This window comes from Sphingopyxis sp. HIX (assembly GCF_001468285.1).
Taxonomy (GTDB): Bacteria; Pseudomonadota; Alphaproteobacteria; order Sphingomonadales; family Sphingomonadaceae; genus Sphingopyxis.
The window spans coordinates 55,265-111,507 of the sequence record NZ_LNSB01000003.1 but is presented as its reverse complement, the minus strand read 5'-3'; the positions used below and the strand labels follow the sequence as shown (position 1 = coordinate 111,507).

General features: G+C 66.3%; 53 protein-coding genes (2 of these 53 running past the window's edge). 37 read left to right on the top strand and 16 right to left on the bottom strand.

The features are described 5' to 3' along the window. The 11 genes from ATE62_RS02770 to ATE62_RS02720 form a co-directional block, all read left to right on the top strand. Positions 1 to 568 carry the final stretch of an acyl-CoA carboxylase subunit beta gene (locus tag ATE62_RS02770; RefSeq protein WP_058807628.1) on the top strand. 965 nt of this gene lie to the left of the window's left edge, so 568 of the gene's 1,533 nt are visible here — the last part of the coding sequence; its start codon lies off the left edge, out of view; it ends in the stop codon at positions 566 to 568. Between the two features lie 30 nt (positions 569 to 598). Beyond that, positions 599 to 859, top strand: a complete 261-nt coding sequence (locus tag ATE62_RS02765) for a hypothetical protein (protein ID WP_058818417.1) — start codon at positions 599 to 601, stop codon at positions 857 to 859. Beyond that, complete coding sequence (gene mce, locus ATE62_RS02760; protein ID WP_058807626.1) at positions 856 to 1,296, top strand: methylmalonyl-CoA epimerase; 441 nt, start codon at positions 856 to 858, stop codon at positions 1,294 to 1,296. The genes ATE62_RS02765 and mce overlap by 4 nt, the downstream gene beginning before the upstream one ends. Continuing rightward, positions 1,296 to 1,910, top strand: a complete 615-nt coding sequence (locus ATE62_RS02755; RefSeq protein ID WP_058807625.1) for a glutathione S-transferase family protein — start codon at positions 1,296 to 1,298, stop codon at positions 1,908 to 1,910. The genes mce and ATE62_RS02755 overlap by 1 nt, the downstream gene beginning before the upstream one ends. A gap of 11 nt (positions 1,911 to 1,921) precedes the next feature. Further along, on the top strand, positions 1,922 to 4,069 hold the full coding sequence (scpA, locus tag ATE62_RS02750; RefSeq protein ID WP_058807624.1) for a methylmalonyl-CoA mutase: 2,148 nt from the start codon (positions 1,922 to 1,924) through the stop codon (positions 4,067 to 4,069). Positions 4,070 to 4,182: 113 nt separating this feature from the next. Continuing rightward, positions 4,183 to 4,686 (top strand): hypothetical protein, encoded by a 504-nt coding sequence (locus ATE62_RS02745; protein WP_156420496.1) that lies wholly within the window; start codon positions 4,183 to 4,185, stop codon positions 4,684 to 4,686. 85 nt (positions 4,687 to 4,771) lie between these two features. Beyond that, positions 4,772 to 5,776, top strand: coding sequence for a biotin synthase BioB (gene bioB / locus ATE62_RS02740; RefSeq protein WP_058807622.1), 1,005 nt, complete (start codon positions 4,772 to 4,774; stop codon positions 5,774 to 5,776). Beyond that, a complete protein-coding gene (locus ATE62_RS02735; protein WP_058807621.1) occupies positions 5,776 to 6,018 on the top strand; it encodes a hypothetical protein in 243 nt (80 codons plus the stop codon). Before bioB ends, ATE62_RS02735 begins: the two co-directional genes overlap by 1 nt. Beyond that, positions 6,015 to 6,407: a lysozyme inhibitor LprI family protein gene (locus ATE62_RS02730; protein WP_058807620.1), complete on the top strand. Its 393-nt coding sequence runs from the start codon at positions 6,015 to 6,017 to the stop codon at positions 6,405 to 6,407. The genes ATE62_RS02735 and ATE62_RS02730 overlap by 4 nt, the downstream gene beginning before the upstream one ends. Beyond that, on the top strand, positions 6,407 to 8,413 hold the full coding sequence (locus tag ATE62_RS02725) for an acetyl-CoA carboxylase biotin carboxylase subunit (protein ID WP_058807619.1): 2,007 nt from the start codon (positions 6,407 to 6,409) through the stop codon (positions 8,411 to 8,413). Before ATE62_RS02730 ends, ATE62_RS02725 begins: the two co-directional genes overlap by 1 nt. Positions 8,414 to 8,520: 107 nt before the next feature. After that, positions 8,521 to 8,892, top strand: coding sequence for a tRNA-binding protein (locus ATE62_RS02720; RefSeq protein ID WP_058807618.1), 372 nt, complete (start codon positions 8,521 to 8,523; stop codon positions 8,890 to 8,892). Here ATE62_RS02720 and ATE62_RS02715 read toward each other — a convergent pair. Continuing rightward, positions 8,889 to 10,262, bottom strand: a complete 1,374-nt coding sequence (locus ATE62_RS02715; RefSeq protein WP_058807617.1) for a peptide MFS transporter — start codon at positions 10,260 to 10,262, stop codon at positions 8,889 to 8,891. The two genes, ATE62_RS02720 and ATE62_RS02715, sit on opposite strands and share 4 nt — an antisense overlap. A 117-nt stretch (positions 10,263 to 10,379) precedes the next feature. On the opposite strand from ATE62_RS02715, the gene ATE62_RS02710 reads away from it, so the two are divergent. Further along, entirely contained in the window at positions 10,380 to 10,787 is a 408-nt protein-coding gene (locus ATE62_RS02710; RefSeq protein WP_058807616.1) for an MAPEG family protein, read from the top strand. A gap of 213 nt (positions 10,788 to 11,000) precedes the next feature. Here ATE62_RS02710 and ATE62_RS02705 read toward each other — a convergent pair whose 3' ends face one another. Next, a complete protein-coding gene (locus ATE62_RS02705) occupies positions 11,001 to 11,768 on the bottom strand; it encodes a cyclase family protein (RefSeq protein WP_058807615.1) in 768 nt (255 codons plus the stop codon). Positions 11,769 to 11,872: 104 nt separating this feature from the next. Between ATE62_RS02705 and ATE62_RS02700 the strand changes: the two genes are divergently transcribed. Continuing rightward, positions 11,873 to 13,510: an MFS transporter gene (locus tag ATE62_RS02700; protein WP_058807614.1), complete on the top strand. Its 1,638-nt coding sequence runs from the start codon at positions 11,873 to 11,875 to the stop codon at positions 13,508 to 13,510. Positions 13,511 to 13,553: 43 nt separating this feature from the next. Beyond that, positions 13,554 to 14,600: an alanine racemase gene (alr, locus tag ATE62_RS02695; protein ID WP_058807613.1), complete on the top strand. Its 1,047-nt coding sequence runs from the start codon at positions 13,554 to 13,556 to the stop codon at positions 14,598 to 14,600. Positions 14,601 to 14,763: 163 nt separating this feature from the next. Here alr and ATE62_RS02690 read toward each other — a convergent pair whose 3' ends face one another. Next, positions 14,764 to 17,922, bottom strand: a complete 3,159-nt coding sequence (locus tag ATE62_RS02690) for a TonB-dependent receptor domain-containing protein (RefSeq protein ID WP_058807612.1) — start codon at positions 17,920 to 17,922, stop codon at positions 14,764 to 14,766. 543 nt (positions 17,923 to 18,465) lie between these two features. On the opposite strand from ATE62_RS02690, the gene phaR reads away from it, so the two are divergent. From phaR to ATE62_RS02670, 4 genes are all read left to right on the top strand, one after another. Further along, entirely contained in the window at positions 18,466 to 19,005 is a 540-nt protein-coding gene (gene phaR / locus ATE62_RS02685; RefSeq protein WP_058807611.1) for a polyhydroxyalkanoate synthesis repressor PhaR, read from the top strand. A gap of 43 nt (positions 19,006 to 19,048) precedes the next feature. Continuing rightward, on the top strand, positions 19,049 to 20,575 hold the full coding sequence (proS, locus tag ATE62_RS02680) for a proline--tRNA ligase (RefSeq protein WP_197411641.1): 1,527 nt from the start codon (positions 19,049 to 19,051) through the stop codon (positions 20,573 to 20,575). Positions 20,576 to 20,736: 161 nt separating this feature from the next. Continuing rightward, the gene (locus ATE62_RS02675; protein ID WP_231736046.1) at positions 20,737 to 21,471 is read left to right on the top strand and encodes a hypothetical protein; all 735 of its coding nucleotides are present in this window, start codon (positions 20,737 to 20,739) and stop codon (positions 21,469 to 21,471) included. Positions 21,472 to 21,520: 49 nt separating this feature from the next. Continuing rightward, positions 21,521 to 23,824, top strand: coding sequence for a ribonuclease R family protein (locus ATE62_RS02670; protein ID WP_058807610.1), 2,304 nt, complete (start codon positions 21,521 to 21,523; stop codon positions 23,822 to 23,824). Positions 23,825 to 23,869: 45 nt separating this feature from the next. Here the strand turns inward: ATE62_RS02670 and ATE62_RS02665 are convergent, their stop codons facing one another. Both ATE62_RS02665 and ATE62_RS02660 read right to left on the bottom strand, forming a co-directional pair. Beyond that, positions 23,870 to 24,223, bottom strand: a complete 354-nt coding sequence (locus tag ATE62_RS02665) for a hypothetical protein (RefSeq protein WP_058807609.1) — start codon at positions 24,221 to 24,223, stop codon at positions 23,870 to 23,872. 229 nt (positions 24,224 to 24,452) lie between these two features. Next, positions 24,453 to 25,235, bottom strand: coding sequence for a helix-turn-helix domain-containing protein (locus ATE62_RS02660; protein ID WP_058807608.1), 783 nt, complete (start codon positions 25,233 to 25,235; stop codon positions 24,453 to 24,455). A gap of 119 nt (positions 25,236 to 25,354) precedes the next feature. On the opposite strand from ATE62_RS02660, the gene ATE62_RS02655 reads away from it, so the two are divergent. Then, positions 25,355 to 25,747: a hypothetical protein gene (locus ATE62_RS02655; protein ID WP_058807607.1), complete on the top strand. Its 393-nt coding sequence runs from the start codon at positions 25,355 to 25,357 to the stop codon at positions 25,745 to 25,747. A 1-nt stretch (position 25,748) separates the two neighbouring features. On the opposite strand, the gene ATE62_RS02650 is transcribed toward ATE62_RS02655, so the two are convergent. Then, positions 25,749 to 26,204 carry a universal stress protein gene (locus tag ATE62_RS02650; protein ID WP_058807606.1) on the bottom strand — a complete coding sequence of 152 codons (456 nt, stop codon included), beginning with the start codon at positions 26,202 to 26,204 and terminating at the stop codon, positions 25,749 to 25,751. Positions 26,205 to 26,363: 159 nt separating this feature from the next. On the opposite strand from ATE62_RS02650, the gene ATE62_RS02645 reads away from it, so the two are divergent. From ATE62_RS02645 to ATE62_RS02615, 7 genes are all read left to right on the top strand, one after another. Next, positions 26,364 to 27,680: a pyruvate dehydrogenase complex dihydrolipoamide acetyltransferase gene (locus ATE62_RS02645; RefSeq protein ID WP_058807605.1), complete on the top strand. Its 1,317-nt coding sequence runs from the start codon at positions 26,364 to 26,366 to the stop codon at positions 27,678 to 27,680. 1 nt (position 27,681) lies between these two features. Further along, complete coding sequence (gene lpdA / locus ATE62_RS02640) at positions 27,682 to 29,079, top strand: dihydrolipoyl dehydrogenase (RefSeq protein WP_058807604.1); 1,398 nt, start codon at positions 27,682 to 27,684, stop codon at positions 29,077 to 29,079. A 125-nt stretch (positions 29,080 to 29,204) separates the two neighbouring features. After that, entirely contained in the window at positions 29,205 to 29,834 is a 630-nt protein-coding gene (locus ATE62_RS02635; protein ID WP_058807603.1) for a phosphatase PAP2 family protein, read from the top strand. 56 nt (positions 29,835 to 29,890) lie between these two features. After that, positions 29,891 to 30,271 carry a hypothetical protein gene (locus tag ATE62_RS02630; protein ID WP_058807602.1) on the top strand — a complete coding sequence of 127 codons (381 nt, stop codon included), beginning with the start codon at positions 29,891 to 29,893 and terminating at the stop codon, positions 30,269 to 30,271. Between the two features lie 38 nt (positions 30,272 to 30,309). Beyond that, positions 30,310 to 31,224, top strand: a complete 915-nt coding sequence (locus tag ATE62_RS02625; RefSeq protein WP_058807601.1) for an aminotransferase class IV — start codon at positions 30,310 to 30,312, stop codon at positions 31,222 to 31,224. A gap of 3 nt (positions 31,225 to 31,227) precedes the next feature. Then, positions 31,228 to 31,965 carry a hypothetical protein gene (locus tag ATE62_RS02620; RefSeq protein ID WP_058807600.1) on the top strand — a complete coding sequence of 246 codons (738 nt, stop codon included), beginning with the start codon at positions 31,228 to 31,230 and terminating at the stop codon, positions 31,963 to 31,965. Between the two features lie 54 nt (positions 31,966 to 32,019). After that, entirely contained in the window at positions 32,020 to 33,342 is a 1,323-nt protein-coding gene (locus tag ATE62_RS02615; RefSeq protein WP_058807599.1) for a Xaa-Pro dipeptidase, read from the top strand. 37 nt (positions 33,343 to 33,379) lie between these two features. Here ATE62_RS02615 and ATE62_RS02610 read toward each other — a convergent pair whose 3' ends face one another. Genes ATE62_RS02610 through ATE62_RS02600 form a run of 3 tightly spaced genes read right to left on the bottom strand, consistent with a single transcriptional unit; the run spans position 33,380 to position 36,151 of the window. Continuing rightward, entirely contained in the window at positions 33,380 to 34,159 is a 780-nt protein-coding gene (locus tag ATE62_RS02610; protein WP_058807598.1) for a tyrosine-protein phosphatase, read from the bottom strand. 2 nt (positions 34,160 to 34,161) lie between these two features. Further along, entirely contained in the window at positions 34,162 to 34,965 is an 804-nt protein-coding gene (locus tag ATE62_RS02605; protein WP_058807597.1) for a crotonase/enoyl-CoA hydratase family protein, read from the bottom strand. A gap of 55 nt (positions 34,966 to 35,020) precedes the next feature. Beyond that, positions 35,021 to 36,151: a CaiB/BaiF CoA transferase family protein gene (locus tag ATE62_RS02600; RefSeq protein ID WP_058807596.1), complete on the bottom strand. Its 1,131-nt coding sequence runs from the start codon at positions 36,149 to 36,151 to the stop codon at positions 35,021 to 35,023. 228 nt (positions 36,152 to 36,379) lie between these two features. On the opposite strand from ATE62_RS02600, the gene ATE62_RS02595 reads away from it, so the two are divergent. Continuing rightward, a complete protein-coding gene (locus ATE62_RS02595; protein ID WP_058807595.1) occupies positions 36,380 to 37,750 on the top strand; it encodes an alkaline phosphatase PhoX in 1,371 nt (456 codons plus the stop codon). Between the two features lie 126 nt (positions 37,751 to 37,876). Here ATE62_RS02595 and ATE62_RS02590 read toward each other — a convergent pair whose 3' ends face one another. The 5 genes from ATE62_RS02590 to ATE62_RS02570 form a co-directional block, all read right to left on the bottom strand. Further along, positions 37,877 to 39,127, bottom strand: a complete 1,251-nt coding sequence (locus ATE62_RS02590; RefSeq protein ID WP_058807594.1) for an acetyl-CoA C-acetyltransferase — start codon at positions 39,125 to 39,127, stop codon at positions 37,877 to 37,879. A gap of 34 nt (positions 39,128 to 39,161) precedes the next feature. Continuing rightward, positions 39,162 to 39,944: an SDR family NAD(P)-dependent oxidoreductase gene (locus ATE62_RS02585; RefSeq protein WP_058807593.1), complete on the bottom strand. Its 783-nt coding sequence runs from the start codon at positions 39,942 to 39,944 to the stop codon at positions 39,162 to 39,164. Positions 39,945 to 39,956: 12 nt separating this feature from the next. Beyond that, positions 39,957 to 41,162 carry an acyl-CoA dehydrogenase family protein gene (locus ATE62_RS02580; RefSeq protein WP_058807592.1) on the bottom strand — a complete coding sequence of 402 codons (1,206 nt, stop codon included), beginning with the start codon at positions 41,160 to 41,162 and terminating at the stop codon, positions 39,957 to 39,959. Next, entirely contained in the window at positions 41,159 to 42,253 is a 1,095-nt protein-coding gene (locus ATE62_RS02575; RefSeq protein ID WP_058807591.1) for an acyl-CoA dehydrogenase family protein, read from the bottom strand. Before ATE62_RS02575 ends, ATE62_RS02580 begins: the two co-directional genes overlap by 4 nt. Positions 42,254 to 42,337: 84 nt before the next feature. Beyond that, on the bottom strand, positions 42,338 to 43,138 hold the full coding sequence (locus tag ATE62_RS02570; RefSeq protein WP_058807590.1) for an enoyl-CoA hydratase/isomerase family protein: 801 nt from the start codon (positions 43,136 to 43,138) through the stop codon (positions 42,338 to 42,340). 91 nt (positions 43,139 to 43,229) lie between these two features. Between ATE62_RS02570 and ATE62_RS02565 the strand changes: the two genes are divergently transcribed. Together ATE62_RS02565 and ATE62_RS02560 are read left to right on the top strand one after the other, a co-directional pair. Further along, positions 43,230 to 44,321, top strand: a complete 1,092-nt coding sequence (locus tag ATE62_RS02565) for an acyl-CoA dehydrogenase family protein (protein ID WP_058807589.1) — start codon at positions 43,230 to 43,232, stop codon at positions 44,319 to 44,321. 1 nt (position 44,322) lies between these two features. Beyond that, a complete protein-coding gene (locus ATE62_RS02560) occupies positions 44,323 to 45,546 on the top strand; it encodes an acyl-CoA dehydrogenase family protein (RefSeq protein WP_058807588.1) in 1,224 nt (407 codons plus the stop codon). Positions 45,547 to 45,682: 136 nt separating this feature from the next. Here the strand turns inward: ATE62_RS02560 and ATE62_RS02555 are convergent, their stop codons facing one another. After that, positions 45,683 to 47,170, bottom strand: a complete 1,488-nt coding sequence (locus tag ATE62_RS02555) for a class I adenylate-forming enzyme family protein (protein WP_058810386.1) — start codon at positions 47,168 to 47,170, stop codon at positions 45,683 to 45,685. A 74-nt stretch (positions 47,171 to 47,244) separates the two neighbouring features. Here ATE62_RS02555 and ATE62_RS02550 point away from each other — a divergent pair, with 74 nt between their 5' ends. From ATE62_RS02550 to ATE62_RS02540, 3 genes are all read left to right on the top strand, one after another. Then, positions 47,245 to 48,531, top strand: a complete 1,287-nt coding sequence (locus ATE62_RS02550) for an FAS1-like dehydratase domain-containing protein (RefSeq protein WP_058810387.1) — start codon at positions 47,245 to 47,247, stop codon at positions 48,529 to 48,531. Between the two features lie 167 nt (positions 48,532 to 48,698). After that, a complete protein-coding gene (locus ATE62_RS02545) occupies positions 48,699 to 49,490 on the top strand; it encodes an enoyl-CoA hydratase-related protein (RefSeq protein ID WP_058810389.1) in 792 nt (263 codons plus the stop codon). A gap of 4 nt (positions 49,491 to 49,494) precedes the next feature. Continuing rightward, positions 49,495 to 50,292 carry an enoyl-CoA hydratase/isomerase family protein gene (locus ATE62_RS02540; protein ID WP_058810391.1) on the top strand — a complete coding sequence of 266 codons (798 nt, stop codon included), beginning with the start codon at positions 49,495 to 49,497 and terminating at the stop codon, positions 50,290 to 50,292. 1 nt (position 50,293) lies between these two features. Here ATE62_RS02540 and ATE62_RS02535 read toward each other — a convergent pair whose 3' ends face one another. Continuing rightward, on the bottom strand, positions 50,294 to 51,082 hold the full coding sequence (locus ATE62_RS02535; protein ID WP_058810392.1) for an acyl-CoA thioesterase domain-containing protein: 789 nt from the start codon (positions 51,080 to 51,082) through the stop codon (positions 50,294 to 50,296). A 96-nt stretch (positions 51,083 to 51,178) separates the two neighbouring features. Between ATE62_RS02535 and ATE62_RS02530 the strand changes: the two genes are divergently transcribed. The 5 genes in view from ATE62_RS02530 to ATE62_RS02510 are tightly spaced (at most 5 nt apart) and all read left to right on the top strand, a layout consistent with a single transcriptional unit that may run on beyond the window. Then, positions 51,179 to 52,390: an acyl-CoA dehydrogenase family protein gene (locus tag ATE62_RS02530; protein ID WP_058810394.1), complete on the top strand. Its 1,212-nt coding sequence runs from the start codon at positions 51,179 to 51,181 to the stop codon at positions 52,388 to 52,390. Position 52,391: 1 nt separating this feature from the next. Further along, positions 52,392 to 53,375 carry an acyl-CoA dehydrogenase family protein gene (locus ATE62_RS02525; RefSeq protein ID WP_058810396.1) on the top strand — a complete coding sequence of 328 codons (984 nt, stop codon included), beginning with the start codon at positions 52,392 to 52,394 and terminating at the stop codon, positions 53,373 to 53,375. Between the two features lie 3 nt (positions 53,376 to 53,378). Continuing rightward, entirely contained in the window at positions 53,379 to 54,749 is a 1,371-nt protein-coding gene (locus ATE62_RS02520; RefSeq protein ID WP_058810397.1) for a wax ester/triacylglycerol synthase domain-containing protein, read from the top strand. Next, positions 54,746 to 55,804, top strand: coding sequence for a DUF7065 domain-containing protein (locus ATE62_RS02515; RefSeq protein ID WP_058810399.1), 1,059 nt, complete (start codon positions 54,746 to 54,748; stop codon positions 55,802 to 55,804). The genes ATE62_RS02520 and ATE62_RS02515 overlap by 4 nt, the downstream gene beginning before the upstream one ends. Positions 55,805 to 55,809: 5 nt before the next feature. Continuing rightward, positions 55,810 to 56,243, top strand: partial view of an NAD(P)H-dependent flavin oxidoreductase gene (locus ATE62_RS02510; RefSeq protein WP_058810402.1) — the start only. Its footprint extends 496 nt past the window's final position; 434 of the gene's 930 nt are visible here — the first part of the coding sequence; it begins with the start codon at positions 55,810 to 55,812; its stop codon lies beyond the right edge, outside the window.

Below are 56,243 nucleotides of genomic sequence, written 5' to 3'. Positions count from 1 at the left end.
CGCGAACCAGCCGCTGGTGCTCGCGGGGGTGCTCGACATCAATTCGTCGAAGAAGGCCGCGCGTTTCGTGCGCTTCTGCGATGCGTTCGAAATCCCGATCGTCACCTTCGTCGACGTCCCCGGCTTCCTGCCCGGCACCGCGCAGGAATATAACGGCATCATCAAGCATGGCGCGAAACTGCTCTTCGCTTATGCCGAGGCGACGGTGCCCAAGATCACGGTGATCACGCGCAAGGCCTATGGCGGCGCCTATGACGTGATGGCGTCGAAGCATCTGCGCGGCGATCTGAACTATGCCTGGCCGACCGCCGAGATCGCGGTGATGGGTGCGAAGGGCGCGGTCGAGATCATCTTCCGCAAGGACATCGGCGATCCCGAAAAGATCGCCGAGCGCACCAAGGAATATGAGGACCGCTTCGCCAATCCGTTCGTGGCGGCGTCGCGCGGCTACATCGATGAGGTGATCTACCCGCACTCGACCCGCAAGCGGATCGCGGTGGGCTTGCGGAAGCTGCGGAACAAGAGCCTGGAGAACCCCTGGAAGAAGCACGATAATATTCCGTTGTGAGTGAGGGTTCGGGCTGCTGAGGCGAAGGCGATGGAATTTCTCTGGGCCGCGATTTCTATGTGCTGGACGCTCGGCGCCTGGGTCGTCGCGCGCAGCGCGTGGATGATGGCGCGCCATTGGGGGCAGGCGGGGGTGATCGATCGCGGCATGGGCCGCGGGCTGACGCGCGAGGCCAATCCGGTGGGTTTCGCGTTCGCGGTGCACGGTACGCAGTTCGTTGCGGTGCTGGCGCTGGTTTTTGTCGCGATCGGGATCGCGATCACCTTTGGATGGATATCGAGGGCCTTATGAAACTGGGACGTTTGAACCACATCGGCGTCGCGACGCCGTCGATCGCCGACAGCATCGTCTTCTACCGCGACGTGATGGGCGCGACGAAGATCCACGACCCCTTCGACCTGCCCGAGCAGGGCGTCAAAGTGTGCTTCGTCGATACGCCCGGCGCCGACGGCGCGCTGAACGGCACACAGATCGAGCTGATCGAGCCACTGCCGGGCAATGAATCGATCGCGGGTTTCCTGCAGAAGAACCCCGCAGGAGGCCAGCATCACATGTGCTACGAAGTGCCCGACATCCACGCCGCCAAGGCGGAGTTCGAAGCGCTGGGCAAGCGCGTGCTCGGCGAGCCTCGCATCGGGGCGCATGGGACGTTGATCTTCTTCCTGCACCCCAAGGATATGGGCGGGGTGCTGACCGAGATCATGGAGACGCCGAAGGGCGATCATTGATGATCTTCTACGACAGCCCCAATCCCGCGCCCAATCCGCGCCGCGTCCGCATCTTCGCGGCGGAGAAGGGCATCGACCTGCCGAGCGAGACGATCTCGATCGTCGCTGGCGAGCATAAGGCGCCCGCCTTTCTCGCGATCAATCCGCGCGGCCAGACGCCGGCGCTGAAGCTCGACGACGGATCGGTGCTGACCGAGAGCGTCGCGATCTGCCGCTATCTCGAGGCGCTGCATCCGGATGCGCCGCTGTTCGGGATGACCCCGGCCGAGATCGGCGCGATCGAAATGTGGATTCGCCGCATCGAACTGGTGCTGATGGAGCCGATCGGCAAGGTGTGGGTGCACACCCATCCCTTTACCGCGCGCCTGCCGATCCAGCGCTTTCCCGATTATGGCGAGACCAATCGCCCGCGCGCGCTCGACGCCTTTGCAATGTGCGATGCCGCGCTCGGCCAGTCGCCCTGGCTTGCGGGCGAGGCGTATAGCATGGCCGATATCCTGCTTCTCACCACTGTCGATTTTGCCGCCTTCATCGGCATCCCGCTCCCCGAAGACCTAATCCATCTGCGCGCCTGGCACGACCGCATGTCGGCCCGGCCCAGCGCGCAGGCCTGAAAGCAAAGACCATGACCGACAAACCCACCCTCGACCAATGGGCGACCGCCGCCGACAAGGAAGTGAAGGGCAAAGACCTCACCTGGGCGACGCCCGAGGGGATCGACGTCAAGCCGCTCTATACGGCCGACGACGTGCGCGAGGACCCCGGCCTGCCCGGCTTTGCGCCCTTCACGCGCGGGGTGCGGGCGTCGATGTATGCGGGGCGGCCGTGGACGATCCGGCAATATGCGGGTTTCTCGACCGCCGAGGAATCGAACGCCTTCTATCGCCGCAACCTTGCCGCGGGGCAGAAGGGGCTGTCGGTCGCTTTCGACCTCGCGACGCACCGCGGCTATGATAGCGACCATGTGCGCGTCGTCGGCGACGTCGGCAAGGCGGGGGTCGCGATCGACAGCGTCGAGGATATGAAGATATTGTTCGACGGCATCCCGCTCGACCAGATGTCGGTCAGCATGACGATGAACGGTGCGGTGATCCCCATCCTCGCCTTTTTCATCGTCGCGGGCGAGGAGCAGGGGGTCGAGCGCAAATTGCTCGACGGGACCATCCAGAACGACATCCTGAAGGAGTTCATGGTCCGCAACACCTATATCTACCCGCCCGAGCCGAGCATGCGGATCATCTCGGACATCTTCGGCTACACCAGCCGCGAGATGCCCAAGTTCAACAGCATCTCGATCTCCGGCTATCATATGCAGGAAGCCGGCGCGACGCAGGTGCAGGAGCTGGCCTTCACGATCGCCGATGGCGCCGAATATGTGCGCTACGGCGTCGCCAGCGGGCTCGACATCGACAAGTTCGCGGGGCGCCTGAGCTTCTTCTTCGCGATCGGCATGAACTTCTTCATGGAGATCGCCAAGCTGCGCGCCGCGCGCGTCCTGTGGCACCGCGTGATGACCAATCTCGGCGCGAAGGACGAGCGGTCGAAGATGCTGCGCACCCACTGCCAGACGTCGGGTGTCTCGCTCACCGAGCAGGACCCGTACAACAACGTCATGCGCACGACGATCGAGGCAATGGCGGCGATGCTCGGCGGCACGCAGAGCCTCCACACCAACGCGCTCGACGAGGCGATCGCGCTGCCGACCGATTTCTCGGCGCGCATCGCGCGCAACACCCAGATCGTCATCCAGGAAGAAACCGGGATGACCAAGGTCGTCGACCCGCTCGGCGGCTCATACTATGTCGAGGCGCTGACGCAGGAACTGGTCGACAAGGCGTGGGAGATCATCGCCCGCGTTGAGAAGGAAGGCGGCATGGCGAAGGCCGTCGCCGCCGGCTGGCCCAAGGCGATGATCGAAACCGCCGCCGCCGCGCGGCAGGCACGCGTCGACCGCGGCGACGATGTGATCGTCGGTGTGAACAAATATCGCCTCGCCAACGAGGATTTGCTCGAAACGCTCGAGGTCGATAACACGAAGGTCCGAGAGGCGCAGATCGCGCGGATCAACAAGACCAAGGCGGGCCGCGACGAGGCCGCGTGCCAGGCGGCGCTGAAGGCGCTGCGTGATGCCGCGGCGGGCGAACAGTCGATCGAGAACAACCTCCTCGCCCATGCGGTGGAAGCGGCACGTGCGCGCGCGACGCTCGGCGAAATCTCGTCGGCGATGGAGGAAAGCTTCGACCGCTATGGCACCCAGCCGACCCCGGTGAAGGGCGTCTATGCCGCGCCCTATGAGGGCGATGCACGCTGGCAGCAGGTGCTCGACGGCGTCGCGGCGGTCGAGCGCCGCATGGGGCGCAAGCCGAAATTGCTCGTCGCCAAGATGGGGCAGGACGGCCATGATCGCGGCGCGAACGTCATCGCCTCGGCCTTCGGCGACATGGGCTTCGACGTCGTGTCGGGCCCGCTGTTCCAGACCCCCGAGGAGACGGTGGTGCTCGCGCTCGAAGCGCAAGTCGACGTCGTCGGCGCGTCGAGCCTGGCGGCGGGGCACAAGACGCTGATTCCCGAGCTGATCGGCAAGCTCAAGGAAGCGGGCCGCACCGACATCAAGGTCATCGCCGGCGGCGTCATCCCGCCGCAGGATTACGACTATCTGCGCGACGCCGGGGTGCAGGGCATCTATGGCCCCGGCTCCAATGTCGTCGAGTGCGCGGCCGATGTGCTGCGCCTGCTCGGCCACAATATGCCGCCGCTGGAGGATGCCGCGTGAGCCCCGCGATCAACGGCGTTGCGGGCGGGGCGATTCCGCCGCAAGATATGACCCTCGGCGCGATGCCGGCGCGCCACCTGGTTTCCGGCAGACGGTGATGGAGGAGGCTTGATATGAAAAGGCAATTTCTCGTCGCAATGGCCGTGGCAGCCGTGCCGCTCGCGGCCGCCGGCCCCGCGAATGCGGCGCTCGATCAGCCGGGCGGGCTGGGCGTGACCGGCCTCGAAGCGGCGGTCGCCGAATTCGACGACCTGTGCCTGTCGATTTTCCCGAACCCCAAGCGCTTCGACTATAATGTGTCGAAAAGCAGCTTCGGTTATGAAAAGGCCGACGACGATCGCTGGCGCTCGGCGCGCACCGTCATCACCCGCACCGACCCCGGCCAGTGCGATTTCGACGCCGCGCTGAGCGCGGAAGAAAGCGGCCGCGAGACCGTCGCCGACGCCGTCGAAAAGGGGCTGCGCAAGGAATTGGGCCTGCGCCCCGTGCGCGTCGTCTATGAAGGCGGCATGCGCTGGGAATGGTCGATGGACGGCAAGAAGCACAGCGTCTCCTATTATTTCGGGCCGACCGTTCCGGCCCGCCAACTCGCGCTGACCTATCGCGTCGGCGCCTGACGAAAGAAAAACCGCCGGACGAAGGCGCCGCTTCGGCGGCCCTTCTGTCGGCACGCCTGTCTCTCCCTCCGCTGAAAGAATATCGATGACCCGTACCGACTGGACCCGCGAGGAAATCGCCGAGCTGTTCGACCTGCCGTTCGACGAGCTGATGTGGGAGGCACAGGGCGTCCATCGCCGCCATCATGCCCGCGGCGAGGTGCAGCTGTGCACGCTGCTCAGCATCAAGACCGGCGGCTGCGTCGAGGATTGCGGCTATTGCTCGCAGTCGAAGCACGCCGACAGCGGATTGAAGGCCACCAAGCTGATGGACGTGCGCGCGGTGTTGCAGGCGGCGGCGCAGGCGAAGGATGCGGGATCGCAGCGTTTCTGCATGGGCGCCGCGTGGCGCAATCCGAAGGACCGCGACATGCCCGCGATCGTCGAGATGATCGAGGGCGTGCGCCAGATGGGCATGGAAACCTGCATGACGCTCGGCATGCTGAGCAAGGACCAGGCGCAGACGCTCGCGGTCGCGGGGCTCGACTATTACAACCATAATATCGATACGAGCCCCGAGAATTACGAGAATATCATCTCCACGCGGACCTTCCAGGACCGGCTCGATACGCTCGAGGAAGTGCGCAGCGCCGGCATCAACGTCTGTTCGGGCGGCATCGTCGGCATGGGCGAGACGCGCGCCGACCGCGTCGGTTTCATCCATGCGCTCGCGACCTTGCCGCGCCATCCCGAAAGCGTGCCGGTCAACGCGCTGGTGCCGGTGAAGGGCACGGTGCTCGGCGACATGCTCGCCGACACGCCGCTGGCGCAGATCGACGAGATCGAGTTCGTCCGCACCGTCGCGGTCGCGCGCATCGCCATGCCGCTATCGATGGTCCGCCTGTCGGCGGGGCGCGAGAGCATGTCGGAGGCGACGCAGGCCCTCTGCTTCATGGCGGGCGCGAACAGCATCTTCACCGGCGACAAATTGCTCACCACGGGCAACCGCGGCGACAGCGCCGACGCGGCGCTGTTCGCGAAGCTGGGCATCGTGCCGATGGTGAGCGAGGAGCCGATGCGCCAGGATATGCTGACGGAAGCGGCGGAATAGTGGCCCGCAAGCCGCTCCTTGCCCTGTTGACGTCGCTGCTGCTGCTGCCCGCGTCCTGCGCGTGCGGCTATTCGGCGAACCGGATGCAGGGGGTGCGGCTGGGCACCGAGGCCGGCGGAAGCTCGCCCTTGTGGATCGAGAACCTGCTGTGGCTGGGCGCGCTGACGCTGATCATCCTGTGGGCGCGGCAGATCGCCAAAATCTATCGCGCCGAGGCGGGACCGAAGGAGACGGGCGAATGATGCTGATGTCGTTGATGCTGCTGGCCGCCGCGGCGCAGGAGCCCGAGGTCGATTGCGACAACCCGCAGTACCAGGTCGAGATGAACTTCTGCGCCGGCAAGGATTATGACGCCGCCGATGCCGAACTCAACGCGCAATACAAGCTCACCGTCGCGGCGCTTAGGGCGCGCGACAAGGATATCGACCGCAGCTACGACACCCAGCCGACGCATTATGAGACATTGCTCGCGGCGCAGCGCGCGTGGATCACGTTTCGCGACCAGCAGTGCCTCTCCGAAAGCTTCGCCGCGCGCGGCGGGAGCATGGCGCCGATGCTGCACAGCGGCTGCATGGCGCGGCTGGCCAAGGAACGCACCGAACAACTCAAGGCACTTGTCGAGGAATATTGATGTTCAAGAAAATCCTGATCGCCAATCGCGGCGAAATCGCCTGCCGCGTCATCAAGACCGCGCGCCGCATGGGCATCGCCACCGTCGCCGTCTATTCGGACGCCGACGCGCGCGCGCCCTTCGTGCAGATGGCGGACGAGGCGGTGCATATCGGCGCCTCGCCAGCCGCCGAATCCTATCTGATCGCCGACAAGATCATCGCGGCGTGCAAGGCGACGGGCGCCGAGGCGGTGCATCCGGGCTATGGCTTCCTGTCGGAACGCACCAGCTTCGCCGAGGCGCTCGCCAAGGAAAATATCGCCTTCATCGGCCCGCCGGTGGGCGCGATCGCGGCGATGGGCGACAAGATCGAGTCGAAGAAGCTCGCGATGGAGGCGGGCGTCAACGTCGTCCCCGGCTTCGTCGGCGAGATCGACGACACCGAGCATGCGGTGCGCATTTCGGACGAGATCGGCTATCCGGTGATGATGAAGGCCTCGGCCGGCGGCGGCGGCAAGGGCATGCGGCTGGCCTATAGCGAGCAGGACGTCCGCGAAGGCTTCGAGAGCGTCAAGCGCGAGGGGCTCAACAGCTTCGGCGACGACCGCGTGTTCATCGAAAAGTTCATCCTCAATCCGCGCCATATCGAGATCCAGATCCTCGGCGACCAGCACGGCAATATCCTCTACCTCAACGAGCGCGAGTGCAGCATCCAGCGCCGCCACCAGAAGGTGGTCGAGGAAGCGCCGTCGCCCTTCGTCACGCCCAAGATGCGCAAGGCGATGGGCGAGCAGTGCGTCGCGCTGGCGAAGGCGGTCGGCTATTACAGCGCGGGGACGGTCGAGCTGATCGTGTCGGGCGCCGACCCGACGGGCGAGAGCTTCTACTTCCTCGAAATGAACACGCGGCTCCAGGTCGAGCATCCGGTGACCGAGGCGATCACCGGCATCGACTTGGTCGAGCAGATGATCCGCGTCGCTTACTGCGAAAAGCTCGAGCTCAAACAGGAAGACGTCAAGCTGGACGGCTGGGCGATCGAGAACCGCGTCTATGCCGAGGATCCCTATCGCGGTTTCCTGCCCTCGACCGGGCGGCTGGTGCGCTATCGCACCCCGGTGCCGGCGTGGGAGGGCGACGAGCGCGGCGACGGTGGCGTGCGCGTCGATGCCGGGGTCGAGGAAGGCGGCGAAGTGTCGATCTTCTACGACCCGATGATCGCCAAGCTGATCACCTGGGGCGCGACGCGCGACGAGGCGGCCGACCTGCAGGTCGCGGCGCTCGACCGCTTCGAGCTCGAGGGGCTCGGCCACAATATCGACTTCCTGTCGGCAATCATGCAGCACCCGCGCTTCCGCTCGGGCGAGCTCACCACCGGCTTCATCGCCGAGGAATATCCCGAGGGCTTCCACGGCGCCGAGACCGACGCCGACGTGATGCGCGCGCTCGCGGCGATCGCGGGCTTCATGGCCTCGGCCGAGGCCGACCGCGCACGGCGCACCGACGGCCAGCTCGGCGACCGGCTCGACCCGCCCGCCAAATGGCAGGTGACGATCGACGGCACGCCGCACAAGGTCAAGGTCGGCGGCAAGCACATCAAGGTCGAGGGCGACAAGGTCGACATCGCGCTCGAATATACGCCGGGCGACCGGCTGGTCGTGGCCGAGATCGACGACAGCGAGCTGGCGGTGAAGGTCGCGAAAACGCGCACCGGCTGGAAGATGACGACGCGCGGGCGCATCCACGACGTGCGCGTGCTGCCCTGGCACGTCGCGCCGCTGGCGTCGCACATGATCGAGAAGGTGCCGCCCGACCTGTCGAAATTCCTCATCTGCCCGATGCCGGGGCTGCTCGTCGCGCTGCACGTCGGCGAGGGCGACAAGGTCGAGGCCGGCCAGCCGCTCGCGACGGTCGAGGCGATGAAGATGGAGAATATCCTTCGCGCCGAGAAGACGGGCGTGGTGAAGACCGTCAACGCGGCGCAGGGCGACAGCCTGGCGGTCGATGCGGTGATTTTGGAGATGGAGTAATCCGCACCCGTTCGTGCTGAGCTTGTCGAAGCACCGTCCTTCCTTCTACGGCAGTCGAAGAGAAGAACGGCCCTTCGACAGGCTCAGGGCGAACGGAGTGTGTTGGAATGCACGTCAATCACGACACCGGCGCGGGCGCGGCACCCGAAATCGCCTTCGACGATTTCCTGAAGGTCGACATCCGCATCGGCACGATCGTCGAGGCCGAACCCTTCCCCGAAGCGCGCAAGCCGGCCTTCAAGCTCCGGATCGACTTCGGCCCCGCGATCGGGGTGAAGAAGAGCAGCGCGCAGATCGTCGACCGCTACGCGATCGAGGATCTGCCGGGGCGCCAGATCGCCGCGGTGGTGAACTTCCCGCCGCGCCAGATCGGCAAGTTCATGTCCGAGGTGCTGACCCTGGGCTTCGCCGACGAGGCGGGCGCGGTGATCCTCTTCGCGCCCGACCATGCGGTGCCCAATGGGTCGCGCTTGTTCTAGGCGGCCGCGACCAGCCGCTTGCCCAGCAGCAGCTTGAACAGGACGAAGGCGATCAGCCCGACGACGGCGGTCGCGACGTGGAAGAGCCAGAAGCTGGTCGTCGGCATCGACGAATACCAGCCGCCGACCTCACCGACGATCTTGTTCGCGCCGAAGAAGGCGAGATAATAGATGCCGACCACCGTCGCGTTGAGCGCGCGCGGCGCGACCTTGGTGAACAGCGCTAGGCTGACCGGCAGGATGTGCGCAAAGCCGATGCTGTTGAATAGGTGGAACATCAGCGGCCAGAACAGCCCGATCTTGCCGTCGCCCTGCGTTGCCGCGGCCATGACGAGGCAGAGGCCGCCGGCGATGGTGAAGAAGCTGCCGATGATCATCTTGCCGAGCTCATCGGGCTCCTTGAAGCGCTTGCCGTACCAGACATAGAAGGCCGCGACCGCGACGAGCATGCCGAAACTCGCCGCGGCGTCGATCGTGATCATATAGCTGGTCGGCAGGGTCGTGCCGAAGAAGGTCAGCTGGAAATGCTGATCGGCCCAGACCAGATAGGCGTTGAAGATCTCCTGGTTGGTGAGCAGCGCGACCGCGAGCACGGGGACGAGGATGAGCAAGGCGACGATGCGCGTCCAGTCGTCGCGCGTCAGCGGCTCCTTGGGCGCCGCGGCCTTTTCGGCGCGCTCCGCGCGACTTTCGGCGGGCAGCCAGGGCTTGGCATAGAGGTAGAGGATCAGCCCCGCGACCATCACCACGCCCGCGGTGCCGAAGCCCCAGTGCCAGCCGACCTTCTCGCCCAGCGTTCCCGAAATCAGCGGCGCGACGATCACGCTGACGTTGATCGCGATGTAGAAGATCTGGAACGCCATCGCGCGGCGCAGGTCGTTGGGGCCGTAAAGCTCGCCGACCTGGCTCGCGATATTGCCCTTGAACAGCCCGACCCCGACGATCAGCGCGAGCAGTGCGAAGAGGAAGGCGCCCTCGAACGCCATCAGGAAATGCCCGACCGCCATGAAGATGCCGCCGAGGATCAGGGTCGTGCGCCGCCCGAGCCAGCGGTCGGCGATCAAGCCGCCGGCGATCGGGGTGAGGTAGACGAGCGAGGTATAGTCGCCGAAAATCTTCGACGCGAGCGGCTGGCCGTCGATCCCGCCATACCAGTCGCGCAGCGCCGCGAGCCCGACCACCCCCGCGGCATTTTCGGGCAGCAGCAGATATTTGACCATGTAGAGCACGAGCAGCGTCTGCATCGAATAATAGGAAAAGCGCTCGCATCCCTCGACGAAGGCGAGATAGCCGAGCCCCTTGGGATGCCCCAGAAAGGCGCGGTCGTTGCGCTCGGCTTCGAAATCGGGCGTCGCTTCGGCGATGGTCATTCGATGTCGCTCCCCGGACATTTTCTTTTACCGCGACGATAATCGCCCGGGTGCAACTTGCCAGTGGCAATCGACGAACGACGGGTTAGGCTGCGCGGAGATTGGGGGAGCAAGGATATGACTTTACCGGTTACCGCGTTTGTCGGCGCCGTCTGTGCGCTGCTGTTGCTGTTCACCGCGATGCTGACGGTGCGTCAACGCCTGCGGTTGAGCGCCGCCTTCGGCGATCATGGCGATGCCAAGCTGATCGCCGCGAGCCGCAGCCACGGGAACCTCGCCGAACATGCGCCGATCGTCGTGATCCTGCTCGGCCTGCTCGAAAGCGCGCGTGCGAACCATATGGCGCTGATGGCGCTCGGCGCGCTGTTCCTGATCGGCCGCATCGCGCATATCGCGGGGCTGCACGCCCCGGTCGAACCGGGCAAACCGCCGGTGACGCGCCAGATCGGCGTCGCGGCGACATGGATCACCTTGCTGGCGCTGGCGGGGTGGACGCTGTGGATGCTGGCGACGGTGAATTTGTAGCGGCGCGGCGCGGTAGGAGCGGACCTTTCTAATCCTCCCTGCGGCGAAGCCGTGGGGAGGGGGACCACCCGCAGGGTGGTGGAGGGGCCGAGGCCTCAAGCTTTGGTCTAAGGCCGTCACCCCTCCACCATGCTTCGCATGATCCCCCTCCCCATCGCTTCGCGACAGGGAGGATTAGGATGTCCCCTTCCGCCCGATACCCGCCGCTCGCCTTCAATCCTCCACCAAAGCCACCGCCCGGATCCACCCCGCGCTCGCGCGTTCGATCTTCACCGGGAAGCAGCTCAGCGTCCATCCCGTCGGGGGTAGCGCTTCCAGATTGGTCAGCTTTTCGATCTGGTAATAGGGCCGGATGCGCCCCGCCTTATGGCCTTCCCAGATGATCTTCGGGTCGCGCGTCTCGGCCCAGCGCTTCGCGGTGTGGCTGAACGGCGCGTCCCAGCTCCACGCGTCGGTGCCGACGACCTGCACGCCGCGCTCGGTCAGGTAGAGCGTCGCTTCCTCGCCCATGCCGCAGCCCTGGTCGGTGAAATTGTCGGTGCCATAGAGTGCGCCCGACTGGACGAGCACGATGTCATAGGGCTGCAATTCATGCCCGATCCGCGCGAGTTCGGCTTCGACCTCCGCGGCGCTCACGACATGCCCCGCGGGCCGATCCGAGAAATCGAGCTTCACCCCCGGCCGGAAGAAGAGGTCGAGCGGCGCCTCGTCGATGCTCGGCGCGGCGGTCGCGCCGCTATCGGTGGTCGAATGGAAATGCCAGGGCGCGTCCATATGCGTGCCGTTGTGCGTGCTCAATGTCAGGCTCTCGACCGCCCAGCCTTCGCCGTCGGGCAGGTCGTCCTGCGTGAGGCCGGGAAAGAACATCGCGATCTGCTGCCACGTATTTTCGTGGGTCATGTAGGTGATCTGCGGGCGCATCACCGGCGGGTCGGAGACGACGTCGTTGGTGATCGGGATCGAGAGGTCGATGAACTGCATGGACCCCAGTCTGCCACCGGAATGGCGCTACGCCAAGAAGGCTTGCGCGGCGATATGCGGCGGCTAGAGATGCTCAAAAGCCCGAATGGGGCAGGGGAGAGTTTATGACCGATAAAGCCGCGGCCGCCGACCATGGCGCCGCCTATCAGCCGACCGCGAAGGACATTCGTATGGTCATCGCCGCCTCGTCGGCGGGGACGATCTTCGAATGGTATGATTTCTTCATCTACGGCACGCTCGCGGCGATCATCGGCAAGGCCTTTTTCCCCAGCGACAATGCGACGCTCGAAATCCTGCTCGTCTGGGCAGGATTTGCCGTCGGCTTCGGTTTCCGCCCGCTCGGCGCGGTGCTCTTCGGTTTCCTCGGCGACCGGCTGGGACGCAAATATACTTTCCTAGTCACCGTGACCTTGATGGGGATCGCGACCGCCGGAGTGGGCATGATCCCCTCGGCGGCGACGATCGGCATCGTCGCGCCGATCATCGTGATCCTGCTCCGCGTGCTCCAAGGGCTCGCGCTCGGGGGCGAATATGGCGGCGCCGCGGTCTATGTCGCCGAACATTCGCCCCCCGAAAAGCGCGGTTTCTATACCAGCTTCATCCAGGCGAGCGTCGTCGGCGGTTTCGTGCTCAGCCTCATCGTCGTGCTCGGCTGCAAGGCGCTGATGTCCGACGCGGTATGGGAAAGCTGGGGCTGGCGCGTGCCCTTCCTCCTCTCGCTGATCCTGCTCGCCATTTCGCTGTGGATGCGCCTCAAGCTCTCCGAAAGCCCGGTGTTCCAGGCGATGAAGGCCGAGGGCGAGCTCGCCAAGAATCCGCTCAAGGAAAGCTTCACCTATCCCGGCAATCCGAAGCGCATCTTCGTTGCGCTCTTCGGAATCGCCGCGGGCCTCACCGTGATCTGGTACACCGCGATGTTCTCGGGCCTGTCCTTCCTCAAAGGCCCGATGAAGGTCGAGGATACCGCCGCCGAGATCATCGTCGGCTTCTCGGCCGCGCTCGGCATGGGCTTTTTCCTGTGGGCCGGACATATCTCCGACAAGATCGGGCGCAAGAAGCCGATCGTCTGGGGCTATGCCGTAACCTTGGTGCTGCTCTTCCCGCTCTTCTGGCTGATGGGGAGTGTCGGCAACCCCGCGCTCACCGCGGCGGCCGAAAAGGCGCCGGTCGTCGTCACGGGCTCGCAGTGCGACTATGATCCCTTCGCGCAGGTGCAGGAAACCGCGTGCGGCAAGACGCTCGGCGAGCTTACCAAGCTCGGTGTGCCCTACAGCATCGTCGGCAGCGGCAGCGGCTTCGACAGCGTCAAGGTGACGATCGGCGGGCGCGAGGTCGCGGGCGAGGATCCCGCGGTGCTCAAACCGGCGCTCGAGGCGATGGGCTATGATTTCGAAAAGCAGATCCCGGGTCCGCTCGGCATCGCGGTGATCGTCGCCGCGCTGCTCGGTTTGAGCGCGCTGTCGGGCTTCACCTACGGTCCTGTCGCGGCGCTGCTCTCTGAGATGTTCCCCCCGCACGTGCGCTATTCGTCGCTGTCGATCCCCTATCACCTCGGCACCGGCTATTTCGGCGGCTTCCTGCCGCTGATCGCGAGCTTCATCATCGCCAAGACCGGCGATGCCTATGCCGGTCTCTGGTACACCTGGGTGGTGGTGCTCGTCGCCTTCCTCGTTAGTGCCTTCATGCTCAAGGATCCGGTGCCGGGGCAGTGGAAGAAGGACGCCGCGGCGCCGTCGGCCTGAGCGCCCCATTGGCGCTACCGTTTTTCGCGGCTAGGGGCGGGGGATGATCGACATCGCCGCTCCGCTCCGCCTCCGCCTCGACAGCCGGGCGCTCGTCGCCAACTGGCGCTGGCTCGCGAAGGCGAGCAGCGGTGCGGCGACCGGCGCGGCGCTCAAGGCCGACGGTTACAGCCTCGGCGCGCGCGCGGTGATGCGGCATCTGGCGGGAGCGGGCTGCCGCGACTTCTTCGTCGCGACCTGGGCCGAGGCCGCGGCGCTGATGCCGCTCCCCGCCGGCGTGTCGCTGTCGGTGCTCCACGGCGTCGGCGCCAGCGACATGGTCGCGGCGCGCATGCTGCCCGCGCGGCCGGTGCTCAACAGCATCGAACAGGCCGCGCGCTGGCGCGAAGCCGGGGAAGGGCGGCCGTGCGACGTGATGGTCGACACCGGCATGAACCGGCTGGGGCTGACCGTCGCGGAGGCGCTGGGCGGCGCGCTCGACGGGCTCGCGATCGAGACCCTGCTCAGCCATCTCGCCTCCGCGGACGAGGACAGTCCGCAAAATGCGCAGCAGCTGGCGGCTTTCCGGGCGCTGCGCGGAGCGATTCCGGCGCGGCGCTTCAGCCTCGCCAACAGCGCGGGCATCTGCCTCGGTGCCGACTATGCCTTCGACCTCACGCGCCCCGGGCTCGCGCTTTATGGCGGCGTGCCGCGCGGCGAGGCGGCGGGACAACTGCGCCAGGTCGTCTTCCCCGAAGCGCGCGTGCTGCAGGTCCGCACGGTCGAGGCGGGCGATAGCGTCGGTTATGGCGCGACATGGACGGCGCAGGACCGCTCATGGATCGCGGTTGCCAATATCGGCTATGCCGACGGTTACCTCCGTTGCCAGTCGGGCGGGGTCGGTTTCGCGAGCTGGCGGGGGCGTCACCTGCCCGTCGCCGGGCGCGTTTCGATGGACCTGACTGCCTTCGACGCGGGCGACCTTGCGATAGGCGAAGGCGACTGGCTGACGCTCGGCTACGACCTGCCCGAGGTCGCGGCGCGCTCGGGCCTGTCGCAATATGAACTGCTCACCGGCCTGGGCGCACGCTTCGAGCGCGTCTGGGACTGACGGGCAGCTGCTTTACGGGCGAAACAAGACGTCGCCCCCGCCTTTGCGGGGGCGACGGTTAAGGAACGTCTGCTCACCACCCCAAAACCGTCCAGTTCCTCCAAAGAAAAAGGCCGCCTTCCCAAGGGAAGGCGGCCCGTTTCCGTGGCCCATGCCGACTGGCTTACCAGTTGGCGCGGATGCCGGCGTAGAAGTAACGACCGAAGGTGTCGTACGGATCGCCCGCCGCGGTGCCGAGCAGGCCGAACGGCGGCTGCTTGTCGAACGCGTTGTCGATGCCGACGTAGAAGTTGAACTTCTTGTCGACTTCGACGTTGGCGCGGAAGCCGTGGTAGAAGGCATCCGGGTAGTAGACGCGCGGGTTGGCGTCCGCGTTCTGGGGGGGCAAGCGCACGACCGTGCCCGGGGTGCAGGTGCCGCCGCCAGGGTTGTTGCCGCTTGCGGGGCACGCGCCGAGGTAGCTGTTCTGCGTTTCGTAGGCCGCGATCGTCTGCTTGCCGATGTAACGCACGTTCCAGCTGATATCGAACGCACCGAAGTCGTAGTTGATGCTCGCATTGGCCGACCAGCGCGGGTCGCCAAGCTCGCTCATCTGACGGTTCGGAATCGTCGGGGCCAGCGGGTTGGTGTAGTTGTCGAGGCGCAGCAGGTGCGTCGCGATGGCGCGGAAGTTGACGCGATGACCATTGTCGAACGTCCGGCGATACTGGACGTCGACGTCGATGCCCTCGGTCTTCTGCGCCGCGAAGTTCACGCCGCCGACCTGTGCCGCACCCTTGATGGTATCACCGAAGGGCTGGAACAGACCGGTCACCGGGTCGCGCGGGAACAGACCCGTGGGATCGTCGGGGGTCACCGAGCAGAAGGGGTTCGACGCAAAGGGCGACGCATCGTCGAAGCAAAGCGACAGCATGTTCGCGAGCGTCGGCGCCGCGATCAGGCTTTCGACCTTGATGTTGTAATAGTCGACGGTGAAGTTGAAGCCCGGCAGGAAGCTCGGTTCGAAAACCGCGCCCAGCGTGAGGCTCTTGCCCTTTTCGACTTGCAGCGCCGAGTTGCCGCCCGATGCGAAGGTCGTCGACGAGGTGCGCGCAAGGCAGTTGACCCAGGGGTCGCCGAGCTCGCGCTGGGCTGCCGGAACGCTCGAGCCGACGCAGGCATCGACCATCGCCTGGTTGAACACCGTCGGAACGCCGGCCGCGGCGCAGTTCGCGGCGCGGTTCGGGTTGCCGGTGATGTTCACGCTGTCGCAGGGATCGCCGACCTGGGCGAAGTTCTGCGAGAAGGGCGAGAACAGGTCGCTCTGGGTCGGCGCACGCACCGAGCGCGCATAGGCGGCGCGGAAGCGGACGTCGGGGATCGGCGCATAGAGGGCCTGGAAGTTATAGGCCCAGACGGTGCCGGCCGACGTGTTGTAGTCGGAGACACGCGCCGCCGCACCCAGCGTCAGTTCCTCGGCGAAGGGCATGTTGGCGAGCAGCGGGATGCTGATTTCGCCGAAGGCTTCCTTCACGTTGAGCTTCGGCGGCGCGAAGGTCGCGATGGCGTTCAGGAAGGTCGCGCCCGACTGGGTCAGGTCGTCGAAATCGCTGTACGCCTTTTCTTCGCGATATTCGGCACCGAGAGCGAAGCCGATCGGACCGCCGGGCAGTTCGAACAGCTGCGACAGGTCACCCGAAACGCTCGCCAGCGCGACGAACTGCTCGGCCCGTTCCTCGCGGGTCGCCGTCCGGTTGACGAAATCGAGCGCAGCCTGGGTGGGCGCGCCGACGCCGAAGACGTTGATCGGAACGCAATCCGGACGGTCGTTGGTCGTGATCGCATCGGCGTTGACGCGGCAGACGATCTGGCCGGCGCCATTGCGCACGGCGTCGATCGCCAGGTTGAAGCCGTCGAAGTCGTTGCCGTCCTGCGTGTAGAGCAGCAGGTTGTTCAGCGACTTCATCTTGGTTTCGAGACGGCCGTAGTTGAACGACAGTTCGTAATTCCAGTCGTCGTTGAACGTACCCTCGACACCACCGACGATGCGATAGGTCTCGCGCTTGTGGAGCTCGCCACGGCCACCGAAGTCGGTGTTGAAGCGCGACAGCGCGAAGGTGCCGGTTGCGGGGTTGGCGCAAAGGCCGAAGCCCTGAAGCGTCTGGAGCGCCTGGGTCGTCAGGAACGGGTTGTTACAGCGCATCGCCGGGCCGCCGAACTGGACGTTCGGACCGCCGCTGAAGAAGGACGGCTGACCTTCCTGGACCGCATCGACGCGCACATATTTGGCTTCGACGAACGGGCGGAAAGCGTCGCTGATGTCATAGTGCGACAGCAGGTTCACGGCGTAGCGCTTCAGGCCGGCCGCAAGCTGGCCGGTGTTGCGCAGCGTCGAGCCCTGGCCGCCCTGGATATTGGCCGAACCACCGGCTTCGAAGTTGCCGGCCGGAACGTCGACGAACAGGTCGCCGTTGGGACCGAAGCGCAGATACTGGCCGACGCCGACGCGGCCGATGGTGCCGCCGTCCGAGATCGAGCCGTTCTTCACGCCGCAGACGAACTGGGTGTCGGGAATGCCGTCGCTCGCGCTCGGGCCGGTTTCGCCGCCGGCTGCGCCCTGCGGGTCGACCGTCTGGAACTGACAGCGGCCCGAATAGGCGCCGGTCAGCTTGTCGCGGTCGCTGAAGTACAGCGGGTTGGCTTCGGCATATTCGCCCGAGATCGCGATGTTGCCGCGGCCGTCGGCGAAATTCTTGCCCCAGGTGCCGCTGATGAACATGTTGCCGCGATCGCCGCGCGACGAAACGCCGCCCTGCGCGCGCAGGTTGATGCCGTCGAAGTTGCGCTTGGTGATGAAGTTCACGACGCCGGCGACGGCGTCCGAGCCGTAGATCGCCGAGTTGCCGCCCGTGACGATGTCGACGCGCTCGAGCAGGTCGACCGGGATGGTGTTGACGTCGACCAGATAGTCGCCCGGCAGCGCGGTGATGTGGCGCTTGCCGTTGACCAGCACCAGCGTGCGGGCGATGCCCAGGCCGCGAAGGTCGAGGATGTTGAGGCCGGCGGTGCCGATGAAGCGGGTCGAGTTGCCCTGGCTGAAGGTCGAGCGCAGCGACGGCAGGTCGTTGAGCGCGTCGCCCAGCGAGACGTCGCCGGTGTCGGTCAGCTCGCCGACGTCGACCGAAGTCAGCGGAACCGACGATTCGAGCGTCGGGCGCGCGATGCGCGAGCCGGTGACGACGATGGCACGATCGGTATTCTCGTCCGAATCGCAGACGCCGTTTTCATTGGCGTCGACGCAATCCGCGGCGTCCTGTGCAAGAACAGGCTGGCTTACGGACATAGCTACTGCAAAGGCAGCAGCACCCATAAGCAGGTGCGACTTATTCATGTGGTAACTCCCCGGTTGTCCGTTCAAAAATAGAGATGAACGGATTGCGCCCTAAAAAGACCGAAAACGAAAGTGGCACAAGCCCCCTGTGGCAATTTTCTGACGGCTTCGCGCCATCGGCATGACATTGTGTCATTTTCGCAACAGTTCCTGGGCGGGCGTCGGAATAGCGCAAAATAACAAGGTTGTTGGCAGGCGAAACGAAGGCTGCTCAGGATGGCGAATGGGGCCGCAATTATGTCAAGGAGGCCGTTTCAGGTGAAACTAAATTACGTCGCTCGACTTGTCGCACCGCGATCCCGGCGCACGGAACTTCGCTTGGCGGCGCTTTCCGCATCGCCAAACAATCGCTTCCACCTTGGCAGCGTCGGCGAATCGTCGTCAGGCCCGCCTTCATGTTGCGACGCATCATAGATTGATGCTATTGCCGCTTTTCAACGTTCAAGCCCGGCGCGGCGGGGTCGCCTTTGTCACGGGTCAGGGAGCAGCAGCATCATGGCGAAGTCCAAGGCGCCGGCCGACGGCGACACGGTTACGATCAAGAAATATGCGAACCGGCGCCTCTACGATACCGAGCGCAGCTGCTACATCACGCTCGAGGATCTGGGCACGATGGTCCGCGACGGTCGCGACTTCCGCGTCGTCGACGCCAAGAGCGGCGAGGACATCACGCATAATGTGCTCACGCAGATCATCATGGACGAGGAGACGCGCGGCGAAACGCTGCTGCCGGTCAATTTCCTGCGCCAGCTGATCGGCATGTACGGCGACAAGATGCAGTCGATGGTGCCGCAATATCTCGAAGCCTCGATGGCGACCTTCCGCAAGAACCAGCAAGACGTGCGCGCCGCGCTCGAGGGCGCGCTCGGCTCGAACCCGCTCGCCGAACTGACGCGCCGCAATCTCGAGATGTTCCAGCAGGCGACGAGCGCCTTCATCCCAGGCGGCGGGAATGCCAAGGCCAAGGATGCCGAGATCGCCGCGCTCAAGGCCGAAATCGCCGACCTCAAGGCCGAGCTCGCCAAAAAGAAATGATCCGGGGCCGCTCTCCCGCCCCCCAGTTTAGAAATCAGGACAGATGATCAAGCATGCGCTCAGCGTAACCCGTCAGGCCGACTTCGCGGCCTGGTATCAGGACGTCATTGCCGAGGCCGACCTCGCCGAGGAATCGGGCGTGCGCGGCTGCATGGTGATCAAGCCGTGGGGCTACGGCATCTGGGAACGCATCCAGAAGGTCATGGACGCCGCGATCAAGGATGCGGGCGTGCAGAACGCCTATTTCCCGCTCTTCATCCCCTTGAGCTTCTTCGAGAAGGAAGCCGATCATGTCGACGGCTTCGCCAAGGAAATGGCGGTGGTCACGCATCACCGGCTGATCCAGGACGGCAAGGGCAAGCTCATCCCCGACCCCGAGGCGAAGCTCGAGGAGCCGCTGATCGTCCGCCCGACCTCGGAGACGGTGATCGGCAGCGCGATGAGCCGCTGGGTGCAGAGCTGGCGCGACCTGCCGCTCAAGGTCAACCAATGGGCCAATGTCGTGCGCTGGGAAATGCGCACGCGCATGTTCCTGCGCACCAGCGAATTCCTGTGGCAGGAAGGCCATACCGCGCACGCCGACAAGGACGACGCGATGGCGGAGACGCTGCGCGCGCTCGAAATGTACCGCGCCTTTGCCGAAGATGTGCTCGCGATGCCCGTCGTCGCGGGCGAGAAGCCCGAGAATGAGCGTTTCCCCGGTGCGGTCGCGACCTATTCGATCGAGGCGATGATGCAGGACGGCAAGGCGCTGCAGGCGGGCACCTCGCATTATCTCGGTACCGGCTTCGCCGAGGCGGCGAATATCCGCTATCAGGACAGGGACGGCGGTCACAGCCTCTGCCACACGACGAGCTGGGGCACCTCGACGCGGATGATCGGCGGCGTGATCATGACGCACGGCGACGACGATGGCCTGCGCTGCCCGCCGCGCATCGCGCCGCACCAGATCGTCATCGTGCCGATGCTGCGCGACAACGAAGAAGATGCCACGATCCTCGACTATTGCCGCGACCTCGAAACGCAGCTGAAGGCGCTCGACGCCTTCCGCGAACCCGTGCGCGTGCTGCTCGACACCAGCGGTGCGAAGGCGCAGACCAAGCGCTGGGGCTGGGTCAAGAAGGGTGCGCCGGTGATCGTCGAGGTCGGCCCGCGCGACGTCGCGGGCGGCAATGTCGCGGTGATCCGCCGCGACCGGCTGTATCAGGAGAGCGGCAAGCTCGACACGGCGTTCGTCGCCAAGGGCGATTTCGTCGCGAGCGCGGTGGCGATGATCGAGGAGATACAGGCGAACCTCTATGCCGAGGCCAAGGCGCGGCTCGATTCGAACATCGCCCGCGATGTCACGGATCTGAAAGCGCATTTTGCCGGTGACGACAAGTTCGCGGGCTGGGCCGAGGTGCAATGGTCGCGCCCGAGCGGCGCCGCGCTCGACAAGATCGTCGAGCAATTGAAGGCGCTCAAGCTGACGATGCGCAACACCCCGCTCGACGCCGCTCCCGCCAACGGCACGTGCCTCTTCACCGGCGAACCCGCGGTCGAACGCGTGCTCGTCGGACGCACCTATTGAGGCACCGCACATAGCGTGGTTAGCCGCGCTTAAACCCCGAATGTCGTTCTTTGCGAACGGCTTTTCCGCTATACCGCGCGCTCAGGGACTCGCTCGACAGAAGTTCCGCGCACTGCGTAGCGGTGGGGTCGTGCGCCGCGCGCGCTGACAGGGGAAAGATCATGATGCGACGGACGATCGCGGCCTTGGCGGCCGCCTCGATGATCGGGGCCGGTATGGCGCCGGCCTATGCCAAGACACCGGGCAGCCTCTCCGACCTCGTCGGCGCGCGCGCGCCCGGCGCCGAGAGCGAGATGCAGGACCGCGGTTACAAGATGGAGACCTTCAAGAATGGTGGCCAATATTGGTGGAACGGCGACAGCGACACCTGCGTGCGCGTCGTCGTCAGCCAGGGCCGCTACGCCAGCGTCGACAAGGCGGACGCAAGCGACTGCGGCAAGGGCGGCGGCGGCAATGCCGCGGCGGCGGTCGGTGCGGTGGCGGCGATCGGGCTGATCGCGGCGCTCGCCAGCCACAAGAAAAAGCATGGCGACGACCATGGCGGCGCCAACCACGACAGCGAATATTCGCGCGGTTACAACGACGGCCTCTACGGCGGCTCCTACGACCGCAACGACAGTGAAGGCTATCACGACGGCTACATGGCCGGCGAGGCCGAGGCGTCGAACCGCCGCGCCGCCAACCGCCCCTATGCGCGGGGCGGGACCGATGGCGGGCGCGCCGCGTGCGAACGCCGCGCCGACGAATATCAGAACGCACCTTGGGGCAGCAGCGTCGTGGTTAGCCAGCGCGACGGTCGCGGCACCCATGTCTATACCGTTGCGACCGGCAGCTATCGCTCGGTCTGCACCGCCGATGCCTCTGGCCGCGTGATCGACATCCAGCCCTATTATTGATCCGCCAGATGGGGGTGACGCGCCGTGCGTTGCCCCCTATCAGCGGATCATGCCACGAAAAATCCAGGCCGGACTCCCGACACGCGACCAGATCATGCGCTTCATCGCCGACAGCCCGGGCGCGGTCGGCAAGCGCGAGATCGCCAAGCATTTCGGCCTCCACGGCGCCGACAAGGTCGCGCTGAAGGCGCTGCTCAAGGACATGACCGACGAGGGGCTCGTCGACATGGCGCCCGGCCGCGCCTTCCACAAACATGGCGGATTGCCCAAAGTTACCGTGCTGCGTATCGCCGCGATCGAGGGCAGCAACCTCTGGGCGGTGCCCGACCGCTGGGAAGGCGCCGGCCCGCCGCCGCGGCTGCGCGTGATGGAACAGGGCCGAAAAAGCGCGCTCGGCGTCGGCGACCGCATTCTCGCGCGCACCGAGGAACGCGGCAGCGGCCATGTCGCGTTTCCGATGAAAAGGTTGCAGGCGAGCGCCGAACTCATCGTCGGCGTGCTCGTCCACGATGTCGGCCCCGGCGGCAAGGCGATGGTCTGGCTGCGCCCTGCTGACAAGCGCGCGCGCTTCGACTTCGCAGTCGCCGACATGGGCGACGCCGGCATCGGCGACCTCGTCCGCGCCGAACTGACCGGTCGCGGCCCCGCGACCAAGGCCAAGGTGGTCGAGCGCATCGGCGACCCCTTCGCCCCCAAGGCGCTCAGCATGATCGCGATCGCGCGCCACGAAATCCCGCACGTTTTTGGCGCCGAGACGATCGCCGAGGCCGAGCGCGCCGCGAAACTGCCGCTCACCCCCGAGGGGCGCGAGGATCTGCGCGACCTGCCGATCGTCGCGATCGACCCGATCGACGCGCGCGATCATGACGACGCCGTCTGGGCGATCCCCGACGAGGATGCGGGCAACAAGGGCGGCTATAAGGCGATCGTGGCGATCGCCGACGTCAGCTACTATGTCCGCCCCGACGGCGAACTCGACCGCGAGGCGCGGCGGCGCGGCAACAGCGTCTATTTCCCCGATCGCGTCGTACCGATGTTGCCCGAGACTTTGTCGGCGGGCGTCTGTTCGCTGAAAGCCGGCGAGGATCGCGCCGCGATGGCGTGCCATCTCACCGTCGACAAGCAGGGCAAGGTGACGTCGTGGCGTTTCACGCGCGCGCTGGTGCGGCTACGCGCGAACATCGCCTATGAACAGGCGCAGGCGGCCTATGACGCCGATCAAGCGCGCGCCGAGTGGGATGCCGATGTGCTGCCCGCGCTCCAGAATCTCTGGGCGTGCTGGGCGTTGCTCGCCAAGGCGCGCGCCGCGCGCAGCCCGCTCGACCTCGACCTGCCCGAGCGGCAGGTGATCCTCGACGAGCAAGGCGGCATCGCCGAGATCCGCGTGCGCGACCGGCTCGATTCGATGCGGCTGATCGAGGATTATATGATCGCGGCCAATGTCGCGGCGGCGAAGGCGCTCGAGGCGAAGAAATCGCCGGTGATGTACCGCATCCACGAACCGCCGAGCCGCGAGAAGCTCGTCAGCCTCAAGGAATATCTCGAAACCTTCGACCAGAGCTTCGCGCTGGGGCAGGTGATCACCCCGGCGGTGTTCAACCGCCTGATCGACGGTTTTTCGGAAGACGACCGGCTGCCCGAGATCATGCAGGCGATCCTCCGCAGCCAGACGCAAGCCTATTACGGCCCCGCCAATTCGGGGCATTTCGGCCTCGCGCTCGGCTCTTACGCGCATTTCACCTCGCCGATCCGCCGCTACGCCGACCTGATCGTCCACCGCGCTTTGGTCGACAGCTACAAACTGGAAGTCCCCGGCAAGTCCAAGGACCTGCCCGCGCGGACCGGGCTCGGCGAAGCCGACGCCAAAGGGCTGTCGCGCATCGGCGAGGCGATCAGCGCGCTCGAACGCCGCGCGATGGAGGCCGAGCGCGAGACGATCGACCGCTATGTCGCGGCCTATCTCGCGAACAAGGCGGGCGAGATCGTCGCGGCGCGGATCACCGGGGTGCAGCCCTTCGGCTTTTTCGCGACGGTCGACGGGCTCGGCGGCGACGGGCTGGTGCCGGTGTCGAGCCTCGGCAGCGAACGTTTCTTCTACGACGAGGCGGCGCGCACGCTCGACAGCGAGCATGGCCGGGTGAGCTACACCGTCGGCCAGCGGCTCGACCTCCGGCTAATGGAGGCGAACCCGGTGAGCGGCGCGCTGCGCTTCGAGCTGCCCGACGCGCCCGAGCGCGGCTTCCGCGACCGCCCGGTGCGGCGCGACGGGACGCGCAAGGACAAGGCCGGCAAACATATGGTCGGCAAGCGCGGCCGGCCCGCGAATATCAAGCACAAGGGGCGAAAGCGCTAGCGCCCCGTCGGGGCCTTGCGCGCCGCCACGCCTCGATGGCGCCGATCAGGGATTGATCTGGACGAAGTCGACGTCTTCGGCGCCGGTGTACAGCGAACAGGTCCCGCGGCCGACGACATAGACGCTTTTGCCGTTCTGCTGCGCGGTGATGACATTGTTGTAGAGCGCCTGTCCGCTGAGACTGGAGGTGTTGATCGTGAACTGGTGGTTGACGTTGCACGTCGACCAGGGCGAGGCGGGCGCCGAGTTGATCGTGAAAAGGACGATGCCCGTCTGGAATGCGACGACGTCCTTGATCGTGTTCAGCCCCGAATAGGTCGGCGCGGCGAAGGCCGTCGAAGGCATGGCGAGCAGGGAAAGGAACATGATCGGAAATTTGACGAGTCTCATCGCTTTCATGAAAAATCTCCTTGTCTCTGCAAAAAAATCCCGGGCAATATTCCTTCGATCCGGGAATCCGTCCCGGAATTCTTGACATGCATAGTTTGGACAGCGACGGCTTGAGTTGATTCTCTAATATTTCGAAACTTCACCAAATATTCTCTATCGTCAATAGGGTGGTTATTGGTCGACCACTATTTGGCGGAATCTTTAAATCATTCTTTTACCATCGGCCTTTTTTCGCCGGTCACTTCGCCGCCAGCCGCGCGAGCAGCGCCGCGCTCTCGGCATCCGCCGGAAAAAACGCCTCGATCGCCAGCTCCGACAGCGTGATGTCCACGGGCGTCCCGAAGATCGTCACCGTCGACACGAAGCTGATCCGCCCCGCGATCGTATCGAGCAGCAGCGGCACCGCGATGCTGCTCACCGCGCCATGACCGATATCGTTCGCCGGCCCCGGATAACCCGCGATCTCCTCGCGCAGCGCCATCAGCCCCGCGTCGGCGCTGGCCTCGATCTGCAGGTCGAGCCGGTGCAGGATATGGGCACGCCACATCGCATAATTGACGATCTGCGGGGCCAGCCCGTCGGGATGCAGCGCGAGGCGCAGGACATTGACCGGCGGCGCGAGCAATTCGGGCGACACCTGTTCGACCAGGATCGCGATCGCGTCATTCGCCGCGATCATGTTCCAGTGCCGGTCGACCGCTAGCGCGGGATAGGGCTCGTGCCCCTTCAGCACATGTTCGACGATCGTCTTCATCCCCGCCATCTCGGCACTGTCGAGCGGACGCTCCTGGTAATTGGGCGCGTAACCCGCGGCGAGCAGCAGCGCGTTGCGCGCGCGGTGCGGCACCTCGAGGCAGTCGGCGATCCGCTGCAGCATCGCCGCGCTGGGTTTCGAGCGGCCGGTTTCGATGAAGCTCAGGTGCCGCGTCGAAATCTCGATGTCGAGCGCGAGGTCCATCTGGCTCATCCGCCGGCGCGTGCGCCATTCGCGGAGCTGCTCGCCCAAGGGTGCTACCTGCATTGCAATTCTCCTTCGCCCCGGGAGCTATACCTCGGCCTTCGATATTTCCATTACCTCTCGCGTAATCGACCCGCGTCGATTCGCGGCATATCTGGACCGGGTTCGAAAGGAGAACCCACATGTCGATCCGCAATCTCAAGACCGTCCTCGTCCTCGATGCCATCACCTGCGCCGGCGTTTTCGCCGTCGGCCTGCTCGCCGCCGCCCCCGTCGGCGAACTGCTCGGACTTCCCGCTAATATCGTCGCGATCGGCGGCTGGATCTGCCTTGCCGCGGCGCTGCTGATGGTGATCGCCGCCCGGCAGGCGGTTCCTAGCCCCGCGCTGGTCAAGCTGATCGCGATCGGCAACCTCGGCTGGGTCGCCGCCAGCCTCGGCGTCGTCGGGACTTTCTCGGGCGCGATGACCGGCCTCGGTCTCGCGGTCGTGATCGCGCAGGCGGTGGGCGTCTTCGCCTTCGCAGTGCTGGAATGGAAAGCTGCGGGCGCGGGCGCCCGTACCGTGCTCGTCTGATCTAACTCAGCGCATCGAGCCGGGCGATATCGATCCCGCCCGGCACCAGCATCACCGGACAGGGGAGCGTGCCCGCATCCTGTCCGGTGAAATGCGCGACCAGCGGCCCCGGCGCGCCGCTCGCCGCCGTCGCCAGTACCAGCGCGGCGATTTCCTCATTCTCGGCGATCACCTGGCACACGACCTCGGCGGGCTTGCCCGACTTGACCAGGATTTGCGGCGTCACGTTGCATTCCTGCGCGATCGTATCGGCCGCCGCGGCAACCAGTTCCTCGGCATGTTCGCGCGCCTCGGCCTCGATCGTCGCCTGCACGCCCCCGAACGCCACGAAATCCTGCGGCGGAATGATCGCCAGCACCGCGACCCCGCCGCCGGTGCGCGCCGCGCGCCGCGCCGCGAAGCGCAGCGCCAGGCTCGCTTCCGGGCTGTCGTCGATCACGACCAGATAAGTACGCATGCCCCGACCCCGCTATGCTTTTTGCGAGGAGAGAGTGCGTCACATTCGTATGAAACGCAAGTTTGCCCCGATGGACGTTGACGAACGATGGTCTTATGACGAGGGGGTAATCCGTAGCGGCAGGCCCCGCCTGCAAGACTGACAGGGACAAGTCCAACGATGCCGATCGAACTCAAAATGCCCGCCCTTTCGCCGACGATGGAGGAAGGGACGCTCGCCAAATGGCTGGTCAAGGAGGGCGACACGGTGAAGTCGGGCGACCTGCTCGCCGAGATCGAGACCGACAAGGCGACGATGGAGTTCGAAGCGATCGACGAAGGCGTGATCGCGTCGATCCTCGTTGCCGAGGGCACCGACAATGTGAAGGTCGGCACGGTGATCGCGACGATCGCCGGCGAGGGCGAAGATGCCAGCGCCGCGAAGGCCGCGCCCGCCGCGGCTGCGCCGGCTCCGGCGGTGAAGGAAGATGCCAAGGCAGCGGAACCCGCGCCGGCTCCCGCTCCCGCAGCTGCCCCGGCTCCGGCCCCCGCCGCCGCGCCCGCAGCATCGGGCGAGCGCATCAAGGCCAGCCCGCTCGCCAAGCGTCTCGCCGCCGAGCGCGGCATCGACCTCTCGACGATCAAGGGCAGCGGCCCCGGCGGCCGCATCGTCAAGGACGACCTCGACGGCGCACCGGCCGGTGCGGCGGCACCCGCCGCGGCTGCAACGCCTGCCGCTGCGGCTCCTGCGGCCGCGCCCGCCGCGGCGCCAGCTCCGACGACGGCCGGTCCGATCCCCGATTTCGGCATCCCGCACGAGGACGAGAAGCTCAGCGGCATGCGCAAGACGATCGCGCGCCGTCTCAGCCAGTCGATGCAGGAATCGCCGCATATCTACCTCACCGTCGACATCCGCCTCGACGCGTTGCTCAAACTCCGCGGCGAGCTCAACGCCAGCCTCGAAGGTCGCGGGGTCAAGCTCAGCGTCAACGACATGCTGATCAAGGCGCTCGCGGTCGCGCTCGAACGCGTGCCGTCGTGCAACGTCAGCTTCGGCGGCGATGTGATGCGCTTCTACAAGCGCGCCGACATCTCGGTCGCGGTCAGCATCCCCGGCGGGTTGATCACCCCGATCATCGTCGATGCGGGCGGCAAGTCGATGTCGAAAATCTCGACCGAAATGGCCGAACTCGCGGCAAAGGCCAAGGAAGGCAAGCTCCAGCCCGCTGAATATCAGGGCGGCACCGCCTCGATCTCGAACATGGGCATGATGGGGATCAAGCAGTTCACCGCGGTGATCAACCCGCCGCAGGCGATGATCATGGCGATCGGCGCGGGCGAGAAGCGGCCCTATGTGGTCGACGACGCGCTCGCGATCGCGACCGTCATGTCGGCCACCGGCAGCTTCGACCACCGCGCGATCGACGGCGCCGATGGCGCGCTCTTGATGAAGACCTTCAAGGAGCTTGTCGAAAGCCCGCTGGGACTGGTGGCGTAACATGGCCGACACCAATTACGACCTCATCGTCCTCGGCTCGGGCCCCGGCGGCTATGTCGCGGCGATCCGTGCGGCGCAGCTCGGGCTCAAGACCGCGATCGTCGAGCGCGAGAATCTCGGCGGCATCTGCCTCAACTGGGGCTGCATCCCGACCAAGGCGCTGCTGCGCTCGGCCGAGATCTATCATTATATGCAGCATGCGGGCGATTATGGCCTGATCGCACAGCAGATCGGCGCCGATATCGACGCGGTGGTGAAGCGGTCGCGCGGCGTCGCCAAACAGCTGAGCCAGGGCGTCGCCTTCCTGATGAAGAAGCACAAGATCACCGTCCATATGGGCGAGGGCAAGCTGACCGCGCCGGGCAAGCTGGAAGTGAAGGGCGAGAAGGGCAGCGAGACCCTCACCGCGAAGAACATCATCGTCGCGACCGGCGCGCGCGCGCGCGACCTGCCGTTCGCGCCCGCCGACGGCAAGCGCATCTGGACCTATCGCCACGCGCTCGTGCCGCCCGAAATGCCCAAGAAATTGCTCGTCATCGGATCCGGCGCGATCGGAATCGAATTCGCGAGCTTCTACAAGGATATGGGGTGCGACGTGACCGTGGTCGAGATGCTCGACCGGCTCGTTCCCGTCGAGGATGCCGATGTGTCGGCCTTCCTCGAAAAGCAGCTCAAGAAGCAGGGCATGACGATCCACACCGGCGCCGGGGTCGAGGAACTGAAGGCGACCGCGACCGGCTTATCCGCCAAGATCAAGGGCAAGGACGGCAAGGTCGAAAGCGCCGAGTTCAGCCACGCGATCGTCGCGATCGGCATCGTCCCGAACACCGAGAATATCGGGCTCGAAGCGCTCGGCGTGAAGACCACCAAGGGCCATATCGACACCGACGCGATGTGCCGCACCAATGTCCCGGGCCTTTGGGCGATCGGCGACGTCACCGCGCCGCCGTGGCTCGCGCACAAGGCGATGCACGAATCGGTGATTTCGGTCGAAGCGATCGCGGGCAATCACCCGCACGCGATGGACCCGCGCAACATTCCGGGTTGCACCTATTGCCGCCCGCAGATCGCCAGCGTCGGGCTGACCGAGGCCAAGGCCAAGGAACTCGGCTACGAGGTCAAGGCGGGCACCTTCCCCTTCATCGGCAACGGCAAGGCGATCGCGCTCGGCGAGGCCGAAGGCTTCACCAAGACCGTGTTCGACGCGAAGACCGGCGAGCTGCTCGGCGCGCATATGATCGGCGCCGAGGTCACCGAGCTGATCCAGGGCTATACGATCGGCAAGACCGCCGAGCTGGTCGAGGATGACTTCATCGGCACCGTCTTCCCGCACCCGACGCTGAGCGAGACGATGCACGAGGGCGTGCTCGCGGCGTTCGGACGGCCCTTGCATATCTGACATTCCGATCCTCCCCGTCGCGTAGCGATGGGGAGGGGGACCACCCGCAGGGTGGTGGAGGGGCCCCTCCGTCGGCCCCTGCGGGGCCGCCACCTCCCCATGGCTTCGCCACAGGGAGGATCATTTTGAATTTCGCGAGCCGCCACACCCGCTTCCTCATCGCCGCCGCCGCACTGCTCGTTGCCGTCGTTCTGCTCGGCTTCGCCGTCGTTGCGGGCTGGACGCAGGCGATGGACTTGCGCATCTCGACCGATCTCGTGCTCCAGGTCGGCAAGAGCGACCCGCTGTTCATCGCCTTCATGCAGGGGGTGAGCTGGATCGGCGGCGGCATCGCGCGCTGGGTCATCGTCATCATGCTGGCGGCGCTCGTCTGGCGTTGGTGCGGGCCGCGCTGCGCCGTCGCGCTCGCGGGCGCGTCGCTTCTGTCGAACCTCGCCTCCAGCGTTCTCAAGCTCGGCTTCGGCGTCTCGCGCCCCGACCTCATCCCGCATCTCGATCACCAGACGAGCTTCTCCTACCCCAGCGGCCATGCGACCAGCGCCGCGGTCGTCTACCTCATGCTCGCCTGGCTCGTGCCGCCGCGCTGGCGCCGCGCGGCATGGAGCCTCGCGGGGGTGATGATCGTGCTCAACGGCGTGTCGCGCATGATGCTCGGCGTGCATTGGGCGAGCGACATCATCGGCGGGACGATGCTCGGCGCCGCCTTCGCCTTGCTCGGTGCGGTCTACGCGCGGCGCGACGGGGCGGCGGCATAAGGAAATCCTAACCGGCGGGTGCTAGGGCCTTTTCCGCACAAGGAAGAGGATTTCGCATGCGCGCTTTCATCGGCTGGCTCCTGGCGTTGATTCCCGTCGCCTATATCGGCTTCTTCCTCTGGCATTTCATGGGCGTTGGCGGCGGGTCGATGGAGGGTATCGTCGGCATCGGGCTCGGTCCGACCGTGCTCGGGCTCGCGATCGTCGGGCTGCTCTTCCTCATCGGCCCGCTGGTCAGGATGATCCGCGTCGCATCGGGCAGCAACCGCGTGCCGGGCGCCAATCTCGACATCGGCGACGACCTGCCGACCGAAGGGTTCGACGCCGACGCCGCCTTCGCCAGCTACATGAGCCGCCGCGAAACCCCACCGCCGGCCGGAAGCGACCTCGAGCGCCCGGCGCCGCGCCCCGGCGGTTTCGGGCGCAAGGGCGTCTGACCCCTCGACAGGCCCGCCGCGGCGGCTAGTGTCGCCGCATGGCTCAAGGCACCCACGATTTCGTCCCCGACCCGCGCAACGACGCGATCCTGATCAACGTCAACGGCACGCTCGTGCCGCGCGCCGAGGCGACGGTGTCGGTGTTCGACAGCGGCTTCATGCTCGGCGACGGGGTGTGGGAGGGCATTCGCGTCCACAAGGGCCGCATGGCCTTCCTCGAGCAGCATCTCGACCGCCTCTTCGAGGGCGCGAAGGCGATCGCGATGGATATCGGGATTTCGCGCGAGGCGCTGATCCAGCGGCTCGACGACACCATCGCGGCGAACCGGATGACCGGCTGCCACATCCGCCTGATGGTGACGCGCGGTATCCGCTCGACGCCGTACCAGGACCCGCGCGTCGTGGTCTCGCCCGCGACGATCGTCATCATCGCCGAGCATAAGGACCCGCTGCCCGCGACGGTCGAAAAGGGGCTGACGCTCTTCACCGTCCACGTCCGCCGCGGCGACCCCGCGGTGCAGGACCAGAAACTCAATTCGCACAGCAAATTGAACTGCATCACCGCCTGCATCCAGGCGGCGCAGGCAGGTGCCGACGAAGGGCTGATGCTCGACCCGCACGGCTTCGTCGCCACCTGCAACTCGACGCATTTCTTCATCGTCCGCAAGGGCGAGGTGTGGACGTCGAGCGGCGACTATTGCCTCGGCGGCATCACCCGCGCCAACGTCATCCGCCTCTGCCGCGAGAATGGCATCTCGGTGTTCGAAAAGAATTTCTCGCTCACCGACGTCTATGGCGCCGAGGAGGCATTCGTGACCGGCACTTTCGCGGGCGTCGTTCCCGCGCACACGATCGACGGGCGCAAGCTGACCGAGGGCAGGGGGCCGATGGTCGAGCGGCTGCAGACCCTCTACAAGGCGCTGATCGAGCGCGATATTTCGGGTCAGGCCTGACGCATGCCCGACTGCATCCGCATCGCCATGTGGTCGGGTCCGCGCAACCTGTCGACCGCGATGATGCGCAGCTTCGACGCGCGTGCCGACAGCCACGTCAGCGACGAACCCTTCTACGGCGCCTATCTCAAGGAAACCGGCGATCCGCAGCCGATGATGGATCAGGTGATGGCCTCGATGGACTGCGACTGGTCCGGCGTCGCGCGCGCCATGACCGGCCCCAACCCCGCCGGCACGCCGATCTGGTACCAGAAGCATATGGCGCATCACATGGTCGGGCCGATCGCGCACCACGACCTGCCGGGCCTCCGCCACGCCTTCCTCATCCGCGACCCCGCGCGCGTCGTGGCGAGCTATGCCGCGAAGCGCGTGATGGTGCGCCCCGATCATCTCGGCACCGACAAGCAGGTCGAGTTCTTCGACCGCGAGGCGGACCGGCTCGGCCGTGCGCCGCCGGTGATCGACAGCGCCGACATCCTTCGCGACCCGCCCGCGATGCTGGCGAAGCTGTGCGCCGCGCTCGGCATCGCCTGGGATCCTGCGATGCTGCACTGGGAGGCGGGGCTGCGCGCCACCGACGGCATCTGGGCGTCGCACTGGTACGACGCGGTGATGACCAGCACCGGCTTCGGGGCGCCCGACAAGCCCGTGCCCGACCTCGATGCGCAGGGGCAGGCGGTGGCCGACGCGTGCCGTCCCGATTACGACTATCTGGCGCGGTACAAGATTCCGCTGTCCTAATAAGTCCTGATTTGCCATCCAGTTACCGGGCACCAGCAACAGGGCGGAGAGATCATGCAATCGCGAATGAAGTTCGGCAGTTTTCTGCGGGGAATCGCGCTCGGCTCGGCGGCGCTTCTGGCGACGTCGGTACAGGCACAGGATGGCGGCAACAGCGTCATCACCGCCGCGCGCTACATCGACGTGCTGACCGGCAAGACGGTCGACTATCCCGCGATCTTCGTCGGTCCCGACGGGCGCATCACGAGCATCGCCGACGCACGCACCGTGCGCTGGGGATCGGATGTCAAGCATATCGACCTCGGCGACAAGACCCTGCTGCCGGGCCTCATCGACATGCACGTCCATATCGACGGCCCCGCCGACATCGGCGGCTATAACGGCCTCGAATTCACCGACAGTTTCTGGGGCATGACCGCGGTCAAGAACGCGCGCGATATGCTCGACGCGGGCTTTACGACGATCCGCAACGTCGGCTCGTCCGAACGCAACGACATCGGGCTCAAGCAGGCGATCGACGCGGGTTACGCCGTCGGCCCGCGGATCATCGGTGCGGGTTACGCGCTCGGCGCGACCGGCGGCCACTGCGATTCGACCTTCTTCCCGCCGAGCTTCGAGAAGGAGGACGCCAAGAAGGAGGGCATCGGCGATACCCCCGACGAGCTGCGCTACCAGGTCCGCCGCCAGCGCAAATATGGCGCCGAAGTGATCAAGATCTGCGCGACCGGCGGCGTCTTTTCGCGCAACACCGAACCCGGCCAGCTGCAGGTGCCCGAAAATGAACTGAAGGCGGTCGCCGACGAGGCGCATCAATGGGGGCTGCAGGTCGCGGCGCATGCGCACGGCGCCGAGGGCATTCGGGCCGCGATCGCCGCGGGGATCGACACGATCGAGCATGCGAGCTTGGTCGACGACGAGGGCATCCGCATGGCGGTGGCGCGCAAGCGTCCCGTGTGGTTCTCGATGGATATCTTCAACACCGACTACACCCAGGCCGAGGGCGCGAAGAATGGCGTGCTCGAGGATAACCTCCGCAAGGATCGCGAGATCGCGCAGATCCAGCGCGACAATTTCCGGAAAGCACACAAGGCTGGCGTGCGCATGGTGTTCGGCAGCGACGCCGGCGTGATGCCGCACGCGCTGGTCGGCGGCCAGTTCAAGGTCATGGTCCAGTACGGCATGACCCCGCTCGAGGCCATTCAAGCCGCGACGCGCAACGCGGCGCAGGCGCTGGTGCGCGAAAAGGACGTCGGGGCGATCGCGGTCGGCCGCTACGCCGACATCATCGCGGTGGATGGTGACCCGCTCGCCGATGTACGCCAGCTGGAGAACGTCGACGCCGTGGTCAAGGGAGGGGTGCTGGTGAAGGGCAGCTGAGGAGTCCTCGCCCCCGCGAAGGCGGGGGACAGCCCTTTTACACGACCAGCCGGTCCACCATCGCCTCGTGCATCTCGGGCGTCAGGTTCAGCACCGCTTCGGCATAGGTCGCGACATCGCCATGGTCGCGGCGCACCGTCGCCAGCGCGGCGTCGAGGAAGGCGGGGTTGACCGACATCAGCGCGCGGATCGCATCTTCCTGGATCTCGGCGCCGTAGCGTGCGCGGATGTGCGCCGCGCCCTGCGCGATGCGCTCGTCGATCTTGCCCGCGCTGTTGGTCAGCAGATAGTCCTGCATCAGATCGTCCTCATGGACGCCGAGCAGCCGGTGGACGACCGCCACCGCGAACCCCGTGCGGTCCTTGCCCGCGACGCAGTGGACCAGGCTCGGCGCATCATATTCGGCGAGCGCCGACAGGTAGAGCCGCAGCGTCGCGACCAGCGCGGGGCGGTACGGCATGCCGGCATAGGTATCGATCATCCGCTCGCGCGCCGTCGCGACGTCGATCGCGCCGCCCGCCGCCTGCAGGTGCGGCGCCAGCCCCGCGGTCACCCCGCCTGCGAACAGCACGCGCGCGCTGAAATTATCGCTGCGGCGGCACGGATGCACCTCGCGCTCGTCGTCGCCGCGCAGGTCGATCACCGTCTCGATCCCCAGCCCGTCGACCACCGCCAGATCGTCGTCGCTCGCCTCGACATGATGCGCCGAGCGCCACAGCGTCCCGCTCCGCAGCTTGCCGCCGCCCTCGACGTCATAGCCGCCGTAATCGCGGAAATTGTGGATGCCGGACAGCGGCAGGACGCGCTCGGCGAGCATGATCAGTCTCCTGTGAAAACGGGGGGGCGCTTCTCGACGAAGGCGTTGATCGCCTCGCGGTTGTCGGCGGTTTCGTGGACGATCGCCTGATAGGCGGCGCTCAGCTCGAGGATGTCGCTCATCCGGCTGTGCTGCGCTTCGCGGAGCAGCCGCTTGGTGAGCCTGAGGGCACGCGGCGGATTGCACACGATGCGCTCGGCGATCGCGATGGCGCGGTCCAGCAGTTCCTCGCCGGGCACCACCTCGGTGACCAGCCCATATTCCTTCGCCTGCGCTGCGTCGAAGCGATCGCCGGTCAGGAACAGCTCGGCGGCGCGCGGATAGCCGAGGATCTTCTGCAGCAGCCAGGCTCCGCCGTCGCCGGGAACGATGCCGACCTTGATGAAGCTGCATGCGAATTTGGCGCTCGCGGCCGCGATGCGGATGTCGCAGGTGCAGGCGAGGTCGGCGCCGAGCCCGATGGCATGGCCGTTGACCGCCGCGATCATCGGGACTTCGCAGTCCATTAGCGCGCGGATCACCGCCTGCACGCCGCGGCGGTAATTGGCGCGGGTCGAATCGGGCTGGTCGAGCACCCCGATGCCCTGCCGGTCCTGCATGCCCTTGAGGTTGCCGCCGGCGCTGAACGCCTTGCCGCTGCCGGTCAGGATGATCGCGCTGACGCTGCGGTCGGCCCCCAGGTCGCGCATCGTGTCGATGATGTCGTCGCAATCTTCGTGGGTGCCGATCGCATTCATGCTCTCGGGCTTGATCATCGTCAGGATCGCGATCTTGCCGCGCCGCTCGACGCTCAGAAATTCGCCCATTATTCTCTCCTTATCGGCCGCAGCAGGCTACGCCTCGCGGCCCCTCCTTGCAAGGTCAGCGCACCGCGCCGCCACTACGCAATGCCGCGATCTTGCCCGCGTCGTAGCCGAGCCCCGCGAGAACCGCGTCGCCATCGCTGCCCGGGACGGGCGCCGCGCGCGGGGTGTCGTTGACCGTCGCCGAATAGCGCGGCGCGGGAGCCGGATGCGGCACGCCCGCGACGGTGACGAAGGTCTCGCGCTCGACATTGTGCGGGTGATGCGGCGCTTCGGTCAGCGACAGTACGGGCGCGAAGCAGACGTCGGTCATTTCCATCAATTCGCACCACTCGTCGCGCGTCTTGGTCGCGAACAGCGCGGCGACCTTGACCTTCTTGGCAGGCCAATTCTCCTGGTCGTCCTGCACGTCGAAGGCGGGGTCGGCGTCGAGCCCGGTCTTCGCACGGAGCAGCGCGTAAAATTGCGGCTCGATCGACCCGATCGAGATGAACTTGCCGTCGCTGCAAGTATAGGTGTCGTAATAGGGGGCGCCGCCGTCGAGGCGATTCACGCCCGCTTCGTCCTTGATCATGCCCGCGCCGTGGAACCACCAGCTCATGCCCGCGAGCAAGGCCGACCCGTCGGTCATCGCGCAGTCGATGACCTGGCCTTCGCCGGTCTTCGCCGCGTGGAGCAGCGCGCTCGACATGCCAAACGCCAGCATCATGCCGCCGCCGCCGAAATCGCCGACATAGTTGACCGGCGGCACGGGCTTCTGCCCGGCAAGGCCGATCGTGTGGAGCACGCCCGACAGCGAGATATAATTGATGTCGTGGCCGGCTGCCTGCGCATAGGGACCGAACTGGCCCCAGCCGGTCATGCGACCATAGACGAGTTTCGGATTGTCGCCGAGCAGCACGTCGGGCCCGAGCCCCAGCCGCTCCATCACGCCGGGGCGATAGCCCTCGATGATGCCGTCGGCGCTCTTGCACAGGTCGCGGGCGATCTGCACCGCGTCGGGATTCTTCATGTCGAGCGCGATCGAGGTGCGATTGCGCGACAAGGGATCGCGCGGGTCCATGAAGCCGCCGGGGCGATCGATGCGGATGACCTCGGCGCCATGATCGGCGAGCATCATGCCGCAGAAGGGGCCGGGGCCGATGCCGGCGAATTCGATGATGCGGATACCCTGAAGCGGACCTGCCATGTCTTTTCTCCCAATATGTCCCCTCGGCCATGCCGGTGCGAAAAGGGCAGCGCAAGGGCCAAGGACCCTTAGGATGGAAAGGATTTCTTTGCCGTCCGAATTGTGCCTCCGGACCCGCAAATTTCGCGATACCGAATGTTGCACTAATGTGCCGGCGAACTTCAAATTGTTGTCAAAATGTCAGACTTCCGCAATCTGCCTGTCACGTCATGAGCGTATCGCGCGGCCATGGAACGGGCATCCATCGCTCTCGATCGCCGCGGCTTCGCCAGGGGGCTGATCGCCACCGCATTCGCCGGCCTTGCGCTCCACGGCCGCCATGTCTCCGCCGCGATGCTCGCCGACGCCAACCGCTTCGGTGCGCCTATCCCCGACCCCGCGGGCGTCCTCGATCTGCCGAAGGGCTTTTCGTACAAGATCGTCTCGCAATTCGGCCAGACGATGAGCGACGGGCGGCAGGTACCGAACAGCGCCGACGGCATGGGCTGCACGACCTTGCCCGACGGGCGCCTCTGCCTGATGCGCAACCACGAACTCGGCACCGACGAGCTCGAGCATGGCGCATGCCCGGTCGGGACCAGCGGCGACGCCGCGGCGTTCGACTGCTACCGCGGCGGCAGCGGCGAGGCGCTGCCGGGCGGCGTCTCGACGATCATCCTCGATCCCGTAAGCCTCGACGTCGAGGAGCAATATCTCTCGCTCGTCGGCACCATCTACAATTGCTCGGGCGGCATCACCCCGTGGGGCACCTGGCTGAGCTGCGAAGAGGACGTCTCGCGCGCCGGCGGGAAACACAAGGAAGACCATGGCTGGGTCTTCGAAATCCCCGTCGCACCGGGCGGGTTGGTCAGCGCCGCGCCGATCAAGGCGATGGGCCGCTTCAATCACGAGGCGGCGGTCGTCGATCCCGCGAGCGGCGCGGTCTATATGACCGAGGACCGGCAGGACAGCCTCTTCTACCGCTTCCTGCCCGCGGTGCCGGGCGAGCTCCACAGGGGCGGGCGGCTGCAGGCGCTGGCGCTGGTCGACCCGGCGCTATCGGATACACGCAACTGGACGCGGCCGGTACTGGCGACCGGCGGCTGGCACGATGTCCGCTGGATCGACCTCGACGACGTCGAAAGCCCCAGGGACGATCTGTGCAAACGCGGTGCGCGGGCCGGTGCCACGATCTTCGCGCGCGGCGAGGGCGTGCACAGCGGCGATGGCGAAATCTATTTCACCTGCACCTCGGGCGGTCCGGCGCGCCGCGGGCAGATCATGCGCTATCGCCCGTCGCGCGCCGAAGGCACCGCGGCCGAGGCGGCGCGACCGGGGCAATTGCAATTGTTCGTCGAAACGACCGACCCTCGGCATTTCAGCTTCGGCGACAATCTCAGCGTCGCGCCCAACGGCGACCTGATGGTGTGCGAGGACCGGCGCGGCAGCCGCCCCGACAATTGGCTGCGCGGCGTGACGCCCGAGGGGAAGGTCTATCCCTTCGCGCGGGTGAGCGCGGCGACCAAAGTATCGGGCGTCTGCTTCGCGCCCGATGGCCAGACGCTGTTCCTGAATCTCTACAACCCCGCGCGGACGATCGCGGTGCGCGGGCCGTTCTGAGCCAGTTCCCCTCCCGCTTGCGGGAGGGGCTAGGGGAGGGCATGTCCGACGGGCTAAGCGCCATAAACAGACCTTCCCCGACCCCTCCCGCAAGCGGGAAGGGGGAGGAAAGGCCCGCTCTGATCCTCAGATCCGTTCGATGATGATCGCCGGCGCCATGCCGCCCGCGGCGCACATGGTGACGAGGCCATAGCGCCCGCCCGAGCGTTCGAGTTCGTCGAGCGCGGTGCCGATCAGGATCGAGCCGGTGGCGCCGATCGGGTGGCCGAGCGCCATCGCACCGCCGTTGATGTTCACCTTTTCGCGGTCGAGGTCGAGGTCGCGGATGAACTTTTCGGCGACCACGGCAAAGGCCTCGTTGATTTCCCAGACGTCGATGTCGTCGGTGTTGAGGCCCGCCTTTTCGAGCACCTTCTTCGCTGCGGGCACCGGGGCGTTGAGCATCAGCGTCGGATCATCGCCCTGGTTGGCGTAAGCGACGATGCGCGCGCGCGGCTTCAGCCCATGCTTGTCGGCATAATCCTTCGAGGTCAGCAGCAGCGCGGCAGCGCCGTCGACGACGCCCGACGAGTTGCCGGCGTGGTGGACGCCTTCCCATTCGAGGTCGGGATAGCGGCGCTGGATCTGCTTCTTAAAGGTCACCCCGCCGCCGAGGTCGAAATCGGCGAGCGCGCCGAAGCTCGCCTTCAGCCCGGCCAGCCCCTCGGCGGTGGTTTCGGGACGCGGGAATTCCTCGCGGTCGAGTGCGACGCTGCCGTCCTCGTTATAGACGGGGACCACCGACTTGGCGAAGCGGTTCTCCTTGATCGCGCGGTCGGCGCGCTGCTGGCTGACGAGCGCGAGCGCGTCGACGGCTTCGCGGCTGATGCCTTCCTTCGCGGCGATTGCGTCGCCGCACACGCCTTGGTGCGACTGCGGGTGGATTGCGTCGAGCGCGGCGTTGCCCGAACCCATGCCCAGCGGCTTGAGGCCCGCATTGGCTTCCTCGGCGCCGATCTGCGCGGTGTAGCTCATCATTTCGGTGCCGCCGGCGATGACGCAATCTTCCATACCCGACATCACCGACGCGGCGGCGAAGTTGACGCTGCTGATGCCGCCGCCGCAGAAACGGTCGAGCGTGGTGCCCGAGGCCTTGGTGTCATAGCCCGCAGCGAGCGCGGCCATGCGACCGAGGTCGCCGCCCTGCTTGCCCTTTTGCGTCGAGGTCGACCAGACGATGTCGTCGACGGTCGCGGTGTCGAGATTGTTGCGGTCCTTGATCGCCTTCAGCACCGTCGCGGCGAGATGCTGCGGGTGGAGGTGCGAGAGCGCGCCCTTGCCGGGCTTGCCGATCCCGCGCGGGGTACGGACGGCGTCGATGATATAGGCTTCGGTCATCACAGGTTTCCTTCTTCGAGGGGAGCTTTGGGGACTAGCGCGGGGCCATTCTGATCGCGCCGTCCAACCGGACGGCCTGGCCGTTGAAATAGCTGTTGCGGACCATCTCCATCGCGAGGCTGGCATATTCCTCGGCCTTGCCGAGCCGCTTGGGGAAGGGGACCGACGCGCCGAGGCTGGCGAGCACCGGCTCGGGCAGGTTCGCGACGAGCGGGGTCTTGAATACCCCGGGCATGATCGAATTGACGCGGATGCCGAGGTCCATCAGGTCGCGCGCCATTGGCAGCACCAGCCCGTTCACCCCCGCCTTGGCCGAGCCATAGATGACCTGACCGATCTGCGCGTCCTGTGCCGCGACCGAGGCGGTGAGGATGATCGCGCCGCGCTCGCCGTCCTCGAGTTCGGGCAAGGTCGCCATGCCCTCGGCCGAGATCGAGGCGATGCGGTAGCTCGCGGTCAAAATGCCCGCGACGCCGTAGGCATAATCCTCGGTCGGGGTGCGGCGGAAGCTGCCGCTCGCCTTGTCGAAGGCGAGCGTCTTGCCGCGGCGCGAGGTCATCGCGCAATGGACGCAGACGCGCTCCTGCCCATGCGCGGCGCGCGCCTTGGCATAGCCGTCGAGCACCGACTGCTCGTCGGTGATGTCGACATGGACGAACAACCCGCCGATCGCCGCCGCGACCTCTTCGCCGAGCGCATCGTTGATGTCGAAGATCGCGACCTTTACCCCCGCCGCGGCGAGCGCCTCGGCGGTCGCGCGCCCGAGGCCCGAGGCCCCGCCGGTGACGACGGCTGCGATATCATTGTCGATCTTCATGCGCGCGCCTCCTCAGGCCGGGATCTGGTTGAACGGCACGCCCTTGTCGGGGCGATGGTCCTGCGGCAGGCCGAGGATCTTTTCGGCGATGGTGTTGAGCAAGGTCTCGTCCGAGCCGCCGGCGATGCGGCCGGTGGGGGCGTTGATCCAGCTCGACGTCCAATTTTCCTTTTGCGAGGCATGGTCGTCATAATGGAAGCCGCCCGACCCCTGCAGGTCGATCGCGAGTTCGGAAAGCTTCTGGCGCGAGCGCACCGCGACGAGCTTGTTGAGCGAGCCCTCGGGCCCCGGGACCATGCCCGCCTGCATCATCGCCATCGCGCGCGCGGTGATCGACTGCAGGCCGCTCCGCATCGCATAGTTGCGCGCGATCTGCTGGCGGATGCGCCCGTCCTCGATCGCGGGCTTGCCATTGAGTTCGGTGTCTTTCGCAAGATCGACGAACAGGTCGAGGTGCGGGCCGAACCCTGCGCTGTCAGTCGCGACATAACGTTCGATCATCAGCGTCGCGATCGCGACCGCGAAGCCGCCGCCGACCGGCGACATGCGGTGATCGTCGGTAATCTTCACATCATCGAAAAAGACTTCGTTGACGTGGCTGTCACCGCCGACAAGCTTGATCGGCACCACGGTGACGCCCGGCGCCTTCATATCGACCCAGAAGTAAGTCAGTCCCTTGTGCTTGGGCACATTGGGGTCGGTGCGCACGACGATGACGCCATAGTCGCAATATTGCGCCCAGCTCGTCCAGATCTTCTGCCCGTTGATCTTCCAGCCATTGCCGTCGACTTCGGCCTTTGTGCGCAGGCCTGCGAGGTCCGATCCGCCCGAGGGTTCGGAGAAGAGCTGGCACCAGATTTCCTCGCCCTTCAGCGCCTTGAGCACGCGTTCCTTGACGAACGCTTGGTCGCTGCCGAACTGCATCAGCACCGGGATCGGCATGCCGAGCGAGATGCCGAAATAGAAGCTGGGGAAGCCGTGCTTCATCTCTTCGGTGTCGAAGGTGACCTTTTCGAGATGGCCGAGCCCCTGGCCGCCATATTCGGTCGGCCAGTTGATCCCGGCATAGCCCGCGTCGAACTTGGCGCGCTGATATTGGCGTGCGACCGCCAGATCCTCCTCGACGCTGAGGCCCTTGCGGGCCTCCTTGCCATAGGTCGGGACCATCGATTCCAGCCAGGCCGCGGCCTTGGTCCGATAGGCGTCGAGATCGCTCATGCAGCTTCTCCGGTCAGGCGGTCGACGAGGATGTCTTCCCAGAACAGGAGATTGCCCTGTTCGATGGCGAGGCTGCGCGCGCGGCGGGTGTGGAGGTGGAGCCCCAGCTCCCACGTCACGCCCATGCCGCCGTGGATCTGCACGCAGTCGCGCGAGGCACTGTCATAGGCCTCGGTTGCCGAGATGCGCGCGGCCGCTGCGGCGGTGATGAAATCGGCCTGTCCCTCGCGCGATGCCGCATGGATGCAATTGGCACGCGCGAGTTCGACGAAGCCGTAAAGCTCGGCGATGCGATGCTTGATCGACTGGAAGGCGCCGATCACCTGTCCAAAGGCGCGGCGGGTCACGGCATAGTCGCGCGCGATTTCCATCATCGCCTCGGCGCCGCCCGTCTGTTCGTGCGCGGTGATGACGGCCTGCAGCGCCAGGATATGCAGCGCCGCATCGCGCGCCGCGCCGCCGACGACCAGCGTTTCGACCGGGGTCGCGTCGAACACAAGGTCCGCATAGAGGCGACTGTTGTCGAAGCTGTCGATCGCGTTTCGCGTCACCTTCGACAGGTCGGCGACGACGAGCGCCGGCATACCGGGGCCATTGGCGTAAACGACCGCGACGTCGGCCGCGAGCCCGCCCGCGACGCCGGTCTTGGTGCCGTTCAACTGATGGTCGGTCACCGTCACGCTCGGCAGCACGGGCAGCGCGCTCGATCCCGAGGCGAAGGCGACCGCCCCGATGGTCTCGCCGCTCGCGAGGCCGGGCAGATATTTCGCCTTCTGCTCGTCGCTGCCGTAAAGCTCGATCGCTTTCGCGGCGCCGAAGCTGCCGGTGAGGAAGGGCGCGCCGCTCAGGCTGCGGCCCGCCTGATGCGCGATCAGCCCGAGCTCGACGAGCCCGAGGTCGAGCCCGCCATAGGCTTCGGGAAGGGCGAGGGCGGTCCAGCCCTGTTCCTTCGCGGTGTTCCAGAAACCGTCGTGATATTGGCCGGTGACTTCGAGCAGCGGCAGCAGCTCGTCCTTGTTTACCCGGGCTTCGAGCACGCGCCGCGATTCCGTCGCGATCGCTTGCTGGCCCTCGTCGTACAGAATCGACATGCGCGTTCGAGTCCTCACCCTCTATATGTTGAGACCATCCAACCGGACGTTGACGTAAACGTCAAGCAGTAGTTGACGCTACGGCTATCGCACCGTGAATTTCTTCGCCTTGTCGGCCATCAGCGCGGCGCGGTCGACCTGCGGCACGCCGACCGGATTGCCGATCTGGCAATATTTGAGGCCCTGTTGCAGCGCGACCGAGCGGGGGAGGTCGAGCGATTCCCAGATCGCCTTGACCGATCCCGCGGTCGCCGCCGGCGGCTTGGCCGCGATCGTCGCCGCAAGCTCGGCGGCGCGCGGCCACAGCTCCTCCAGCGTCGTGATCTCGCTGACCAGCCCGATGCGCAGCGCGGTGCCCGCGCCGATCCGCTCGTCATTGCCGAGCAGCACCATGCGCAGCACGTCGTGCAGCGGCATATGATAGGTCATGCCGATCGGCTCGAGTGCGCTCGTCATCCCGTACGTCACATGCGGATCGAAGAAGGTCGCCTCTTCCGAACAGATGATGATGTCGCTCTCGTTGAGCCAGTAGAAGGCGCCGCCCGCTGCCATGCCGTGCACCGCGGCGATCACCGGCTTCCAGCATTTCATCGACTTGGGGCCGAGATAATTGCCCGGATCCTCGCAGTGCCAGATGTTGGCGAGGTCGACGACGGTGCCGCCTTCTTTCTGCGATTCCTTGACGTCGACCCCGGTGCACCAGGCCTTGCCCGGCGCCGCGCGCAACACGCAGCAATGCACGTCGTCGTTGCTGCCGATCCACTTCCACAGATGCTCGAATTCGTCCATCATCCGCTTGGTGAAGCTGTTCATCGCCTCGGGGCGGTTGATCGTGATCGTCGCGACATGATCGGCGACATCGACCAGGATGGTTTCATATTGCATGATGGGTGCTTCCTCTCCGCGCACTTGTCATGGTTGACCTAGTTATACAACTCGCTATGACACAGACCGATATGGAGGGGCAAGGCCTGCGATGAATTTCGACCTTAGCGATGAACAGAAAATGCTCGGCGAGCAAGCCCGCGCGCTGCTTTCGGATCTGTCGTCCTTCGACCGGCTGCGTTCGCTGATCGACTCGGGCGCCGAATGGGACGAGCCGCTATGGCGCGCGCTCGCCGAAATGGGTTTCCTCGGCGCTGCGATCCCCGAAGAGCATGGCGGCCTCGGCCTCGGCGCGCTCGACCTCGGCGTCATCATGGAGGCGCTCGGCGCCGCCAATGCCGCGGTGCCCTTCACGAGTTCGATCATTCTCAGTGCCGAAGCGATCCGGCTCGCGGGCAGCGAGGCGCAGAAGGCGGCGTGGCTCCCGAAGCTCGCGAGCGGCGAGTCGATCGCGACCTTCGCTTATGCCGAGGGGCCGGGCCCGGTGTTCGCAACGGGCGCGACGCTGGCGGGAGGCAAGCTGAGCGGCAGCAAGTCGCCGGTAGCCGATGCCGGCATCGCCGATGTCGCGGTCGTGCTCGTCGCGGGCGGCGGCTTCGCGCTCGTCGAACTCGACCAGCCCGGCGTGACCCGCACCAAGCTTGACAGCTTCGACCAACTCCGCGCCCACTACCGCCTCGACTTCGCCGATGCCGCCGCCGAGGCTATGCCCGGCACCGGCAAGCTCGACCGGCTGATCGATCAAGCCGCGGTGCAGGCCGCGTTCGAGGCTGTCGGTGCCGCCGAAGCCTGCCTCCATATGGCGCGCGACTATGCGATGGAGCGCCAGATGTTCGGGCGTCCGCTCGCGGGCTATCAGGCGATCAAGCACAAGCTCGCCGATGTCGCGGTTGCGACCGAGCTCGCGCGGTCGAACGCTTATTACGGCGGCTGGGCGGCGGAATCGTCGCCCGACGATCTCCCCGCCGCCGCCGCCGCCGCGCGCCTTTCGGGCATCAAATGCCTCGAACTCGCCGCGCGCGAGAACCTCCAGGTCCACGGCGGCATCGGCTACACCTTCGAGGCGAACTGCCATTTCTATTACCGGCGCGAGCGGATGCTCGCCGTGCATCTCGGCAACCGCGGCTTTTGGGCCGACCGCCTGCTGAACGCGCAGCCCGGCAGCCAGGGAAAGGCGGCGTAAGATGGATTTCAACGACAATGCGCAAGAAGCCGCCTTCCGCGCCGAAGCCCGCGCCTGGCTCGCCGCCCACGCCCCCGCGCATGTGCTCAAGCCGGGCGAGAAGATTCCCGACACCGAGGAAGCCGACCGTGGCCGCGCCTGGATGCGCGAGCTTTACGCCGGCGGCTGGTCCGGCCTGACCTTTCCCAAGGCGCTCGGCGGGCGCGGCCTATCGGGACCCGAAGCAGTGATCTTCGCCGAGGAAGAGGGCAAATATCATCTCCCCAAGGGGCCCTTCACCTCGATCGGCACCGGCATGGCGCTGCCCGTCATCGCCAGGCACGGCAGCGACGAACAGAAAGCGCGCTTCATCGAGGCGACGCTGAAGGGCGACATCACCTGGTGCCAGCTCTTCTCCGAACCCTCGGCGGGTTCCGACCTCGCGGCGCTGCGCACCAAGGCGGTGCGCGCGGGCGACGGCTCGGGCGACTGGATCGTCAACGGCCAGAAAGTCTGGTCGAGCTGGGCGCATCTCACCGACTGGGGCATCCTCGTCGTGCGCACCGATCCGAGCGTCCCCAAGCACAAGGGGCTCACCTTCTTCGTCGTCGACATGAAGACCCCGGGGATCGAGACGCGCCCGATCCGCCAGATCTCGGGCGCGAGCGAGTTCAACGAGACCTTCCTCACCGACGTCCGCATCCCCGACGCCAATCGCCTCGGCGCCGAGGGCGAGGGCTGGGCGTGCTGCATGACCGTCCTGATGGGCGAACGGCTCGGCTCGGGCGCGCATCGTAGCGGGGTCGAGCCGCTGATCGACTATGCCGCGTCCACCCCCGACGGCTATGGCGGCACGATGCTCGACGATCGCGCGATCCGCCAGCAGCTCGCCGAGGCGCTGGCCGAGGAACAGGGCGAGCGCTTCTTCCAGGCGCGGCTGCGCACGATGGTGTCGAAGGGCGAGAACCCTGGCGCGCTCGCGGGCATGGTCAAGCTCGCTTATGCCGGCCGCTACCAGAAGACCAACGGCCTCGCGCTCGAACTGCGCGGCCTCGCCGGCATCGCGCCCGAAGTGGGCGATACCGCGACCGGCGACGTCCAGTATGACTATATCTATTCGACCGTGATGCGCATCGCGGGCGGTGCCGACGAGGTGCTGCGCAACCAGATCGCCGAACGCGTGCTCGGCATGCCGGGCGAGGTGCGCATGGACAAGGACGTGCCGTTCGAGACGTTGAAGGGCTGAAACCCCCTCCCCTTTAGGGGAGGGTTGGGGTGGGGCATGTCGAAGTTGCGCGAGGCTGCGGGACCCCACCCACTGCGACTAGGCGGCAAGCCGCCAAGTCTCGTTGCCCTCCCCTAAAGGGTAGGGCCTGGACTGTTTAAGCCGCCCGCCGCGCTTCGGCCGCCTTCGCCAGCGGTTCCGCCAGATCCTTCTTCAAAATCTTCCCGTTCGGATTGAGCGGCATATGGTCGAGCACGACCAGCGTCCGTGGCACCTTGTTGTCGCCCAGATGCGCCTTGCAGAAAGCGATGATGTCGTCCGCGGTCGCCTCGCCGCAGCCCGGGCGCAAGGTAACCGCCGCGGCGATATCCTCGCCAAGCACCTCGTGCGGGACGCCGACCACCGCCGCCTGCTGCACCGCGGGATGCAGATGCAGCACCGTCTCGATCTCGAGCGGGGTGATGTTGTAGCCGCCGCGGATGATCAACTCCTTCGAGCGGCCGGCCATGATCAGGTCGCCGTCCTCGTCGACGAAGCCCAGGTCGCCGGTCTTGGTCCAGCCGCCCTTGAAGCTCGTCGCGGTCGCTTCGGCGTCGTTCCAGTAGCGCCGCGCATGCTTCTGCCAGCCATAGATTTCGCCGACCACGCCGGTCTCGGTCACGACGCGGCCATTCTCGTCGCGCAGTTGCATATGCGCGGGCATCTTGCCGACGCAGCCGGGCTTCAGCACCTGTTCCTGGCTCGACGTGCCGATGCCGACCCCGCCTTCGGACATACCGTAGCTGTTGCGAATGCGGAGGTGCGGCCAGAGGTCCGACGCGCGCTTCACCGAATCGTGCGGCAGCGGCGCGGTGCCCGTCATCAGATATTTGACCCCGTCCATATCGTAGTCGGCGACATCGGGGTGATCGAGCACCAGCCGCAGCATCGAGGGCACGAGGTAGACGAGGTTCGGCCGCTTTTCGCGCGCCAGCTCCAGAAAACCCTTGGGATCGAATTTCTGCTGGGTGATCGCGGTCGCGCCGCCGCGCGCGGGGAGCATCACGATGCCGATATTGCCCCCCGAGCCGGTGAGCGGCAGCGCGTTCAGCGTCGAGCGCGAGCGGTCCATATTATAGCCGGTGACCCCGGTCATCAGATCGGGGTGTGACACCACGACGCCCTTGATCTTGCCCGTCGTGCCCGAGGTGCCGAGGATTTCGGCATCGGCATGGGGGTCGAGCTTCGTCTGGTCGGGCAGCGCGGCGATATCGCGCGGCATCTCGCCGACGTGCCAGCAACCCGCGAGGTCGAGCCCCGCGACCAGTTCGGGCGCGTCGGTGATGCAGAAGCGCGGCTCGCACAGCGCGGCATAATCGGCGACCTCGCGCGGATTGAGCCGCGGGCTGATCGGGCAGGCGATGCCGCCGGCGCGGAAGACCGCGAACACCGCGATCGCCATTTCGACCGCATGCGCATTGCTGATCGGCAGGAACACCCGGTCGCCCGGAACCAGCCCCGCCGCCGCCAGCCCGCCGCCGACCTCGTCGGCCTCGCGATCCCATTCGGCGAAGGTGATCTGCCGCCGGATATCGTCGTGCGCGATGTCGTCGGCCTGATGGCCGGCGCGTATCTTCAAGGCATCGCTGATGCGGCGAACTTCCATTGCGGCTTAATCCCCTTGCGTCACTCTTGGGGATGTATTACCTAGTTATATAACTCGTGACAAGGGAGATTAAGATGGCCGAGGCGAAAACCGACATCAAAGAGAGCGATGAGTGGCAAAAGGCCGTCGCGTACGAGATTACCGACGCGGATATCGAGCGGCAGCGCAAGCTGCTGGGATTCGACCAAGCGGCGAAGACGCGCGAATATATCCAGACCGCGACCGAGGATAATATCCGCAATTTCGCGCACGGCATGGGCGATGACAAGCCGCTCTACACCGACCCCCACTATGCGAAGAAAACGCGCTGGGGCAGCGTGATCGCGCCCGGCATGATGGCGGGCATCATCAACAAGCCGATGAAGGGCGACCCCGTGCCCGACGAGATCAAGGCGCTGAAGAAGTCCCTATTCAAGGGCGTTCACGTCTTCGTGTCGGGGTCGCAATGGGATTTCTACCGCCCGATCTTTCCCGGCGACACGATCTACAGCTTCAACGGCGACGAATCGTGCGAGGTCAAGCAGTCCGAATTCGCCGGCCGCTCGGTCATCGGCGTGCGCCGCGACGTGAAGATGAACCAGCGCGGCGAGGTCGTCGCGGTCTACCGCATCCTGCGCGTGCTTACCGAACGCAAGACCGCGGTGAAGAAGGGCAAATATTCGGCGATCGAACCCGCCAGCTATACCGACGAGGAAATGCAGGCGATCGAGGACATCTACGCCAAGGAGCATGTCCAGGGCGCCGAGAAGCGCTGGTTCGAAAGCGTCGAGAAGGGCGATTCGGTCGGCCTGCAGGCCAAGGGCCCGCTGACCGTCACCGACGTCATCTGCTTCCACGCCGGCGGTTATGGCTTCGTGCCCTATGCGCCGACCGCGAACCGCCTCGCGCACAAGAATCGCCAGCGCATCCCCGCCTTCTATGTGAAGAACGAGCATGGCATCCCCGACGTCGCGCAGCGGCTGCACTGGGATCCGCTGTGGGCGCAGGCGATCGGCAATCCGATGGCCTATGACTATGGCGTCATGCGCGAAAATTACCTGTGGCAATATCTCAGCGACTGGGCGGGCGACGATGCCGTCATCACCCATATCCACGACGAGATCCGCAAGTTCAACTATATGGGCGACGTCCAGCGCGTCACCGGCGAAGTGCTCGCGAAGCGGCAGGAGGGCGGGCAGAGCCTGGTTGACGTCGCGGTGAAATTCACCAACCAGCGCGACGAGGAAACGGTGCGCGCGACCGCGACGATCGCGCTGCCGAGCAAGACGCGGCCGCTGCCGCTCTATCCGGCGGTGCCCGAGGAGCTCGCGGAAAAGGCGGTAGCGATGCTGGCGCGCCACCGCGAACTCGGCGGGGATTGACGATAGAATCCTCCCCGAACTTGTTCGGGGAGGGGGACCATGCGAAGCATGGTGGAGGGGTCGCGACGGCGGCTTTGATACGCCAAGATTGGCGGAGGTGGGCGAGGGCGAACCCCTCCACCGTCCTGCGGACGGTCCCCCTCCCCAAGCAAGCTTGGGGAGGATTAATGAGCGACGAAATCCTGATCGACGACGACGCCGAAGGCGTCCGCACCATCACCCTCAACCGGCCCGACCGGCTCAACGCGCTGACCAGCGCGATCATGGCGCCGCTCGCCGACGCCTGCGCCGACGCCGCGCGCGATGCGTCGGTCGGCTGCGTCGTCGTGACCGGCGCAGGGCGCGGCTTTTGCGCCGGCGGCGACCTCAAGGAAGGCGGCGCCGACAAGGCGGTCGTGCCCGCCAACCCGCAAGTCGGCAGCCGTACCGAACAGGGTCATGTGCGCCTCCGCACCTTCATGGAAACCTCGCGCCTGCTCCACGAAATGCCTAAACCCACGATCGCGATGGTCAACGGCCCCGTCGCCGGCGCGGGCATCGGCATCGCCGGCGCATGCGACCTGCGCTTCGCCGCGAAAAGCGCGAGCTTCCTCACCGCCTTCGACCGCATCGGTGCGGGCGGCGATTTCGGATCGACCTGGTTCTGGACCAAGATCGTCGGCACCGGCGTCGCGCGCGAGCTCTTCCTGCTCGGCGAAAAACTCAGCGCCGAGGAGGCCTTCGCCAAGGGCCTCTACACCCGCCTGTTCGACGATGAGGCCCTGCGCGACGAGACGATGAAAGCCGCGCGTCGTCTCGCCGACGGGCCGCGCATGGGGTATCGCTATATGAAGGCGAACCTCAACAATGCCGAGGATTGGGCCTTCGAGGCCGCGCTCGATGCCGAGGCGCTCAACATGACCCTCTCGACCAGCGCCACCGCGATGATCTGGCGCGAAAAGAAGAAGCAGGAAGAGTAGGGCGGTGGCTGATTTCGAGCACATCCGCATCGACCGCCACGACGGCGGCATCGCCGCGGTCGTCGTCGCGCGCGCCGATATCGGCAATGCCTCTTCGCCCGAGATGCTCGGCGAAATCCGCGACGCCTTTGTTGCGTTGAGTGCGGACCGCGAAGTCCGCGCGATCCTCTTCGCCGCTGAAGGCAAGCATTTCTCGGTCGGCGCCGATTTTGCTTTCCTGCAACGCCTGACCGGCATGTCGGCGAGCGAGATCAAGGACACCGTCTACGCCAATTTCCAAGGCGCGGCGCGCGCCATCTATCGCTGCCCCAAGCCCACGCTCGCGCTGGTGCAGGGCGCGGCGGTGACCGTGGGCTGCGAACTCGCGCTCGCCTGCGACTTCCGCATCGCCGCCGACAGCGCGATGTTCCAGGAAAGTTGGATCAAGCTCGGCATCATGCCCCCGCTCGGCGGCACCTTCCTCTTGCCGCGCATCGTCGGCCTCGGCCGTGCGATGGAGATGTGCCTGCGCGGGAAACAGGTCCGCGCCGAGGAGGCCCTGAGCATTGGCTTGGTCAGCGAGGTGGTCGCGAAGGACGATCTGGCGGCGCGCGGGATGGAACTGGCGCGCGAACTCGCAGGCTCGGCGCCGCTCGGTTATGCGACGGTCAAGCAGTCGATCCAGCGCGCGCTCGAAAGCAGCATGGAGGCCGAATGGCAGGCCAACCTGCCCAATCAGGCGCTGCTCCTCGGCTCCCAGGATCATCGCGAGGGGTTGGCGGCGGTCACCGAGAAACGCGCGCCGGTGTTTCGCGGCGAATAGACTAGCGAGGCCGCCCCGGCCCGACGAACACCGTCTGCGTCCCCTTGGCATAGACCCCATCGGCATCCGCAAACACGCTCTGCGCCACCGCATGCCCGTTGCCCGCACCCTCGGTATGGCAATCGAGCAGGAACCACGCCCCGCGCGGCCTGCGCAAGAACTGGATCGAGATGTCGAGGTTGGCATAGCTCCATTCATGCGCGTGCGTCGCGCTGCCGACGCCATTGCCGAAATCGGCGAACAGGCACGCCTTGACGAAGGGCGAGGCGGCCACGCCCGCCACGACTTCGCCGTTCATGCACATCCACGCCACCCCGCGCCCCGGCTCGCGCACGCGGCCCATGATCGGCCGCGTCTTGATCGCCCCCGCCATGCTCGCGCCGATCAGGAAATTATCCTCCGCCACATCCTCGGGTGCCGGATGCGGCTGCGGTGCCGGGAATTCCGGCGTTTCCAAGTCGCGCGCCAGCAGCACATGCGCCTGCGCCACCATCTTCGCGCCCGCGAACAATTCGATGCGGTGCAGCTGCGCCTGCCGTCCCTGCCGCACCGGCACGACGCGCGGCGTGAGCAGCGCGCGCGGTACCACGCCCAAGATATCGATCGTCACCCGGCAAATCTCGAACCCCGGCTCGAACCTCGCCTGCTCGATCACATGCCCGAACAGCGCCGAAACCGGCCCGCCCGCGACCGCATCGGCGAACCAGGGGTTGCGCGACAGGCCGGTGGGGTCGAAACCTTCACCATTAGCGACGAAGTAATGCGGGATCGGATCGGTCGTTTCGGTCATCGGCGCCCCTTATCATGCTTCCCTCGCCGCACAACATGGTTGACGTAGTTATATAACTCAAGCATAGATTCGCCGACGATACAGGGAGAGCGAGCGATGGACCTGAGCTATGGCGCGGCCGCCGAAGCCTTTCGCGCGGAAGTCCGCGCCTTCCTCTCGCTGCACTGGCCGCCGCCTGCCGACGCGCGCAGCGCCGATCTCAAGGCCTCCATCCGCACCTTCCGCGCGCTCGCGACCGGCGAGGGCTATCTCTATCGCGCGATCCCCAAGCGCTACGGCGGCTCCGAACAGCCGGTCGATGTCATCAAGGCGCAGGTGATCCGCGAAGAATTCGCCCGCGCCCGCGCCCCGATGGAGGTCGGCGGCAACGGCATGAACATGACCGTGCCGACGCTGCTCGAAAAGGGCACCGACGAGCAGAAGGAACTCTTCATCCGGGGGACCGTCGAGGGCGATTATATCTGGGGGCAGGGCTACAGCGAGCCCGGCTCGGGCAGCGACCTCGCGAGCGTGCGCACCAAGGGTGAACTCTCGCCCGACGGTACCAAGTGGGTCATCAACGGCCAGAAGATCTGGACCTCGCAGGGCATGCAGTCGACGCATATGTTCATGCTCGTGCGCACCGAACCCGACGCGCCCAAGCACGACGGGATTACCTATCTGCTGATCGACCTCGACCAGCCCGGCGTCACCCGCCGGCCGATCCGCCAGATGACGGGCGAAGAGGGCGATCATACCTTCTGCGAATTCTTCTTCGACAATGCCGAGACGCCGGTCGCGTGGCAGGTCGGCGAGCGCGGGCAGGGCTGGTACGTCAGCCGCACGACCCTCAAGCACGAACGCGCGAGCATCGGCGGCGCCGACGGCCTCGGCAAGCAATTCGCCAAGCTGGTGGATCTCGCGAAGGAAGTGGGCCGGATCGACGACCCGATCGTCCGCGACAAGCTCGCGCAGATCGAGGGCTCGGTCCTGGCGCACCGCTATTCGAGCTACCGTATCTTCAGCTGCGCCGCCGCGGGCGAGGACCCCGGCCCGGTCGCGCTGATGATGAAATTGCTGCTCACCGAAATCGGGCACGAGATGGCCTTGCTCGCGCAGGAACTGATCGGCGAGCACGGCTTCCTCGAGCCCGCGGGCGCGGGCGGGCGCGGCAATCGCGGCCCGCGCGGACCCGAAAAATGGCTCGATCAGATCATGGGCAGCCTCGGCAATTCGATCGCCGGCGGCGCATCGAACATCCAGCGCAACATCATCGGCGAACGCGGCCTCGGTCTGCCGCGCGACCTCGCGATGAGCGGGGAGCGCTGACGTGCATTTCCACCTGACCGAAGAGCAGGCGGCGATCCAGAACGCGGTGCGCGGCACGCTGGCCGACAGCTGGCCGATCGAGCGTATCCATGCCTTCGCCGATGGCGACGCGGATTTCGATCGCACCAGCTGGGACGCGCTGATGGCGCTGGGCCTCGGCGGGATGCTGGCGCCAGGCAGCGGCATGGGCCTGCTCGACGCCGCGCTCGTCTGCGAGGTCGCGGGCGAGGCCGCGGCGGCGGGGCCGCTGATCGGGCAGCTGCTGGCGGTCGCTGCCGTCGACGCGAGCGGGAAGAGCGATGTCGAGGCGCTGTCCAGCGGTGCGCAGGTCGCGACATTGGTCCACGGCGGCAGCGACTATGCGCCGAGCGCGCGCGCCGCCGACCTGTTCCTGATCGTCGACCGCGCAAAGGGCGTCCGCCTCGTTCCGGTAGCCGATGCAACGATCGAACCCGTAAAAGCCGCCGACCGCACCCGCCCGATGTCGAAACTGGCCATTGCTGACGGCGCAGGCGAAACCCTCTTCGCCGCGGCCGACCCGATGACCGCGCGCCTCGCCGATGCCGCGCTCGTCCTCGTCGCCGCCGACGCGCTCGGCGGGGCGCAGAAGGTCACCGACATGAGCGTCGCGTACGCCAAGGAGCGCGAGCAGTTCGGCCAGCCGATCGGGCGTTTCCAGGCGCTCAAACACCAGCTCGCGCACATGGCGCTCGCCGTCGAACCCGCGCGCGCGCTCGTCTGGTACGCCGCCTATGCCTGGGACGCGCAGCTTGCCGACGCGCCGCGCGCCGCCGCAATGGCGAAAGCGCATCTGTGCGACACCTATGTCCAGACCACCCGCGCCGCCGTCACCGCGCACGGCGGCATCGGCTATACATGGGAATATGGGCTCAATTACTGGTTCCGCCGCGCGATGGCCGACCGCGCCTGGCTCGGCAGCCCCGCCGAGCATCGCGCGCGCGCCGCCGATCTGGCCGGCTGGTAGGGCATGAGCGCCGTCGATCCGCTGAAACTCGCGCCGGGCGTCCGCCGCCTGCGCCCCGACGATCATTTCATGGTCCTGTCCGAGACCGACGCCTCGCCGATGCATGTCGGCGCGCTGATCCTGCTCGACGTGCCCCAGGACCGGCAGGGCGAGCTCGCCGCCGCGCTCCGCCGCCAGTTCGCCGACCGGCTCCCCGCGACGCCGCTGCTGGTGCGGCTGCACGAAGCGCCCGATGGTTATGACAGCGACGTCTGGGCCGATATCGCCAATGCCGATCTCGAAAGCCTGATCGCGGTCGAACCACATGACGGTGCGTGGAGCGAAGCCGACCTTTACGCGTCGGTTGCGAAACTCAACATGCGCCGCCTCGACCTCTCGGGTCCCCCCTTCGCCGTCCACGTCTTCGAACGCCTCGCCGAGGGCGGCAGCGCGCTCTATCTCAAGATGCACCACGGCGTCGCCGACGGCATCGGGTTCCAGGCCGTGATGGGCCTGCTCAGCGACGCCGCCCCGCCCGCGACCGCGCGCTTCGCCGACGCGCGCCTACCCGAGCCCGAGAAATGGCGCGAAAAGGCCGATGCGCGCTTCGCAGCCGACGCGGACCTGCGCGCCGAACAATCGGCACGCCGCAAGGAGGCGCTCGCTGCGCTCGAAGCCTATGAGGGTGACCGCGAACCGACTCCCGAATTCGCGCTGTCGGGACCGACCTCCGCCGAGCGCTGCTATGCAACGATCAGCCTGCCGCTCGCGCGCATGAAGGCGGTCGGCAAGGCGGCGGGTGCGACGATCAACGACATCTTCCTGACCCTCGCCAGCACCGCGCTGCGCAACTATCTTATAGAAACCGGAGAGCTTCCCGACGCGCCGCTGGTCATCAATTCTGCGCGCTCGTACCGCCGGCCGGAGCATGGCGATTTCGGCAACCGCATCGTCGCGCTGCACCCGCATCTCGCGACCCATCTCGCCGATCCGGTCGAGCGCCTCCGCGCGATCCAGGCGTCGATGGCCGCCGAGATGCGCCGCACGCCGCACGACGAAGCCCTGCTCGACGCCGCCGAAAAGCCGTTCGGCGCACGCGACCGCCGCGCGGCCTTCGCCGATCGCCTCGCGGGCGGCAAACGCCTGATCCCCGGCAACCTCACGCTATCCAACGTGCCCGGCCCCGCCGCGCCGCGCAGCTACGCCGGCTTTGCCCAGCGCCACAATTATCCGGTGCCGATCATCGGCTCGGGGCGTTTTCTCAACATCACCTCGCGGCGAAGCGGCGACAATCTCGACATGGGCGTGATCGCCGATGCCGCGAAGGTCGCCGATGTGACCCGCATCGCCGCGCTGTTCACCGCCGCGCTCGACGAACTGGAGAGTATCGCATGACCGAAGACCTCGCTTTCAAGCCCGAGGACGACCGCTACCACCAGCTGTCCGACGATCCCTATGAGACCGAGACCAATTGGTGGTCGTTCAACATCCCCGAGCGCAAGATCGGCTGCTGGATCCACGCGCCCTATTATCCCAACCGCAAGGCGATCACCTGGCGCATCTTCGCGTGGGACGACGAAGGCTATGACCAGGCGCGCATGGCCTATTACCGCAAGGTCGAGGAGGCGCCGATGCCCGACGCCCCCGACCTCACCGACATCACCTTCCCGGGCGACAAGAACGGCGGCGGCTACAGCCTCAAGATGCTCGAGCCAGGCATGAAATATCACCTCCGGTACGAAGACCCTTCGCGCGGCTTCGCGCTCGACTTCACCCACACCGGGCTGCACCAGCCGCACCGCTTCCCGCCCGGCAGGCCGCCCTTCATGGCCACGCCGCATTATGACCAGCTCGGCCATGTCGAGGGCTGGATGACGCTGCGCGGCGAGCGTATTCGCATCGACGGCATCGGCGTGCGCGACCGCACCTGGGGGCCGCGCGGCGGGCCTTATGCCGCTAGCCCCAAAGTCTATGCCAATGACATGGAGCGCGTGAAAAATCCCGGCGGCGCGCGCTGGCGCGAGATCGAACGCGAGCGCGGCCGCGGCCGCATCCAGTATATCTTCGGCCACCGCCGCGACAGCACCGGCTTCCTCGGCTTCGCGCGCGTGCAGGACGGCGATGCCGACGGCTGGTCGCCGATGAACGCCGGCTGGATCCGCCGTGACGGTCAGTTCGGCAGCCTCGACACCGCGAAATCGCGCATGCGCGTGTTCCGCAGCCCGCAGACCGGCTGGAGCACGCATATGCAAGTCGAACTGATCGACGAGCATGGCCGCGAAATGCAGAGCGAAGGCTTTGTCGTCAGCACGATGAGCGAGGCCGGCTATGGCGTAAACCAGCTGATGCGCTGGGACATTGACGGCGGCATCGGTTGGGGCGAGGATCAGGATGTGTGGAACCCCGTCCATTTCGTCCGCGTCCTCGACGCACTGAAGGCGATCGCCTGACCGCGATGTTCGCTGGCCTCTCGCTTCCGCTGATGTGCGCGCCGATGAGCTTCGCTTCGTCGGTCCCGCTCGCGACGGCTTGCTGCAACGCGGGGGTGATCGGCGGCTGGCAGGGCGGGACGATCACGCCCTTCGAGCTGTTCGAGGACTATCTGACGGCGCTCGCCGACACGGGCGGCGCCCCGCCGATCGTCAACATGCCCGCGCGCTGGGGCAGCGATCCCGCGGGCGCCGACCGCCTCGCGCTGCTCGAACGCTATCGCGTCCCGCTCGTCCTCTCGAGCCTTGGCGATCCCTCGGCGCTCGTCGAGCGCGTCCATGGCTGGGGCGGGCGCGTCATCCACGATGTGACGACGATGAAACACGCCGAAAAGGCGATTGCGGCGGGCGCAGACGGGCTGATGCTGACCTGCGCCGGCGCGGGCGGGCATACGGGGTT

Excerpts from the sequence above, each read along its gene's own strand:
- ATE62_RS02765 (WP_058818417.1), top strand. The coding sequence starts at position 599 with ATGGAATTTCTCTGGGCCGCGATTTCTATGTGCTGGACGCTCGGCGCC.
- mce (WP_058807626.1), top strand. The coding sequence starts at position 856 with ATGAAACTGGGACGTTTGAACCACATCGGCGTCGCGACGCCGTCGATC.
- ATE62_RS02755 (WP_058807625.1), top strand. The coding sequence starts at position 1,296 with ATGATCTTCTACGACAGCCCCAATCCCGCGCCCAATCCGCGCCGCGTC.
- scpA (WP_058807624.1), top strand. The coding sequence starts at position 1,922 with ATGACCGACAAACCCACCCTCGACCAATGGGCGACCGCCGCCGACAAG.
- ATE62_RS02745 (WP_156420496.1), top strand. The coding sequence starts at position 4,183 with ATGAAAAGGCAATTTCTCGTCGCAATGGCCGTGGCAGCCGTGCCGCTC.
- bioB (WP_058807622.1), top strand. The coding sequence starts at position 4,772 with ATGACCCGTACCGACTGGACCCGCGAGGAAATCGCCGAGCTGTTCGAC.
- ATE62_RS02730 (WP_058807620.1), top strand. The coding sequence starts at position 6,015 with ATGATGCTGATGTCGTTGATGCTGCTGGCCGCCGCGGCGCAGGAGCCC.
- ATE62_RS02725 (WP_058807619.1), top strand. The coding sequence starts at position 6,407 with ATGTTCAAGAAAATCCTGATCGCCAATCGCGGCGAAATCGCCTGCCGC.
- ATE62_RS02720 (WP_058807618.1), top strand. The coding sequence starts at position 8,521 with ATGCACGTCAATCACGACACCGGCGCGGGCGCGGCACCCGAAATCGCC.
- ATE62_RS02715 (WP_058807617.1), bottom strand. The coding sequence starts at position 10,262 with ATGACCATCGCCGAAGCGACGCCCGATTTCGAAGCCGAGCGCAACGAC.
- ATE62_RS02710 (WP_058807616.1), top strand. The coding sequence starts at position 10,380 with ATGACTTTACCGGTTACCGCGTTTGTCGGCGCCGTCTGTGCGCTGCTG.
- ATE62_RS02705 (WP_058807615.1), bottom strand. The coding sequence starts at position 11,768 with ATGCAGTTCATCGACCTCTCGATCCCGATCACCAACGACGTCGTCTCC.
- ATE62_RS02700 (WP_058807614.1), top strand. The coding sequence starts at position 11,873 with ATGACCGATAAAGCCGCGGCCGCCGACCATGGCGCCGCCTATCAGCCG.
- alr (WP_058807613.1), top strand. The coding sequence starts at position 13,554 with ATGATCGACATCGCCGCTCCGCTCCGCCTCCGCCTCGACAGCCGGGCG.
- ATE62_RS02690 (WP_058807612.1), bottom strand. The coding sequence starts at position 17,922 with ATGTCCGTAAGCCAGCCTGTTCTTGCACAGGACGCCGCGGATTGCGTC.
- phaR (WP_058807611.1), top strand. The coding sequence starts at position 18,466 with ATGGCGAAGTCCAAGGCGCCGGCCGACGGCGACACGGTTACGATCAAG.
- proS (WP_197411641.1), top strand. The coding sequence starts at position 19,049 with ATGATCAAGCATGCGCTCAGCGTAACCCGTCAGGCCGACTTCGCGGCC.
- ATE62_RS02675 (WP_231736046.1), top strand. The coding sequence starts at position 20,737 with ATGATGCGACGGACGATCGCGGCCTTGGCGGCCGCCTCGATGATCGGG.
- ATE62_RS02670 (WP_058807610.1), top strand. The coding sequence starts at position 21,521 with ATGCCACGAAAAATCCAGGCCGGACTCCCGACACGCGACCAGATCATG.
- ATE62_RS02665 (WP_058807609.1), bottom strand. The coding sequence starts at position 24,223 with ATGAAAGCGATGAGACTCGTCAAATTTCCGATCATGTTCCTTTCCCTG.
- ATE62_RS02660 (WP_058807608.1), bottom strand. The coding sequence starts at position 25,235 with ATGCAGGTAGCACCCTTGGGCGAGCAGCTCCGCGAATGGCGCACGCGC.
- ATE62_RS02655 (WP_058807607.1), top strand. The coding sequence starts at position 25,355 with ATGTCGATCCGCAATCTCAAGACCGTCCTCGTCCTCGATGCCATCACC.
- ATE62_RS02650 (WP_058807606.1), bottom strand. The coding sequence starts at position 26,204 with ATGCGTACTTATCTGGTCGTGATCGACGACAGCCCGGAAGCGAGCCTG.
- ATE62_RS02645 (WP_058807605.1), top strand. The coding sequence starts at position 26,364 with ATGCCGATCGAACTCAAAATGCCCGCCCTTTCGCCGACGATGGAGGAA.
- lpdA (WP_058807604.1), top strand. The coding sequence starts at position 27,682 with ATGGCCGACACCAATTACGACCTCATCGTCCTCGGCTCGGGCCCCGGC.
- ATE62_RS02630 (WP_058807602.1), top strand. The coding sequence starts at position 29,891 with ATGCGCGCTTTCATCGGCTGGCTCCTGGCGTTGATTCCCGTCGCCTAT.
- ATE62_RS02625 (WP_058807601.1), top strand. The coding sequence starts at position 30,310 with ATGGCTCAAGGCACCCACGATTTCGTCCCCGACCCGCGCAACGACGCG.
- ATE62_RS02620 (WP_058807600.1), top strand. The coding sequence starts at position 31,228 with ATGCCCGACTGCATCCGCATCGCCATGTGGTCGGGTCCGCGCAACCTG.
- ATE62_RS02615 (WP_058807599.1), top strand. The coding sequence starts at position 32,020 with ATGCAATCGCGAATGAAGTTCGGCAGTTTTCTGCGGGGAATCGCGCTC.
- ATE62_RS02610 (WP_058807598.1), bottom strand. The coding sequence starts at position 34,159 with ATGCTCGCCGAGCGCGTCCTGCCGCTGTCCGGCATCCACAATTTCCGC.
- ATE62_RS02605 (WP_058807597.1), bottom strand. The coding sequence starts at position 34,965 with ATGGGCGAATTTCTGAGCGTCGAGCGGCGCGGCAAGATCGCGATCCTG.
- ATE62_RS02600 (WP_058807596.1), bottom strand. The coding sequence starts at position 36,151 with ATGGCAGGTCCGCTTCAGGGTATCCGCATCATCGAATTCGCCGGCATC.
- ATE62_RS02595 (WP_058807595.1), top strand. The coding sequence starts at position 36,380 with ATGGAACGGGCATCCATCGCTCTCGATCGCCGCGGCTTCGCCAGGGGG.
- ATE62_RS02590 (WP_058807594.1), bottom strand. The coding sequence starts at position 39,127 with ATGACCGAAGCCTATATCATCGACGCCGTCCGTACCCCGCGCGGGATC.
- ATE62_RS02585 (WP_058807593.1), bottom strand. The coding sequence starts at position 39,944 with ATGAAGATCGACAATGATATCGCAGCCGTCGTCACCGGCGGGGCCTCG.
- ATE62_RS02580 (WP_058807592.1), bottom strand. The coding sequence starts at position 41,162 with ATGAGCGATCTCGACGCCTATCGGACCAAGGCCGCGGCCTGGCTGGAA.
- ATE62_RS02575 (WP_058807591.1), bottom strand. The coding sequence starts at position 42,253 with ATGTCGATTCTGTACGACGAGGGCCAGCAAGCGATCGCGACGGAATCG.
- ATE62_RS02570 (WP_058807590.1), bottom strand. The coding sequence starts at position 43,138 with ATGCAATATGAAACCATCCTGGTCGATGTCGCCGATCATGTCGCGACG.
- ATE62_RS02565 (WP_058807589.1), top strand. The coding sequence starts at position 43,230 with ATGAATTTCGACCTTAGCGATGAACAGAAAATGCTCGGCGAGCAAGCC.
- ATE62_RS02560 (WP_058807588.1), top strand. The coding sequence starts at position 44,323 with ATGGATTTCAACGACAATGCGCAAGAAGCCGCCTTCCGCGCCGAAGCC.
- ATE62_RS02555 (WP_058810386.1), bottom strand. The coding sequence starts at position 47,170 with ATGGAAGTTCGCCGCATCAGCGATGCCTTGAAGATACGCGCCGGCCAT.
- ATE62_RS02550 (WP_058810387.1), top strand. The coding sequence starts at position 47,245 with ATGGCCGAGGCGAAAACCGACATCAAAGAGAGCGATGAGTGGCAAAAG.
- ATE62_RS02545 (WP_058810389.1), top strand. The coding sequence starts at position 48,699 with ATGAGCGACGAAATCCTGATCGACGACGACGCCGAAGGCGTCCGCACC.
- ATE62_RS02535 (WP_058810392.1), bottom strand. The coding sequence starts at position 51,082 with ATGACCGAAACGACCGATCCGATCCCGCATTACTTCGTCGCTAATGGT.
- ATE62_RS02530 (WP_058810394.1), top strand. The coding sequence starts at position 51,179 with ATGGACCTGAGCTATGGCGCGGCCGCCGAAGCCTTTCGCGCGGAAGTC.
- ATE62_RS02520 (WP_058810397.1), top strand. The coding sequence starts at position 53,379 with ATGAGCGCCGTCGATCCGCTGAAACTCGCGCCGGGCGTCCGCCGCCTG.
- ATE62_RS02515 (WP_058810399.1), top strand. The coding sequence starts at position 54,746 with ATGACCGAAGACCTCGCTTTCAAGCCCGAGGACGACCGCTACCACCAG.